A 57,671-nucleotide genomic window follows, 5' to 3' on the forward strand; every position below is an offset into this window, starting at 1 on the left:
CTCGTCGCGACATCTGACGCGGCTGCTCTCTACCGAGCTCGGCGCCGGACCCTTGGCTCTCGCGCGCGCTCACCGTGCGCACAACGCGCGGATGCTGCTTGTCGGCACAGATCTCGCGATCTCTGACATTGCCTTCTCGGCAGGGTTCGCCAGCATCCGCCAGTGCAACGACACGATCCGCGAGGTATTCGGGCTGACACCGAGCGAGGTGCGCGCACGCCGGCGCTCTTCGATCGCCAGCGGAGCGGCCGGTGACGCGCTGCCCCCGGGGACTATCGACCTGATCCTGCCGCACCGCGAGCCGATGGATGCCGTGGGCATCTTCACCTGGATGGCCGCACGTGCCCTTCCTGGCGTCGAGAGCGTTACCGCGAGCTCATTCGCCAGGCACCTGCGCATGCCGGGCGGGCCAGCGTGGTTCGAAGTGCGTCAAGACGCCGCCGCGCGGTTGCGCCTGCGCGCTCGAGTCACCCATCTCGGTGACCTTGCCCCGCTCGTCGCCACTGCGCGTCGCATCTTCGATCTGGATGCCGACCCCGTCGCCGTCGACGCCGCACTGTCGTCACACCCGCAGCTGGCTCCGCTCGTCGCGCTGACGCCCGGCATCCGCGTGCCAGGCGCCGCCGACCCGCACGAGATGCTTATCCGCGCCATGGTCGGCCAGCAGATCACCGTTGCTGCCGCGCGCACCTCGCTCACCGCGTTGGCTGAAGCGCTGGGGGAGCGCGTGGACGATGGGCATCTGTTTCCGACAATGCTGGCGATTGCTGAGCACGGCGCCGAGGTGCTTCGCGGTCCAGCTGCCCGGATCCGCGCGATCACGGGGGCTGCGGCTGCGCTCGCCGACGCACGCTCACCCTCACCGTCGGAGACGACCGCCTCGAGCAACGCAATGCCCTCCTGGCTATGCCGGGTATCGGACCGTGGACGGCCGATTACGTGCGCATGCGCGTGATCGGCGACCCCGATGTCTTCCTCCCCGGCGACGTTGCTGTGCGCGCCGGGGCTGGGGCTGCCGGCATTCCCGCCGAACCTGCGCCGCTCACCGCATGGGCAGAACGCACCGCCCCGTGGCGCAGCTATTTCACTGCACACCTCTGGCGCGCAGCACCCGTACGCGCCGCACGATCCCCGCGCACCTCGAAACGAACGACGATCACGAAGGACCTCGCATGACCGCTCTCATCCAGACCCTCGACACTCCTGATGGCGCATTCACGCTCCTGGTCGACGCCGAACAGCGGGTGCTGGCATCCGGTTGGACGGCCGACCATCTCGCGATTCTTGAACGGCTTGCGGCGTCGTTGCGCCCGACAGATATCCGCGAGGGCGAGACGGATGCCGCGTCTGCTGTCATTGCGTATTACGACGGCGACATTGCGGCGATCGACAGCGTGCCCGTGCACCAGTCCGGCACGCCATTGCAACGCGAAGGGTGGACGGCGCTTCGCCGCATCACCGCGGGCGAGCCGCTGACGTACACGTCTTTCGCCGCGGAACTTGGCAATCCGCGAGCCGTTCGTGCCGCGGCATCCATCTGCGCGCGCAACGCACCCGCGCTGTTCGTCCCGTGCCATCGTGTGCTGCGTAGCGACGGCTCGCTCGGCGGCTTTGCCTGGGGCCTGCCCGTCAAGGAATCTCTGCTCGCACGCGAAGCGGCGGTCTGAGCCCACGAATCGCCGAGGGAATGCCACTTGCCTTCAGCGGGTTCGCAGCAATAGGCTGGAAGGCTGTCGCGCCAACCGGGCGATGAGGCCGAGCCTGAGGAGGACACCATGATTTCGATCGCCGTCGCGCAGATCACCGTTCCTGGCTCGAACCCGGCACGCCTCGGGTAGCGCACTCCGCAACCGGCGCCACGAACCCCGCATCACGCACCCGCGCCACGAACCACCGCGCACCGCATAGAGCGGTCGCGCCCGCCTCAGCCCTTCCGCTTCGAAACTCGTCTGAGAGTCATGTCCTCCTCGTCGTCATCGTCCACACAGTCCGCCTCGCTGTCTACTGCAGCCGCCCTGTGGCGCCTCGCGCCATTCGTAAAGCCCGTCGCCGGACGCTTCGTCGGGGGCGCTGCGAGCGCGCTCGCCGCAGCCGTGATCGCCCTCATGATTCCGATCGTGCTCGAGCAGATCGTGCGCGGTCCGATCGAATCTGGTGAGATCAACTTCATCGCCCTCGGAGCCCTTGCTGTGCTCGCGCTGGGCCTCGGCGAAGCTGTGATGGTGTGGCTGCGGCGCTGGTTCATCCTGAAGCCTTCCACCGAGGTCGAATACCGGATGCGCACGCAGCTCTACTCGAGACTGCAGACTCTGCCGGTTTCATTCCACGACCGCTGGCAGTCTGGCCAACTCCTCAGCCGCATGATGCAGGACATCGGCCTTATCCGGCGCTGGCTGGCGTTCGGGCTGATCCTGCTCGTCGTGAACATCCTGACGATCGTCATCGGCTCGGTACTGCTGTTTCGCTGGCACTGGCTCCTGGGGGTCATCTTCATCGCCACGGCCATCCCGCTGTGGATCACCGGCTACCGCTTTGAGAAGCGCTACGGGCGACTCGCGCGTCAGAGCCAGGATCAGGCCGCGATCTCGCCACCAGCCGCGAAGAGAGCGTGCACGGCATTCGCGTACTCAAGGCATTCGGCCGAGGCAAGCACGCGCTCAGCCGCTTCAGTACCCAGGCAGAGAGCCTGCGCGAAACTGAGCTCAGCAAAGCACGTGCCGTCGGATCGATCTGGTTCTGGCTCGACCTCATGCCGCAGACCGCGTCGGACTCAGCCTCATGTCGGGCATCTGGCTGATCTCGCAAGGCGCCATCGATGAGGCACAGCTGTTCGCGTTCTTCGCCATGGCGACCGTGTTGCGGTGGCCCATCGAATCGATCGGTTTTCTGTTCTCGTTCATGCTGGACGCCCGCACCGCGACCGACCGCGTGTTCGACATCTTCTCGGAGACGAACAGCATCAGCGACCCGGAGAGCCCCGTGCGGATCGCGGAACCTCGAGGGGAACTTGCTTTCGAGAACGCTCATTTCCGGTATCAGGATGCCGGGTCCGCCGAGCACGACCTGCTCGACGGCATCGATCTGGTGCTGCGCCCTGGCGAGACCATGGCGCTGGTCGGACTCACCGGCAGTGGCAAGACGACGCTGACGACGTTGCCTACCCGTCTCTATGACGTGACCGGCGGCCGTGTCACGCTCGACGCGTCGACGTGCGCGATCTGTCGCTGACCGAGCTGCGCACGCACATCGCCATGGCATTCGAGGATGCCACCCTGTTCTCGGCATCCGTACGTGAGAACGTGCTGCTGGGCCGCGCCGAACTAGACGTGCACAGTGAAGAGGGTGAGCGCGTGCTGCGCGAGGCCCTCGACGTTGCTCAGGCCAGCTTCGTCAATGAGCTGCCAGAAGGCGTTGAGACGGTCATCGGCGAAGAGGGGCTCAGCCTTTCCGGTGGTCAGCGTCAGAGGCTTGCTCTTGCTCGTGCTGTCGCGGCCAAGCCCAAGGTGCTCGTGCTTGATGATCCGCTCTCCGCGCTGGATGTCGACACCGAAGCACTCGTCGAAGAGGCGCTACGCCATGTGCTCGCCGACACGACGGCGATGATCGTCGCGCACCGTCCGTCGACAGTTGCGCTCGCTGATCGAGTTGCCCTGCTCGAGCGCGGCAGGATCACCGCAGTCGGCACGCACTCTGAACTGTTGAAGACGAGCTCCCACTACCGGCACGTGATCTCCAGCCTTGAGGCGGATGAGGCCGCTCGCACCGGTGCGATTCCGATCATCCGAGACGAAGACCTGGCAGCGGCAGACATCACCGCACACGCCGATACACAGAACATCGAGAAGGAGGTGCAGGCATGAGCGCGGCACTCACCGGAACCCAGGGCGAAGATCGCTCGAACTACACCCGCGAAGAGAGCAAGGCGATTCGCCAGCGCTCGCTGCGCCTGCTCGGCTCTCTGGTGTCGCCGCTGCGCGCGCAGATCGTGCTGGCCGCGATCGTTCTCGTGATCTCGACGGCGCTGCAGGTCGCAGGGCCGATCCTCATCAGTATCGGCATCGACAAAGCGCTGCCGGAGGCAGTCGAGCGCGCGAACTGGATGCCGACCTTTGCGATCGGGCTCATCTATCTGCTCGCCGGTGCGACTGCAGCAGCGCTGATCGCCTGGTACGTGGTGGTCGCAGCGCGGATCACTCAGGCTGTGCTCCTCGATCTCCGCAAGCGTATCTTCTTGCACACGCAGCGGCTGAGCCTCGAATTCCATGAGTCGTATACGTCTGGCCGCATCATCTCGCGTCAGACCAGCGACCTTGACTCGATTCGCGAGCTGCTGGACGGCGGTCTCAACAACCTCGTCTCCGGTGTGCTTTTCGGCGCGTTCACGTTCATCGCGCTGATCGTGTGGGACTGGCAGTCGGGCGTGATTCTGCTGCTTGCCGGCATCCCGCTGGCGCTGCTGATGCGCTGGTTCTATTCGCGTTCGCAGGTCGTCTTCCGCGAATCACGTGTGGTGAGCGCGAAGGTGATCGTGCAGTTCGTCGAGACGATGACGGGCATCCGCGCGGTCAAGGCGTTCCGCAAAGAGCCGCGCAACGACACGAGCTTCCAGAAGGTCGCTGGCGACTACCGCGACGTCAACCGTCGATCGATGCTGCTGTTCGGTACGTTCGAACCGGGGCTGATGGCTGTCGCGGCGCTCACCCTCGGGCTGGTCGTTCTGTGGGGTGGCATCCGTGTCGCCGATGGCGCGCTCACGGTCGGTGTGCTGCTTTCTGCGGTGCTGTACGTGCGCAACTTCTTTGCGCCGATGCAGGAGATCGCGATGTTTTTGAACTCGTACCAGTCCGCCACCGCGGCGCTGGAAAAGGTGTCTGGCGTGCTCGATGAGGTTCCGACTGTTCCGGACCCTCAGATGCCGATCGACCTCTGGGAGTCGCGTGGACACATCAACTTCGATGAGGTCACCTTCGGATATTCGGGGGAAAAGACGATCCTGCCGAACTTCTCGCTCGACATTCCGGCCGGGCAGACGATCGCGCTAGTCGGCACGACCGGCGCCGGAAAGTCGACGTTGGCGAAGCTCATCTCGCGCTTCTACGACCCGTCCCTCGGACGTGTGACGCTGGACGGCATAGACCTGCAGTCGTTGCACCCGAAGGATCTCCGCCGCGCGATCGTCATGGTCACGCAGGAGGCATACCTGTTCAGTGGCACCGTCGCGGACAACATCGCACTCGGAAAGCCGGATGCCACGCTCGACGAGATCCGCGCGGCGGCAAAGGCCGTCGGAGCCGACGAGTTCATCTCAGCGCTGCCCGACGGGTACGCGAGCGATGTGAACAAGCGTGGTGGGCGCGTTTCGGCGGGGCAGCGACAGCTGATCTCATTCGCGCGCGCGTTCCTGGCGGATCCTGCAGTGCTGATCCTTGATGAGGCAACCGCATCTCTAGATATCCCGTCGGAGCGACTGATTCAGGATGCGCTGCAGACGCTGCTGGCTGACCGGACCGCGATCATCATCGCGCACCGATTGTCAACCGTCGCGATTGCCAACCGGGTACTGGTGATGGAACACGGGCGGATCATCGAGGATGACACCCCCGCTGCCCTCATCAGCGGTACGGGCAAGTTCGCGCAGCTGCACGCGGCCTGGCAGGAGACGCTGGTCTAGGCCCCGCCGGCAACTCTGGCGGTTGCGCGCAACTCTGGCGGCCACATCTTCAGATTGTGGCCGCCAGAATTGTACTGATCCGCAGAAGTTGCGAGGATCAGGCGCGGCGCGCCTGTGCAGCGGGGCTCAGGTGCAGCCCGCGCGCGATAGCAGCGGCGACTGTCGCCTCCACGTATGCCCAATCGTGGATGACCTGCGCATACGTGAAACGCAGCACGGTGTAGCCGCGCAGTCGCAATTGCGCGTCGTGCGCCACGTCACGCGTGCGATCGGCAGACGATGAGTGAAACGCGAACCCGTCGAGCTGCACAACGAGGTGCGTGCCGATGAGCACGTCGACCTTGTGTCCGGCGAGCATGACCTGCTGTCTGATCGGAACTCCCCATGGGCTCAGGCGCACGACGAAGATCGTCTCCAAGCCGGAGTCTGACATCCCGCGGATCGTGTTCGCGCAGTTGCGCGATGCCGCATCAGGCCAGTGCACCGCGCGCACGGATTCAAGGTCGAGATGCTCGATCTTGACCGCGGACTCCCAGACGGACAGCGCGTCCTCCTGCGAAAGGCATTGTGCGATGTGCGCCAGCGCATCTTCGACGGATGCTTCGAGCACACGGTCTCCGCGGTCGACCAGCGGCTTCGCCCAATGAAACGTCACGTCTTTGAGCAACCGGTGCGCGTTCGGGCCGACTTGTAAGTGATGCTGGTTGTCCTCGTTGTCGGGGATCCACCATTTGCGGCGGCGGGCGAGCGACAGGCACGTCAGACGCCCGGCCGCAGTAGCTGCCGTGAACAGTTCCCGAGGCGCGTCCTCCAGGGCGATCCACGTGCTGCGGATGCGACGCACGTGGCCCGCACGGATCGCCGCGCGGACATGGCTCGGCGAGAAGCCGCGTGCCGTCGCATCCGCTCGGTGAGCAATGCTGTCGCGGGTGATGAGCCATTCGACCAGATCCATGCGAACACACTGGCACCTGCGGGCGGCGCAGTGAGGCCCGAATACATGGATGGTGGACAACTGCCGCGCGACCGGACCTGTGGAGGGTCGGGCAACCGTGCAACCTCGGCGCAAGATCAACTCTGGCGGCCAAATCTGAAGCACGTGGCCGCCAGAGTTGATCTCGGCCGCTGGATTGACCGGGCATAGGGTCGCTGAAGTTGAGGGGGCGGGGCGGATCGGTGGCGAGGCTGACTAGCATGAAGGAGTGAATCCCCTTCTGCTTCTCGCGGCCGAGTGGTGGTGGATCGCACCGGCAGCGGCCGGGGCGGGCGCCGTCGCTGCGGTCGGCCTGCGCCGTCGCGGAATCACGAGCGGTCGACGGCTGGCGTTTGACGCCGCACGCGATGACTTGTCAGAGGCACGGCACGAGGCCGGCCAGCGTAAGCGAGCGGTGAAGCTCGCGAGAGTCGAGTACGCTCGACTCCTCGCCGAGCGCACGGCTTCGCGCGCCACGAACGCCGACGTCGCCAGCGCCAAGCGCGCACTGCAGCAGGCCGAACGAGAAGCGAAGGCGTCAACGGCTGACGTGCGCTCTCGCCGCGTGCACATGAATGTGGCGCGCGCCGAGATCCCCGCGGCATCCAAACGCGAACGCTTCCCCGTCGCGCGACTGAACCGCGCGCACGATGCGGTCACGGCACGCTGGATGGACTACGAAACGGACCCCGCGAAGCTCATTGCGTATCCCACGATGAGCGATGCCAAAGATCCGGCGACAGCGGCGTTTCTCAGCGCCTCACGCCACGCATTGGATCTGCGCCCGTCGCCAGGCGCGCGTGTGACGACGGCAGATTTCGCCGCGTATCGGGATGCTGTTGCGCACCTCGAACGCGCATTCGATGTCGCCGAGCACACCGCGAAGGCACGCGCCAACGGTGTTGATCCGAACGCGACACCGCTCTGGCAAGACACCGCCCAACAAGCTTTCACTCGGGCAGCTGATGCGCTTGACAGCGCGGCAGGTGCTGCAGTATCAGCGTTCTCAGCCTGGAGTTCTCGCCGCAAGCCGAAGAACGAAGAGACTCGGGACGACTCGTAGGCTCACTCTGGCAGTGTGCGCGTTCGCACGAACTCCCGATACCAGTGTCCGGAGTCTTTGACAGTGCGCTCTAGTGTGTCGAAGTCCACCCGGACGATTCCGAATCGCTTGGCATAGCCGTAACCCCACTCGAAGTTGTCAAGCAGAGACCAGACGAAGTAGCCACGCAGGTCGACTCCGCGCTGCACAGCGCGATGCGCGGCGGTGAAGTGCCTGCGGAGATAATCGGTCCGCTCGGGATCCGGGACCGAACCGTCCTCGGCGACCTCGTCCTCGAACGCTGCGCCGTTCTCGGTCACCATGAGCGGCTGCTCGGGAAACTGCTCCGACAGCGACACGAGGAGCTCCTCGAGGCCCTCCGGTGCAATGTTCCAGCCCATGGCTGTGTATGGTCCCGGCTGCTCGACGAATTCGACGACCCCGTCACTGCCCGGCCATGCGGTGCCAGCTGAAGTGCCCTTGTGCCCGTCGTTCTGTTGTTTCTCGGTCTTGCCGTCCCAGAGCCGAACCGTAGCCGTCGAGTAGTAGTTGACCCCGAGAACGTCGATCGGCTGGTTGATCGTGGCCAGGTCGCCGTCCTGCACGAACGCCCAGTCTGTGACCTCTGCGGTGTCAGCCAGTAGGTCGGCCGGATACTCGCCGCGCAACATCGGATGCGTGAATGCGCGGTTCGCCAAAGCGTCGATGCGGCGGGTTGCCTCGGCGGCGCCCTCGCCCTGCCCACGCAGCACATGGAAGTTCAGCGTGACGGAATAATCCGGGTCACCGGTGGACGTCGAACGCAGCGCCTGTACCGCGCGGCCGTGCGCGAGGTTGAGATGGTGCACTGCGGATAGGGCCGACGCGGGCTCGGTGCGGCCGGGGGCATGGCCGCCCTGACCGTAGCCCAGGTAGGCCGAGCACCATGGCTCATTCAGCGTCGTCCAGGTGTGCACGCGGTCACCGAGTGCTGTACCCATGATCTCGGCGTAGCGCTCGAACGCGTCGGTTGTCGCGCGGGAAGTCCAGCCGCCAGCATCCTCGAGGTACTGCGGCAAATCCCAGTGGTACAGCGTCGCCACCGGACGGATGTCGCGCTCAAGCAGCCCGTCGACCAGACGCGAGTAGAAGTCGATCCCTGCCTGGTTCACCGCACCGGATGCCGTCGGCTGGATCCGCGGCCAGGCAATCGAGAATCGGTAGGCCTCCAGCCCCAGCAAGGACATCAGATCGAGATCCTCATCGACGCGGTGGTAATGATCGCAGGCCACGTCACCGGTGTCGCCGTTCCAGACTTTGCCCGGTGTCTTGCTGAAGGTGTCCCAGATCGATGGGGTGCGGCCATCTTCGGCTGCGGCGCCCTCGATCTGGTACGACGCGGTGGCGGAGCCGAACGTGAAAGACGGCGGGAAGACGAGGCCGGAGTCACGGTAGTCGGCGGCGCCGGGCGTGGCTGTCATTCGGTGATCTCCTCGAGGTGTGCGGTGTAATCGCGGCTGACGCCGTCAGGTGAGGTGACAGTGATCGAGCGCGTGCCAGAGCCACCGCGGAACACCCTGAGGGTCAGCTCGTCATGGTAATCGTAGTCTGGTCGGTCTTCGCGGCCGCCCCAGGGCAGCACCGTGCCAGGGCGCACGTACAACGGCAGTGACGTGAACCCGTGCGTCTCGCGCCGCCACCGTCCGCCCATGACCACCTCGCCGGTGAGCAACGACGTCCACTCGCCCTCAGGCAGGTAGAACTCGACGTCGCCCTCAGAGTTGAACACCGGTGCGACGAGCAGGTCGGGCCCGAGCATATACTGCCGGTCCAGATATGCGACGCCCGGATCGTTGGGGAATTCCAGCTGCATCGGGCGCAGCAGGGGCGTCCCGGCTTGCGTGGCTTCGATGCCCAGCTGATACAGGTAGGGCATGAGCCGCATCTTGAGATGCGTGAAGATCCGCGTCACCTCAACAGCCTCCTCGTCAAACGCCCACGGCACCCGGTACGAGCTGGAGCCGTGGAAGCGAGAGTGGCTGGAGAGCAGGCCGAACGCCGTCCATCTCTTGAACACGGCCGGATCCGGCGTGCCCTCGAAGCCTCCGATATCGTGACTCCAGTGGGCGAAGCCGCCGAACGCAAGCGAAAGCCCGCCGCGCAGCGTCTCCGCCATCGACACGAAGGTCGACGCGCTGTCGCCGCCCCAGTGCACCGGATATCGGTGGCCGCCGACGGTCGCCGAACGCGCGAAGACCACGGCATCTCCACCGTCGCGCTCCTGCAGAACCTCGAACACGGCCTCGTTGTACAACTGCGCGAACCGGTTGTGCATGCCCTCCGGGTCGCTGCCGTCGTGCCAGCGAACGTCCAGCGGCACGCGCTCACCGAAATCGGTCTTGAACGTGTCGACGCCCTGCGCCACGAGGGCGCGAAGCTTGTCCTGATACCAGCCGCGTGCCGCCGGATTCGTGAAGTCGACGATCGCCATGCCGGCCTGCCACATGTCCCACTGCCAGACTGCGCCATCGGGCCGCCGCAGAAGGAAGCCCTGCGTCTTCGCCTCCTCGAACAGGGGAGAGCGTTGGCCGATGTACGGGTTGACCCACACAGAGACTCGAAGCTCGCGCTCGTGCAGACGACGCAGCATTCCGACCGGATCCGGAAAGACCCGCGAGTCCCATTCGAAGTCGCACCAGTTGAACTCGCGCATCCAGAAGCAGTCGAAGTGGAACACGCTCAGCGGCAGATCGCGCTCGGCGAAGCCGTCGATGAACGAGTTGACGGTCTGCTCGTCGTAATCGGTGGTGAAGCTCGTCGACAGCCAGGTGCCGAAAGACCATGCCGGCGCCAGAGCCGGGCGACCGGTGAGGGCGGTATAACGCTCCAGGATCTCGCGTGGCGCGTCTCCGGCGATGATGAAGTACTGCAGTCGCTCACCGGCGACGGCGAACTGCACGCGCTCCACATTCTCGGAACCCACTTCGAAGGAGACATGGCCGGGGTGATCGACGAGCACGCCGTAGCCGCGATTCGTCAGGTAGAACGGAACGTTCTTGTACGCCTGTTCGCTCGACGTGCCGCCGTCGGCGTTCCACGTCTCGATCGACTGGCCGTTCTTCACGAGAGGGCCGAAGCGCTCGCCGAGGCCGTAGACCAGTTCGCCGACTCCGAGGTCCAGCTGCTGACGCAGGTAGCGTTGCGACCCGCCGCCGCGGTGTCGGCGCAGCTGATCCTCGAGCTGTCCGTCCAATGCCACGGATTCGGCGACATCGAGCAGCGCGACGGACTTGTCCTGCGCGCTCGTGAGCACTGCGCCGGCGCGCTCGAACGAGAGGTTCCAGCCGGGCCCCGACGCGATTCTGGCGACGAGGTCACCGCTGGTGAGCGAACCGCCGTTCGCCTCGACGGCAGTCACACCCCCTGAGACCCGGAGTCGAGCCCAGGCAGATCGAATCCCTCGTGCGGGCGCCCACCCGTGTGATGCTCTATCAGCACGCCGATCACGCCTTCGAGCGGCGCGGACAGCGTCACGGTCAGCACCGGACGGTTCAGGGTGTCGCCGCGACGCTCGATGACTTTCGTCGGCGCGGTGATCACCAGGCGACCATCGCGCGCATCGATATCGTGCGCCTCGCTTGCATACAGACCGCTGACGCCTTCGCGCAACTGCCAGAATCCGTCAGTGAACCTCACGGACGCACCTCCTCGGTGGGGAATGAACGGGCATCGAGGCGGGTGTCGTGCTCCGCATCGATGTGGACGACGATCGTGTGGTCGCGCCAGCGGACACGGTGCTCACCGGCGGCGGATGAACGGCGCGCACGCAGCGTCGCGGTGACGAGCTGCGCATCGCGCCACTCGAGGTCGACGATGATGCCGGGGCGAGCGATGAGCCCCTCGACGGCGCCGGTCGAAAGGGCCGCCGGCACAGCGGGGAGGAGATGGATGCCGTCGTGCGACTGCAACAGCGATTCTGCGAGCGCACCGACGAATCCCAGATTCGCATCGATCTGGAACGGGGGATGCGCGGCGAAGAGGTTCGGGTAGAGTCCGCCGGCCCACTCTCCGGAGACGTCTTCGGCGTTGCGCAGGAACAGGTTCAGCAGATCAGTGACCTTGTCGGCACGGCCGAGCCGCGACCAGAGCGCGAGTTTCCACACCAGTGACCATCCGCTGGAGTCGTCGCCGCGGCTTGCGAGGCTGGCAGCCGCGGCCGAACGGTGCTCCGAATCCCACTGCTCGGTGCCGGGGAACAGCCCGAACAGGTGACTGACGTGGCGATGATGAGGATCCTCTTCGCCGAGCGGCGCTTCCCACTCGACGATCCGTCCGTCGGGGGTGATCTCCGGCATCGACGCGAGTTCGGCCAGGCGCACGGCTGCGCCATGGAGCACCTCATCGTCGGTGAGTCCGAGGGCGGTCCCGGCCGCGACCGTTTTCGAGAACAGCGCACGCAGCAGGGCGATGTCCATCGTCGACGTCGCGGCGAGCGAGGCGGAGGTGCCGTCGGGCAACAGGAACGCGTTCTCCGGCGACGTCGCGGGGGAGGTCGCCCCGTCGCGATGCCACGCGAGGGCGAACTCCGCAGCGCCGCGGAGCGTCGGCCAGATCTCCACAAGGTGTTCGGTGCCGACCGCACCGAACTCCCAGGCCTCCGTGAGCAGGCTCGCAAGCCACGGTCCGCCCATCGGCCAGAACGCCCAGCGCGGATCGCCGGCGCCGCGACCGGGCGCGGTCGAGTACAGCCAGGCATCGGTGTTGTGGTGCACGGTCCAGCCGGCGGTGCCGTACAAACGCGATGTCTGCGCGGCAGCGGCTCTGGCCAAGGCACGTGTGAATCTCGTCAGCGCCTCGGCACGGTCGCTGAGACCTGAGACGTGCGCGCCCCAGTAGTTCATCTCGGTGTTGATGTTGACGGTGTAGGCGCTGCCCCATGGTGGGCGCAGTTCTGCATTCCACAGCCCCTGGAGGTTCGCGGGCAATCCGTCCGGGCGCGATGAGGACACCAGGAGATAGCGCCCGTACTCGAACAACAGCGCGGCGAGATTCGGATCGCTTGCGAGCACGCCACGAGGATCCGCGCGCGCGGCGGCGAATCGGGCAGACGTGTCGGGTTCGATGGCGCCCTCGCCGAACGAGAGCTCAACGGAGCCGAGGAGAGCGCGCATGTTCGCCTCGGTCGCCCCCATCAGGACGTCAGCGCCGGCGTCGCGGCGGCATCGAGCCGGGTGACGGCATCATCCAGCGCATCCGCGGCGGATCCCGTCGGCATCCGGCCCACTCCTGCGAACGTGGTCGCTGTCGTGACCAGCACGACAGTGCGCGTGGCATCGGTGATCACACGTGTCGCGATCGCGCCTTCCACGGCAGAGCCAGGAGCCTGTGACCACAACGCCCCGGGAAGATCCGGCTCGTGCCCAGGTGCGACATCGCTCGGCAGACGCAGCAGCAGAGCCGTTGTCGCGGCATCCGGTGAGGCCACGACCGGCGCGTCCGAACGGGGGCCGCGCAGAGGCGATGAGAGCACCAATCGCACCGGCAAGGCGGGTTCGATCACGTGCACCAGTACGCTCTGCTCGGACTCGATGAAGGTCGTCGTCCTGATCGCGTCGGCACCTGAACGGTGGATGCCGGTCCTCAGATCCAGTTCACGAGCCGGCAGAGCCGTCGCATCACCCGCCTCGACGATGATCTTGACGTCGCCCATGGGCACGAAGGACTGCGCATACCGCGTCTGCATCGCCTGCAGCGGCGCCTCTGCCGCGGTGGGATCGCCTGCGGCCACGGCGGACCGGGCGGCCGACAGGAGGTCGGCACTCGCCGCGGCATCCGGCATCGACCCCGTGGATTCCGAACTCGGCGACCCCGACCAGGCGGTCGCGTCGTTGAGATGGATCGTCGTGGAGGACACCCCGCCGTCGGTCATCGCGCCGAGTCGCCCGTCGCCGAGCGGCAGGCACTCCAGCCAGGTGCGCGCCGCACCAGTGAATCGGATCCTGCTCACGTCAGCCGCGCACGCTTCCCGCCGTGAGACCGGCCCGCCAGAATCGCTGGAGCGAGAGGAACACGATCGCGATTGGGATGATCGAGACCAGTGAGCCGACCACTGTCAGGATCTGCAGACCGGGAATCGTGATGGATGCCTGGCTCCAACCCGTGAGCCCGACGGTGAGCGGCATGAGAGACGAATCGGTCAGCACGAGCAGCGGAAGGATGTAGCTGTTCCAGCTGCCGAGGAAGGCGAACAGCAGCACTGTCACCAGGCCGGTCGACATGAGACGGAGTCCGATCGTCCCGAAGATGCGGAACTCTCCAGCCCCGTCGAGGCGCGCAGCCTCGACCAGCTCGATCGGCACGGCGCCCTGCGCGTAGATGAAGCACAGCAGCACGCCGAACGGGTAGCAGAGAGCCGGGAGCAGCAGGCCGAGATAGGTGTTGTCCAATCCCAGCTGCACCAGCAGCACGTAAGTCGGCTGAGCGATGACCGACCCTGGTACCAGCAGGCTGGCGAGGACGATCGCGATGAGCGTGGCGCGTCCGCGGAAGCGGTAGACGGCCAGAGCGTAGCCCGTCACGGCGCAGACGAAGGTGGTGAACGCGGAACCGATCACGGAGTAGATGATCGAGTTCAGACCCCAACGCCAGAAGATTCCGCCTTCGTAGCTGTTCAGGGCCGCAAGGTTGTCCCACAGATGCCATTCAGCGAACGCGAACCCGGGGGTGGAGAACAGGTCTCCGGTGGACTTCGTCGACGCGATCACGAGCCAGAGCACGGGGACCAGGAAGTACGCGGCGACGACGACCATGACGATCGTGACGACGACCATCCAGCCGCGACTCACCCGGTCGCCGTTCACGAAGGTCGTGCGCTTGCGGGGTTTCTCGTCGGGGGCGATCAAGGTGCGGGTATCGAGGCCACCGGTGGCGGCGAGCAGGTCAGATGCCATCGGTGGCCCCCTTGGCGTTGCGCTTGTTGGCGGCGAGCAGCAGCAGCGAGACGATCAGCGTCGCGAGGCCGAGGATGACCGCCATGGCGGACGACAGGTTCGCGTCCTTGCCGAGTGTGGAGGCCGCGTAGATCGCCATGTTCGGAGTGAAGTCGCTGGGGATGTTGGAGGTGATCGACTGCAGCACCTGCGGCTCATTGAACAGCTGCAGGGTGCCGATCACGCTGGACAGCGTGGTCAGTAGCAGCGCGGGCGTGATCATCGGAAGCTTGATCTGCAGTGCCGTGCGCACTTCACCGGCGCCGTCGATCCGCGCCGCTTCGTACATCTCACGCGGTACGGACTGAAGAGCGGAGAACAGGATGATCATGTTGATTCCGATCAGCGACCAGAGGTTGATGTTTCCGATCGACCACCAGATCGCGCCGGGGCCGAGAAGATTGAGGTCGACGCCGAAGGATGAGAAGAACTGCAGGATCGGGCTCACCGAGGGCTGGTAGAGAAAGCCCCACAGGAGTGCCGCGATCACGCTGGGGACGGCGTACGGAAGGAACACCGCGAACTGGAAGAAGCGCTTGGCCTTCACGAGGGCGGAGTCGAAGAGAAGCGCGAGGACCGCGGCGATGATCATCATCACCGGCACCTGGATCGCGCCGTACAGCAGGACCTTCGGGAAGCCGAGCAGGAAGTCCGTGTCGGCGAACGCACGGATGAAGTTGTCGAAGCCGACGAAGTCGATGCTCGAGCCGCCGAAGCCCAGCCCGCTCGACTGTCGCGAGTACAGGCTGTTGACGACGCCGACGATGATCGGTGTGACGAGGAAGACGAGGAACACGATCACGAACGGCGCGATGAACGCGTACGGGACCCAGGGCCTCCCGGCGCCGGAGAACCGGCGCCGGGAGGTGGAGCGGATGCTGGTCACGACAGGATCACTCCGAGACGCTGAGGCCGCGCGACTTGAGATCCGCGATCGCTGCAGCCTGCGCGATGTCGAGCGCCTCGAGGAAGGTCTCCTGGCCGTTGACGACCTTGGCGAACTCGTCGAGCAGCGCGGTCTGGATCGAACCGTAGTTCGGCCCCTCGACCCAGGTGTTCGGGGTGTTCTTGGCCGAGTCGATGAACACCTCGTTGATGACCTGGCCACCGTAGAACTCGGACTCCTGCAGCAGCGCTTCGGAAGCCAGACCGTTCTCGGTCGACGGGAACAGGCCGCCGACGGTGATCAGTGTGTCCTGCGTCTCGTCCGATCCGTTCAGCCAGGAGGCGAACTTCGCTGCAGCCTCGGCGTTCTTCGTGTTCTTCAGCACGATGACAGCGGCTCCACCCGAGTCGCCGGAGTTCTCCGAACCGGCGTTCTTCGGCATCGCGGCGACTGCCCAGTTTCCCGAGGTGCCGGCCGCGTTCTCGGCGATCAGGCTCGGGAACCAGGCGGCGTAGGTGATCGTGGCGATCTTGCCGGAGTTGACGAGCGCCCAGTACTCCGGCGTCCACATCTGCTCGGTCGTCACGAGGTCTTCATCGAGCAGCGTCTGCCAGCGTTCCGCGACGAGCTTGCTGCCCTCGTCGTTCACACCCACGGTCCACGAATCGTCGTCGACGCCGTACCAGCTGCTCTCGGCCTGCTGGATCTCCTGCGCCCACTGGCCGATCTCGCTCGGGGAGAGGTTGGCGATGTAGACATCGGGATTCGCCGCCTTCAACGCACGGGCGGTGTCGAGGTATTCGTCCCAGGTCTTGGGGAACTCGAGGCCGTACTGGGCGAAGATGTCGGTGCGGTACATGGTGCCTGCGGGGCCGATTCCTTGTGGAACGCCGAAGACGTGGCCATCGAAGGAGACTGCGACCACGACGCCGGGGTGTAGTTCGACTCGTACTCGGAGACGTAGTCGGTGATGTCGACGACGCGCTCGCTGATCACGTATTCCGGAAGGTTATGCGTGGACAGCTGAACGAGGTCGGGCCCCTTGCCGGCATCGACTGCAGCTTCGACCTTCTGCCCATCATCGCCGGTCATGCGATGGAACGTGACCTGGATGTCTTCGTTCTTGTCGTTCCACTGGGCGACGAGATCTTCGAGTCCTGGCACCCAGCCCCAGAAGTCGATTGTGACGGGATCATCCGCGCTCGGCTGCTCACTTCCGGCGGAGCAGGCGGAGAGCGCCGCGACGGCGAGTGCGGGCGCGGCGAGGGCGGCGACCCAGCGCAGCGCAGTCCGCGTGCTGTGGCGTGTGGATTTCATGTGACGTGTTCCTTTCAGACGACAGTGTCGTGACCCGGATCGGGCGGCGATGCCGAGGAAGCGCAGTCGGATGCTTCCGGATGCTATTTTGTGTTGTGCTGAAACATAAAGTCAAGCCCGGTGCCGAAATTGATCCGATGTATCCGGAGCGGCCATGATGTACGCGGAGGAAACATGCCACTGACAGACCTGCCCATCGACCAGCTGCAGGCGTACCGTCCCGCGGTCGCCGAGCCCGAGGATTTCGACGAATTCTGGCGACGCACGCTCGATGAATCACGCGCCGCGGGTGGAACGCTCACGCTCGATCACGCGTCGACGCCGATCAGTGAGCTCATCGTCGAGGATCTGACTTTTCCAGGGTACGGCGGTGAGCCCATCCGTGCGTGGGTCACGAGACCGCGCACCGACCGTCGACTGCCCGCCGTGATCGAGTACATCGGATACAACGGTGGTCGAGGAGTCGCAGGGGAGAAGCTGCAGTGGGCGGCAGCGGGCTACGTGTACGTGCTGATGGACACCCGGGGCCAGGGCAGCGGCTGGGGGACGGGTGGTGACACGGCCGACCCGCATGGCTCGGAGGGATCCGTGCCCGGTTTCATGACGCGTGGGATCGCCAGCCCGGAGACCTACTACTACCGTCGCGTCTTCACGGATGCGGTGCGGCTGGTCGACGCCGTGCGGATGTTCGACTTCGTCGATGCGTCGCGCGTGTCCGTCACGGGAGCCAGCCAGGGGGGCGGCATCGCGCTCGCTGTCGGCGGTCTCGTCCCCGGTCTCGTCGGCGTCATGCCTGACGTGCCCTTCCTGTGCCATTTCGGCCGGTCTGTGCAGGTCGCCCCTGATCAGCCCTTCACCGAGATCACGCGCTTTCTCGCCGTGCACCGCGATCAGGACGAGTGCGTGTTCCGGACGCTGTCGTACTTCGACGGTGTGAACTTCGCGCGTCGCGTTCAGGCGCCTGCACTGTTCTCGGTGGCGCTGATGGATGGGATCGTCCTCCCCTCCAGCGTGTTCGCCGCCTACAACCACCTCGGTGTCGAAGATCGCGAGATCGAGGTCTACACGTACAACGGTCACGAGGGCGGTCAGACGCACCAATGGGTGCGCCAGGCGCAGTGGCTGGCTACTCGCGCTGCTCGCGGATGACGGACACGGAGCCGGCGGGAACAAGGAACGTCCCGTCGCTTCCCGGTCCGAGACGAGGTCGGTGCCCAGCGCCCTGATCGACTCCTCTCGGTCGCCGTGATTGATCAGGAAAAGCCATGAGCCGTCCTCGGAGACGCGCCGCACGGCCTCGACATGGTCACCAGACGGAAGCCGTCTGACGACGCCCGCGTCTCCGGCGATCCGGGCCGCGAGCGAGTCCAGACCCCGATCGACAAGTCCTGTGACGTGCCATGCGACACCCGCTCCGACCGTCCGACGAGTGACGGCGGGCAGGCCCGCCAGCGGCCCGTCGGCGTAGGTGTCGACGACCTCGGCCGATGTCGCGCGCACGCGCGTCGCGAGATCGGCGACATCCGCCCCCGAAGTGAGACGGACGCTCGTTCCTCGCAGCAGGGGGTGCAGCTCTTCGCCGACGATTCCGAGCAGCTCGCGAAAGGCCCCGGGGTAGCCGCCGACGCGTACATGATTGTCGGCATCCGCGATGCCTGAGAGCGCGCCGACGACGACCGTCGCCCCGCAGTCTGCGGCTCGCGTGAGGCGCTCGACGGTGGCGTCGTCAACGAGGTAGAGCGACGGCAGCACGATGAGCCGATAATCGTCGAGGTCAGCCTGCGGAGGCCGGATGTCCGGACCGAACCCCCGTGCGCTGAGCGCCTCGAACCAGCGGCGAGCATCGTCATGCAGCGCGAAGTCGTTCACGGGTTTCTGCCCTGCCTGCCACGCCCAGAGCGACACGTCATCGGTGATGATCGCGACGTCGGAGCGCTCCACCAGGCTGCCCGCCACTTCGCCGATACGGCGGAGGACACCGCCCAGCTCGACGACTTCCCGCCACTGACGCGTGTTCGCGCCGGCGTGCGGAACCATCGCGGAATGGAACTGCTCGGCCCCGGAAGCGGACGCACGCCATTGGAAGAACAGCGCGCCGTCGGATCCGTTCGCGATGTGCTGCACGGTGTTGCGGATCATCTCGCCAGGAGCCTTCGGAGAATTGCGCACCTGCCAGTTCACCGCAGAGGTGGAGTGCTCCATCACCAGCCACGGGCGGGTGGGATCGAGCCCTCGGGTACGGGACGCCACGAACGACAGTTCGCGTTCGCGATGCGGGTCGTCCACCGTCGTGTAGTGATCGATCGCGACGACGTCGAGATCGTCGATCCACGACGCGTAGTCGGCAACGCTGCCCTGCGGCGAGACCATGAGGTTGGTGGTGATCGGCGTCGTCACGCCGGCCGCGCGCAGTGCGTCGCGTTCGAGGCGGAAATGGCTGAGCAGCGCGTCGGAGCTGAACCGATCGAAGTCGAGCAGCAGCGAGGGGTTCTGCGCGGACTCACTGTCGAGCGGTGCGATGACATCGTCGAAACGGCGGTAGCGCTGTCCCCAGAAGGCTGTTCCCCATGCGCGGTTGAGAGCATCGACCCCGTCGTAGCGTTCTTCGAGCCAGGCGCGGAATGCGATCGTGGATTGCTCGCAGTAGCAGCGCCGGTTGCCGCCGCCGAGCTCGTTGCTCACGTGCCACATGCTGACGGCAGGGTGCTGACCGTACCGTTCGCCCAGGCGCGAAACGACCCGGGAGGCGTAGTCCTGCCAGACCGGATGGCTCGGGCACCATTGGAGTCTGCCGCCCTGGTGATAGCGGATACCGCGCCGATCCACCGGGAGGATCTCCGGATGCTCCACATGAAGCCAGATCGGCGGCGCCGCAGTGGGGGTGGCGAGGTCGATCGAGATATCGGCGTCAGCGAGCAGAGCGATCACGCGGTCGAACCAGTCCCAGTCCCACTGGTCGTCATCGACCTCGAGCATCCCCCAGGAGAAGACGCCGAGGGTGACCGTGTTCACGCCGGCGTCGCGCATGAGCGCGATGTCCTCCTGCCAGACGGACTCCGGCCATTGCTCAGGGTTGTAGTCACCTCCGAACAGGAGAGTGCGATGTGTGTCGAGAGGGCGTCGGCGTTGTGCGGGCACGTGTTCCTCAGGTTGAGAGTACGAGGCGGATGGCGCTGACAGCTGCCGCCCAGGCGTAATCGGCGAACTTGAATGGGTGAAGCTCGAGCAGCGGTGGCTCGGCGGCCGGGTCGAGAGCTTCGGAGACGGATGCCGCGAGGAGAGCTTCATCGAACTGAGCGATCGGTAGTCCCTCACCGGTGACGATGATCTTGTCCACGTCGGCGATACAGGTCAGGTTGCCGATCACGACGCCGAGCGCACGGATGGCATCGTTGACGGCACGCAGGGGGATCTCCTCGCCCCGTCGGGCGTGAACGAGCACCTCGTCGAACGGCAGACCTCCCGCATTGTGCTCGACCGCGGGAATCGTCACGAACGCCGACACGCAGCCGGTGTGCCCTCGATCGCATCGGGGGCCGGTGTCGCTCACGCGCATGTGCCCGACTTTTCCGGGGTGACCGTGCGCGCCACGGATCATCTCGTCTCCGACGACGCTCCGGCGCCGATGCCTGCACCCAGACCGATGAGGGCCAGCGATGCGGAGCCACGTCCCGTGCCGAACCAATGGTGCGCTGCGGTCAGCGCCTGGACGTCGTTGCCGATTTCAGCGGGGAGGCCGGTGCGTCGGCTGACTAGATCGGCCAGAGGGATATTCTCCCAGCCGAGGAAGTGCGAGCCGACGATTCGACGTCGACCGTCAGCGCCGATGACATCGCCGGCGAGGCACACCCCGACAGCAGCGATGCGGGTGTGCGTCTGGCGCAGGTCTTCGATCACCGTGCCGATGAGGTCGACGACGTCATCGACCTCGCGAGAGGGCAGCGTGTACTCGACAGTGTCGATCACTTGGGCCGAAAGGTCCACCACCGCGGCGTATAGGGCATCGCCGGTCAGTTTGATGCCTGCGAACTGTGCCGCATCCGCTCGCACGTGCAGCATCTCGGACGGGCGGCCGCGTCCTGGACGCACCTCGGCGGCACCCTCTACGACCACGCCGAGTTCGACGAGATCACGGGAGAGTCGGGACAAAGAAGCCCGTGACATCCCTGTGCGCCGGGTCAACTCGGCGCGCGAGCGCGACCCGTGCACCAGAACCTCGAGTAGCACGCCACGCTGCGCGTCGTGCAAAGCAGGCCAGGACCAGCTCGGGGAAAGCGGCATGCAGTGAGCTTAGCGTCGTTTCCCGATTTTGTTGCACAACGCGACGAAATGCGTATCCTCCGATTGGAGAGCGACGAAGTCTCGGTGGGGGAGGGATCCGAGGCCTCGCCGCCCGTCTCAGGAGGTGATGCGGATTTCAGCGATGACTTCGGCGTACTCGGTTTCGCCTACCGGCGTGAATCCGACTCGGTGGAAGAACGCCTCAGGGCCGCCGTCTCCGGCTTCGTAGATCACGTCGACGTGGTCCATGCCGCGCGCGCGCGCCTCGTCGAGCAGCTTCTCTACCGCGAAGCGGCCGACGCCGCGCCCCTGGTCATCTGCGTCGACGTTGATGCGCCACAGCACGGAACGGAAATGCTCTTCAGGAGCCTCGGCGTCAAAGCTCGCACTGACGAAGCCGACCACCTCATCGCTATCGAGAACAACTCGCTGCCACGAGGTCTGCGGATTGATCACTGTCGCGGCGATCCCGTACGAGACGGGCGCGAGGTACTGTTCCTGCCCTGGCTTCAGGGACAGATTATTGACGGCGACGATCGTCGCAGCGGACAGTTCAACCATACGCAGTTCGGACATATGCCCAGGGTAACCTCTCCCGAGGCTCTCGTGCCGAAACTTATGAGGAGAGCGTCATAGAGACCACTCAGGTATCTTGGTATCGAGACAAATTTGACTCGTGAACGGAGAATCTCCCGGTGACCGAAGACGCGATTATCTACACCCACACGGACGAGGCGCCGGCTCTCGCCACTGCATCGTTCCTCCCGATCGTCCAGGCCTATGCAGGCAAGGCTGGAATCGAGATTGAAACCCGCGACATTTCGCTGGCAGGGCGCATCCTCGCGGCCTTCCCGCAGCGGCTGACCGCCGACCAGGAAGTGTCCGATGCTCTCGCCGAACTTGGCGGGCTCGCCACGCTTCCTGAGGCAAACATCATCAAACTGCCGAACATCTCGGCATCCATTCCCCAGCTGAAGGCGGCGATCACCGAACTGCAGGGGCAGGGTTACGACATTCCGAGCTTCCCGGATGACCCGTCCTCGCTCGAGGAGAAAGACGTCCGCGCTCGCTACGACCGCATCAAGGGCTCCGCAGTTAACCCCGTGCTACGCGAGGGCAACAGCGACCGTCGTGCCCCGCTCGCGGTGAAGAATTACGCGAAGAAGCACCCCCACACGAACAAGCCGTTCCCTGAGGGATCCAAAACGCGCGTCGCCACGATGACGCAGGATGACTTCAAGCACAACGAGAAGTCTTGGGTTGCCGCTCACGACGATGTCCTGACGATTCGTCACATCGCCGAAGACGGCACGGTCACGGTCCTCAAGGACAACCTCAAGGTGCTGCCGCGCGAAATCATCGACGGAACCTTCCTCTCGGCATCCGCTCTCGATGCGTTCTTAGGCGAAACTCTCGAGACGGCAAAGGCCGACGACGTGCTCTACTCGGTGCACCTGAAGGCGACGATGATGAAGGTCTCTGACCCGATCATCTTCGGCCACGTCGTCAAGGCATTCTTCGCCGATGTGTTCGCTCGTTACGGTGACCAGCTGGCAGCATCCGGACTCAGCGCCAATGATGGTCTCGGCTCGATCCTCACGGGTCTTGCCGGTATCGAGGGCAGCGACGAGCTCATCGCAGCCTTCGAGAGCGCCATCGCGAACGGACCCCGTCTCTCGTACGTCAACTCCGACAAGGGCACCACCAACCTGCACGTCCCCTCGGACGTCATCGTGGATGCCTCGATGCCCGCGCTGGTGCGCAACGGCGGCAAGCTCTGGGGCGTCGATGGCGGCGAGGACGACACGCTCGCTGTTATCCCTGACTCCTCCTACGCCGGCGTCTACCAGGCTGTCATCGACGATGTGATCGCGAATGGCCCGCTCAACCCCGCAACGATCGGCACTGTGCCGAACGTGGGACTGATGGCGCAGGCGGCCGAGGAATACGGCAGCCACGACAAGACTTTCGAAATCTCGGCTCCCGGCCGGGTCGAGGTCATCGACAGCGACGGCGTGGTGCTCATCGAGCACGAGGTCGGTGCTGGCGACATCTGGCGTGCAACCCAGACCAAGCACATTCCAGTGATCGACTGGGTGCGCTTGGCAGTCTCTCGCGCGCAGGCGACGGGTGATCCTGCGGTGTTCTGGCTCGACGTGAACCGTGCGCACGACGCACAGCTGATCGCGAAGGTGCACCAGGCTCTCGCCACCCTCGACACCAAGGGGGCGCAGATCTCGATCCTCGCTCCAGAGGAGGCAACGCGTTACACGCTGGCGCGGATGCGTCACGGCCTCGACACGATCTCGGTGACCGGCAACGTGCTGCGCGACTATCTGACCGACCTGTTCCCGATCCTTGAGGTCGGCACGAGCGCCAAGATGCTCTCGATCGTCCCGTTGCTCGCCGGCGGTGGCCTGTTCGAGACCGGTGCGGGCGGTTCGGCACCCAAGCACGTGCAGCAGCTCGTCGAGCAGAACTACCTGCGCTGGGACTCGCTCGGCGAGTTCTTCGCGCTCGCGGCGTCGCTCGAGCACTTCGCCGATCGCAACGGCAACGAGAAGGCACGCGTGCTGGCTGAAACGCTGGATGCTGCGACCGGAACGTTCCTCGAAGAGGATCGTTCGCCCGGCCGCAAGCTCGGCACGATCGACAACCGCGGCAGCCACTTCTACCTGAGCTTGTACTGGGCGCAGGAACTGGCTGCGCAGACGAAGGATGCTGAGCTTGCCTCGGCGTTCGCTTCGATCGCCGCCGACCTCGCCGAGAAGGAGCAGACGATCGTCGCCGAGCTCAACGGTGTGCAAGGTTCTGCGGTCGACATCGGTGGGTACTACCGTCCGGACGACGCGAAGGTGACGAAGATCATGCGCCCCTCGGCAACGCTGAACGGGATCATCGACACGTTCTGATCCTTACAACGCAAGAAGGCCGGATGCTACGTGCATCCGGCCTTCTTGCGTGTGCTCGCTGTTGAGCAGTCGGGTCAGTAGTGAACGTAGACGTTGACGCCCTCAGGTGCCCAGTTGTATAGCCACTGCGCGCGATCCTCGGGCATGCCCACGCAACCGTGGCTCATGGCCGTTCCCCAGTTGCTGTGCCAGTACACGCCGTGAAGAGCCTCGTCGCCGTTGAAGTACATGACCCACTTGACGTCGGGCTGGAAGTAGTTCGGTGCCTTGGTGAGATCGCGGTTGCCCATGTTTTGGCTGGATGTCTTCCAGCCGATCTCGAATGACCCCGTGTGCGTGGCGTTAGCGCCAGCGCCGGCCGAGACGTACCACGAGTCCACGACGACGCCGTTTTCCAACACGGAGACAGACTGGTTGGCGAGGTTGATGTCGATCTCGCGCATGAGCGTCGCCGTCGCGAAAGGAACCTCGGTGACCTCGAGCGGCTGGACCGCATTGCCGGCTTCGAGCTGCTGGGCGAAATCGGATGCCACGGTGCTGGTGTCGCCGAGCGTGCGGCCGTTCACGCCTACGGTCAGCTCTTTGAGCACGTCGCCGCTGGCGTTGATGATGGACTCGGCGTTCACTGGGGCGCGATTGACCAGTGCGGGGAGCGTATCGACGACAGACTGAATAGCGGTCTGGTCTGCCGTGATATTTAGCTTGCCCTCTTCGTCGACGATTGAGAAGAAGGTCGCCGCGACAGCGGGTTCGATCGGTACCGTGCGCTCTGCGCCGACGTAGAAGCCGACGGTCGAGAGCATCGTATTCATCGTTGCGGCGGTAGTCGCCGCATCTTTGTCGCTGACGGTAGCCGGAGCCTCTTTCGGTGCGGCAGAGAAGCTGAGACCGCTCTCGCCGTCTGCGAGCGCGGTCGTGACAGCAGACTTCAGCCCGTCGAGGTCGACGGCGGTGCCAGGCTCGGCCGCGGTGGTTACATACGTGCCAGTGGGTGCGTCGAACACGACGCCAGCGTCGACGGCATCCTGGTAGCTAGTCGGGACCAACGCGCGCAGCGTGCTGTGTGCGGCCGCGGTATCGAGACTGATGTCGCCTGCGATGGGTTCTGGAAGCCAGGCGCCGAGGTTCCACATTGGGTGAGCCGTGAAAGCTTCGTCAGCGAGTGCCCGAGCGTCGAGAGATGCGCCGAGGTCTGCGCCGCTGAGGGTCGGCTCACCGGCAACGTCTGTCAACGTGATCTCTACGTTGGCGAGGCGGGAACCAACGACGTCTGCTGCTGCGCCGGGGGTCAGCCCGCCGACGGGGATACCCGCGATCGTGGTGCCTGGAGCGATGAGAATGGTGGACGCTGCCGCACCGGCGAGAATGAGCGCACCGATGCCGATTCCGACCCACAAGCCGGTGCGATGCTTCTTCTCAGCGGGTTCGCTGGGAGCCCATTCGAGGGGTCGATCGCCGTCGCTCGGTGGAGCCGCTTCAAAGACAGAAGTGGTCTGAGCAGTGCTCGCCCCCGGCGCCTCAATAAGATCAGTCACGAATTCACCCCCGTGTTTCAATGTGACATACGCCCCTTATCATACCGGGTGCCCGATAACGGTGGCGCAACGGTCAATCAGGCTGGAATCACCAACGCCCTCCACACTTCTCGAGTGCGGAGGCGTTCGGTGAAACGAGCTGTCAGCTGCAGAGCTCCTGAAGCGCGGTGCCCGATTCGGTCACCGCAGTGGTGATGGTGCCCATCTCTGATGCGGCGTCGAGATCTTCCTCGAGGAGCACCTTCGAAAGCAGGTCACCGAGACTGACAAAGTCGTCGTACACGGCGGTGGTGGCTTCCTTGACTTCGGGGTTCGTCACCTTGTCGACCGTTTCGCCGAGTGAAGTGACGAACGAGTTGAACTCATGTTTTGTCGCACGCCCCGATGGGCAGAAAGACCCATCATGCCGATGAGACCAGTCAGCGCATGTCTCGCGACGACCGTAAGGTGCGGTAACTTTTCGATAACCTCGCCGCTCGGGTGCGGGGCAGCAGTTGCACAATCAATGTTCGTAAGGTCTACTAACAAACATGCCTGTTTCGGATGAACTGCGACAAGTGGCACAGGTCAACTATGCCGGTGCTAATTCGCATGCTTTTGGGACGTCCCGAAAACTGCGCTCCCGGTCGAAGGTCCTTCCCGAGCAGGCCCGAAGGCACAACCGGGCACTCGTGCTGCAGACGCTCTTTCACGCAGGGGCGATGAGTCGCGCCGACCTCTCACGTGAGACGGGACTCACCAGAGTCACGATTTCAGACCTCATTGCAGAATTCATTGCCGATGGCATTGTCATAGAACTTGGTGTGCGTGAGACAACGGGGCCGGGAAAGCCGCCGATCCTCGTGGATGTTGACCGTCTCGGACACCAGATCATCGGAGTCGACCTGTCCGACGCCGAAGTCTTCCGCGGGGCCGTCCTCACACTCGATGGCAAGGTGATTGAGCGCCGAGAGGTTGCTCGCCTGACTAAGCCCGACGGTGAGGCGTCCTATGTCGCCTTGCTGGAGTTGTGCCGCAAACTTATCGCCGTGTCGACGTCACCCCTGCTCGGTGTCGGAGTCGGAACGCCCGGTGTGGTGCGGCCAGACGGTGTTGTGCTCAGCGCGCCGAACCTCGGCTGGAAGGACTTCGGTCTCGAGGCCCAGCTCGGGCACGACCTCGATCTGCCGGTCCTCGTCCGCAACGATGCGAACGCTGCGGTGCTGGCGGAGTACACCTTAGGCGAGGCCAGAGCCGACTTCATGCTGATCAAGGTTGGCATCGGAGTGGGCGCAGGACTCATCTCCGATAGCCAGCCGTTGCTTGGCAGCCGTTTCGCTGCCGGCGAGATCGGCCACGTCGTGGTCGCCACTGATGGCGGTCCACACTGCATCTGCGGCCGGGATGGTTGCCTTGAAGCCTGGCTGAGCGTCGCACGCCTTCGCGAGGCGCTCGCCGCCGACCCCTCGGCTCGAGAGGAGATCCTTCGCGAGGCTGGCACGCGCATGGCGATCGCTGTCGCCCCGATCGTGGCGGCCCTTGACCTCTCTGAGATTGTCTTGTCGGGGCCTGCAGACCTGCTCGAGGGTACCCTCATCGACGCCGCAACGACCACGCTGCGCGATCGCACCCTAGAGGGCGTCTTCGATGGCGTGGTCATCCGCCTCACCCGCCAAGAGGACATCGTGCTGCGCGGAGCCGCGGTCATGGTCCTCTCCGCACAATTAGGAGTTTCATAGTGGCTGAAGTCGTCATCGTCGAGGATGTGCCCGCCGCGGGTGCTCTGGTCGCCGATGAGATCGCGCGACTCATCGAGGGCCGTCCCGACGCTGTCCTCGGACTTGCAACCGGATCGACGCCTCTGCCCGTATATGAGGCGCTGCATCGGCGACTCGGCGGCGCGGATCTGGCGCAGGTGCGTGGTTTTGCTCTGGACGAGTACGTGGGTATCGACCCCCACCACCCCGAGAGCTATCGGTCGGTCATTGCCCGTGAGGTCGTCGAGCCGCTCAGACTCAACCCGTCGCAGATCCATGTTCCCAACGGCTCGCTGGACGGGATCGAGCATGCCGGTGCCGACTACGAGGCCGCCATCACAGCTGCCGGCGGCGTCGACCTGCAGATTCTTGGGATCGGCACCGACGGACACATCGGCTTCAACGAGCCAGGCTCGTCGTTTGCCTCCCGTACGCGTGTGAAGACGCTCACAGCGCAGACCCGCAAAGACAACGCACGCTTCTTCGACTCAATCGATGACGTTCCCATGCACTGCATTACGCAGGGGCTCGGAACCATCCTGCAGGCTCGCCATCTGGTGATGCTGGCGTTCGGGGAGAGCAAAGCGCGGGCCGTGGCCGAAGCCGTCGAGGGGCCGATCAGTGCGATCCTGCCGGGGTCCGCGATTCAGCTGCACCCGCACGTCACTGTCGTGGTTGATGAGGCTGCCGCGTCTCGACTGAAGCTGGTTGACTACTACCGCTACACGTACGCGAACAAGCCCGCCTGGCAGGGGCTCTAGGCGGGCTCGCCCGGCCACGCCAGCGGGAGCAGGTGCTCGAGACTCAGTGGCGCGAGTGGCAGTGTGTTCACATCGGCCGGGGTGATCCAGCGCAGTTCGGCGATCTCGGCCTGCACTGTGACGTCAGCGGCGTCGATCGTCAGCGCGAAAGCGTCGGCGACGACGCGATGGCCCGGCTCGTTTGCCGCTGCTGAGACGAATCTGCCCAGCGGGCGCAGGCATTCCTCGGCTACTTTGAGGCCGAGCTCTTCGTCGAGCTCACGGGCGAGAGTCTGCGCGGCGTTCTCGCCAGCCTCCGGCTTGCCACCGGGTTGCATGAAGCGGGTCGTGCCCTGTTTTCGAACTACCAGCACGCGGCCCTCAGCGTCGTGGATCACTGCCGCGCTCACATGGATGTCAGGCAACGGAGAACACCTTTCCCGGGTTGAGGATGCCGAGCGGATCGAAAACACGCTTGATCTCTCGCTGCAACTCCCACTGATCATCGCCGAGTTCGGCGGCGAGCCAACGGCTTTTCAGTATGCCGATGCCGTGCTCGCCGGTCAGGGTGCCGCCGAGGCTAATCGCCGAACGAAAGAGATCGTCGGCCGCCGCCCAGACCTGCTCGGGGACCTCGTCGCCTTCGAAGATGAAGTTTGGATGCAGGTTGCCGTCACCCGCGTGCGCGATCGCCGGAATCGTCAGCTCGTACTCGCGCTCAATGCGGGCGATCTCGTCGTACATGGCCGGAAGGGCACTGCGCGGCACCGAGACGTCTTCGATGAGAGTCGTGCCGAGGGCCGCCATCGCGCTGTGCATGGAGCGTCGGATCGTGAGCAGCCGCTCGCCCTCTTCGCGATCGTAGGTCAGCGTGACATCGCCGCCGTTGTCACGCAGTACCGCAGCGATCAGGTCGGCTTCGGCGGCCGCAGCCGGGCCATCGGTCTGGATGGTCAGTTGCGAGGTCGCGGTCGGGGGAGAGGGGAGGTCCAGGTAGCTGTGGATGGCGACCAGGCTCGTGGCATCGATGAGCTCCATGATCGCCGGTTGCGCCCCAGAAGCCGTCACCGCCGCCGAACCGACAGCAGCAGCGCGAACCGTCGGAAACAGGGCGGTGATTGTGCAGACTTCGCCTTCAACGAGGCGCCGGAGCTTCAGCGTCGCGCCGACGACGACGCCCAGTGTGCCTTCGGAGCCGATCACCAGCGAGGTCAGATCGAGCCCGGTTACGCCCTTCACACTGCGGTGGCCAAGGTGCAGCAGTCGTCCGTCGGCACGCACGAGGTCGATGGCGAGTACGGCGTCGCGTACGACGCCGTACTTTGCGCACAGCAGTCCACCGGCGCCGGTGGCGATGTTCCCGCCCACGGTGGAGATGTCGCGGCTGGCGGGGTCCGGAGGCCACCAGAGACCCTGGGCTGCCAACAGTGTGTTCAGCTCTGCGTTCAGGATGCCGGGCTCAACGACCGCGAAGAGATCATCTGCTCGCACCTCGAGCACTCGGTTCATGCGCAGAGTAGACAGGACGATTTCACCCGGTCCGGCGTTTGCGCCTCCGGCGAGGCCCGTGCCGGCACCGCGTACGACGACAGGCGTGTTCGTCGCAGTGGCAATTCGCATCGTCTCTTGGACGTCGCGGACCGACTGGGCATGCACGACGGCGAGCGGCCGTCCGGACGACGAGTGCCCGGAGCGATCGGCGCGCGCGGACTCCAGGGATTCCTCGGTGACATCGACGATGTCACCGAGCGACTCCCGCAGAGCCGCTCGGACGGTCATCGCAGGTTTCTCCGCCCGGCGAAGAGCCCTGCGGTTACCGCGACAACAGCGAAGCCGAGTCCCACCCAGGCCTGATCCATCGACCACCAAGCGATAGTCACGCCCACGTAGATCAGCAGTTCGACGGCTGCCCGGATGAACGGATGCAGCGCCAGCACCGGTCGAGGGGAGAGGAAAAGTGCCCAGACCAGTAGGACGACGAGGGGCGTGCCGATGCCCAGGACGATGTTCCAGGGGAACGGCCACATGACGAAACCCCAGAGCGCCAGCGAGGCGATTGCGTGATGAGGATGATGGCCCGGATGATGTCAAGCGGAGCGAGATTCGGACGGGTGACACCGGGAACTGTATCGGGGGCTTCGGGCATGCTCCCAGTCTATTCGGCGGGGATGGTCGTCTCGTCGGTCGGGGCGACGGCGGGAGCCTCTTGCATTGAGGCGGCGGGCTCGACCGCGGACGTCGGTGCGACGGGCTCTGTGGTGGGCGACTCCTCAACGGCGGGCTCGTCGGCGACCGGGGCAGTCTCGGCCGGGAGTGGCTCGTCGACAGGCGCGGGTGTCGACTCGGCGACGGGGACCGGCTGCGGCTGTGGTGCGGGCTGTTCAGTAGTCGAAGTCTCGGCAACAGGAGCGGATGCTGGCTCTGCCAGTGCAGCAAGCGTCGTCTCGACAACTCGCCCGTCACCGGCGTCCGTCACGTATTGGAACGTCACGATGGTCTGAGCGGGGCTAAGAAGCTGGCGGAGAGTCGGCCGAAGATCTATTGTTCCCGTTCCGTTGGCGTCGAGAACGATGCGATCCGCGCCGCCAGTGCTGCCGTCGATGAGCGCCTGCACCGTTTCAGAGTTGAGGCCGGTGATCGGCACCGAGTAGTGCGTCTTCAAAGTGGAAAGGTCGAACTCAATTCGTGCCGTTCCCCAAGACAACGGCGCCTCTGGATCCGAGGGTCCGATGGGATCTGTCGGATCTGTGGGATCTGTGGGGTCCGTCGGATCGGTTGGATCCGTGGGGTCCGTGGGGTCCGTGGGGTCCGTGGGATCCGTCGGTTCGGTGGGATCTGTGGGATCTGTGGGATCGGTCGGATCGGTCGGATCCGTACCCGGCTCGGCAGGATCGGTCGGCGGAGCGGCACCGTTGCCGTCGCCATCAGGACTATTCGGCACAACGGGAGGCGCGGGCACGGCAGCGGGCGGCTCAGTGCTGCTGCGCGGCTCGGTGTCGGGTGTGGCCTCGTCCTTGACGGGAGGCTTCGGCGCAGGTTCCGAAATCTCGAGGACGAACTTCTCATCCGCGTTGAGGTCAGTGTCGGATGCGACCTCGGAGGAGATCGAGGAGCTGCCAACGTCGCTCGCGCTCGGCAGCGATGTCGCGGAGTTGGCGTTCAGTAGTCCGGGAACGATCGTGGTCGCAGCAACAACCCCTGCGACGACGAGCGCTGCGGAACCTACTCCGACGAGGGCACCGATTCCGGTGACTGTGCCGCCGGTCAGGCCGCCGCTGGCGCCAGCACCGGCCACACCACCACTGCCGTGACCCGCGCCGTGACCAGTGCTTCCGGCGGACAAAAGAGCCGCGCCGGGCGTAGCGCCCGTGCCGCCCACGACGACTCCGCCTTCGAAGACGCCGGATGGCATGGCAGCGAGCGCGACCACTGGGGCGGCACCCTGCAGTGTGGCGGCATAGCCGGCCGCACCGGTGACGCCAAGCACGAGGGGGAGAAGCACAAGCGCGAGTCGATTAGAGACATCTTTCGCCTCGGCGGCGACGATCATGCAGCGGGCGCAGTCGTTGATGTGAAGATCGACGCGCTTCTGATCGCGAGTGCTCAGGTTTCCGAGAGAATGTGCGCCGAGGCGTTCGATAGTCCAGCGGCACTCTGATCCAGATTCTGCGCTGTTCAGGTGCGCCTGGATCCATGCTTCTCGTAGACCCTCGCGGGCACGAAATGCGAGCTGGGAGACGGCTCCGGACTTCATTCCGAGAAGAGGCGCGACTTCGGTCGGCTTCATCTGCTCGATCTCGGTGTACCAGAGCACTTCCTGCCAGCGCGTCGGAAGGCTGCGGAAGGCCTGCGCGGTCAGCCCGCGGTCAAGCGCCTCGTCCGTCGCTTGCTCGGTGCTGTCGGGGTCTGCGACGGTGTCAAGTTCGTCGATCGGAGTCTCGCGACGTGAGCGACCCCATGCAGCGGCCGTGTTGCGGATGCTGGTGAAGAGGTACGCGCGGAAGGAACCGTTCGGTCCACCGCCCTTGAGGATGGCCTGATAGATGCGGGTATACGACTCTTGCACCAGATCATCTGGATCGATGCTCGACGTGATCGATCGAGCGACCGACATTCCGGAGGGGTAGTGGCGGCGCCAGAGTTCACCGAACGCCCCTCGGTCACCCGATCGGGTGCGGAGGATCAGATCGGCGTCGGCTACCGCAGGAGTTCTGGAAAGGTCGTCGTTATGCACTGTCATCCATCTGTTGTGAGACGCGGGTGCGCTCCCACATGAAGAGACGCGTGATCAAGAATCTGCTCACGCGTCTCTTACATTCTCTCCCTAAATTCCCAGCGAGGCCAGCCCTGTTGATAACTCGGTGCGAACTCCCAAAAAATCTTTTTGAGTTTTGCGTAATGAATCGGCCCGGTCGTCGTCTCATCAGTAGAGACAGCCAACAGAATTCCACCGGGGGGCGGAGTTCGGCACCGATGCGGGGGCAATAGCGTCGGTTGGGGTGGGCTCGAGCACCTCGGGGGAGGAGTCCTCGGGTCCACCCATTCTCATGCCGGAGGGACTGAGGCCGCCGCTGGGGATTCGGCGGCCTCCACCTCGATTACGCCAACGGCGCACCGGTCTGCACGCGCACGACCTGCAGCTGTGCGTCTAAGAGCACGGCGTCGGCGAGGTACCCGGGCGCGAGGCTTCCGAGCTGGGCACTCACACCGACGGCCGCAGCTGGTGTCCGCGTCAATGCCAGTACAGCATCTACGAGCGCGACGCCCGCCTGCACCGCGCGCTGCAGAGCGACATCCTGTGTGAGCGTGGAACCTGCAATCGAGCCGGTGTCGTCGGCTCGGGCAACGCCTCCCGTGACCGTCACCTTCACCGCGCCCAGGTCATAGCTCCCGTCGGCGCTGCCGGCTGCGGCCATGGCATCCGTCACGAGGGCGACGCGGCCCGGGGCCGTATCGAAAAGCAGCTTGATCACGTGCGGGTGGAGGTGCACATTGTCGGCAATTGCTTCCAGTACGACCCGATGATCGGCCGCTGCGGCGAGCACCGGACCCGGGGCACGATGGTGGATGCCGGGCATTGCATTGAATGCGTGCGTGAGGATCGTCGCCCCCGCGTCGAACGCGGCGACGGCTTGGGCGGCATCTGCACTCGTGTGACCGACGGCCGCTGCCGCGCCCGCTGCAACGATCAGCCGGATCGCCTCGAGGCCACCGGGACGCTCGGGGGCGATCGTGACTTGGCGCACCGTACCGCGGCCGGCATCGAGCAGACGCTGCACATCGGCAGCCACCGGATCACGCAGCAGCGCGGGGTCGTGCGCGCCGTGCCGCGCGATGTCGAGGAACGGACCCTCGAGGTGTGAGCCGAGGATGTCGGCATCCGTCGTCATGAGATCGGCGATCTCGCCGACTCGACGCATGAGATCGTCGATCGGCGCGGTCACGAGCGAGACGACTGCGCGCGTCGTGCCGTGGGCTCGGTGTAAGGCGCGCGCCGTGCGGATAGCATCGATGCCGTCATCGAAGGATGCCCCGGCGCCACCATGCCCGTGGATGTCGATGAATCCCGGCGTCAGGATCGCACCGTCGCCCGCGATCTCGGTGGCATCGAGCACCTCATCGGCATCAGCCCAGTCCGCGCCGGAACCGGTCGAGACCACACGGCCGTTTTCGAATCGCACCCAGGCGTTCGCTGTTTCGGTGCCATCGGTGATGAGGCGAACGGAGTGGATCAGAGTCGCGGCCATCAGCTGCTCCAGTCAATCTCGGCGGGACGGTGCATGCCCCATCCTGCGGCATCCCAGACCGCGCCCAGACGTCCGACGCGCTCACGGAACGAAGCCCATTCGCGACGTTCGAACTTCGACCAGCCCACTTCGGCGAGTGCCGCTGCGCGAGGGAAGAACAGCTGATCGATGTCGGCCAACGATGTCAGCGTCTCGGACCACAGCGGCGCTTCGATTCCGAGGATTGCATCGGGCGAGAGCCCAGCGATGATCTGAGTCGGCTCCCAGTCGTAGGCGGTCTCGAGATCAATGAGGGCAGCCCAGTCGAGTCCGAGAGGAAACTCGGCGTCGTATTTCTGGTCCAGATACGCGGTGTTCGATGGTGACATGATGACCGATCCGCCGCGCTCGGCGAAGCGTCGTGCATCCTCCGCCTGCGAGCCTCGGGACGGGTGCTGCCCCAGTACTGTCCGATCGTGCCCTCGGCGACCTGGGGCGGAGCCGGCCTCGTGCCACGCGATGGGTGTCTTTCCGAGGCCAAGAGTGAGTGCGGTGACGCGCGTGATGAACGTGTCGAAGTCGGCGTGCGGTGTGCCGAGTGCCTCGTCGCCGCCGATGTGCAGGTACGGGCCCGCGGTGAGCTCGGCAACTTCGGTGAGAACGTCGCGCAAGAACACCCAGGTTTCTTCGTCGCGGACCTTCACAATGGAGTGTCCGACACCCCAGCCCTGGTACGGCTCACCGGCGACCGGAAGCGGTTGGTTGAGCGCGGTCGACTGCTTGAGAAGCTCGTCATTCATGACCGGCGCTTCGACGATTTCGGGGTATGCCAGGCCGATGGCGTGCGTGTGACCAGGGAGGTCGATCTCTGGCACGACGACCATGTGGTTCGTAGCCGCATACTCGACGATCTCGCGGAAATCATCTTTCGTGTAGAAGCCGCCTGGGCGTCCGAGTACTGCGGTCGTCGATCCGCGTTCAGTGAGCAGCAGGCGACTGTCGATCTGCAGACGCCAGCCCTGGTCGTCCGTGAGGTGCAGGTGCAGGCGGTTGAACTTCAATGAGGAGGCCCGGTCGATATAGGCCTTGACGGTGCTGACGTCGAAAAACGTGCGCGCCACGTCGAGCATCACGCCGCGGAATTCGAAGCGCGGAGCATCATCAATGTCGACGTGGGGGAGCGTCCAGCGGTCACCGTCTGAGGTGAGTAGCTGGCGGAGCGTCTGGATGCCGTAGAAGAGGCCGGCCGCTGATCCCTCGATCTGCGTCACATCGCCAATCTGCAACATATAGTGCTCGCCGCTCTCGGCGGTGCGGCGCAGCACGATGTCGCCGGCTTGCGCCGCATTGTTCACGCGCTCGATTCGTAGCCCGGTGCGTTCTTCGAGCATGTCAGCGAGGCCGGATGCCGCGGCATCCGTTTCGATGTCAACAATTTCGTTCGCCACGATGATGCGTGCACCGGCAATGAGCGAGAATCTGCCAGGCGACTCGACGACAGAAGTTGGCAACGGCACAAGTGGAAGAACCATGAACAAAACCTACCCCTGAGCGCACAGGCAACCGGGCGTCACGGCTACTGTGGGGGTGATGAATTCCGCTATGCTCAAACCGTCGCGACTGGCGTCTGGGTGGGTCACCACCGGGGAGCGACTGTTACGGAATTCGACCGCGCGCCTGGGCCGATGACATCCATCTCCTGATGACATTTCATTCCGCAACGAAAGAGGACGACATGACCGATCGCTACTTCAACGCCCCGCTTTCTGAAGTCGATCCCGAGATCGCAGAGGTTCTCGATCGTGAGCTGAACCGTCAGCGCACGTACCTCGAGATGATCGCATCCGAGAACTTCGTGCCCGTCTCGGTCCTGCAGTCGCAGGGTTCGGTGCTCACGAACAAATACGCCGAGGGCTACCCGGGCCGCCGCTACTACGGCGGCTGCGAAGAGGTTGACGTCGCAGAGTCGCTCGCGATCGAGCGGGTCAAGGCACTGTTCGGTGCAGAGTTCGCGAACGTCCAACCGCACTCGGGCGCAACAGCCAACGCGGCTGTGCTGCACGCCATCGCCCGCCCCGGCGACACCCTGCTTGGCCTGTCGCTCGACCACGGCGGACACCTGACGCACGGCATGAAGATCAACTTCTCCGGTCGTCTCTACAACATCGTCGCGTATGGCGTGAACCCCGAGACCTCGCTCGTCGACATGGACGAGGTGCGCCGGCTCGCGCTCGAGCACAAGCCGAAGGTCATCGTCGCCGGCTGGTCGGCCTACCCCCGGCACCTGGATTTCGCGAAGTTCCGCGAGATCGCCGATGAGGTTGGCGCACTGCTGTGGGTCGACATGGCGCACTTCGCTGGTCTCGTCGCCGCAGGCGTGCACCCGAACCCCGTGCCGCACGCGCACGTCGTCTCCTCGACCGTGCACAAGACCATCGGCGGCCCGCGCTCGGGCTTCATCCTCACCAACGACGCCGACCTCGCAAAGAAGATCAACTCGGCTGTGTTCCCCGGTCAGCAGGGTGGTCCGCTCATGCACGTGATCGCCGCGAAGGCGACCGCATTCAAGCTCGCGGGCACCCCGGAGTTCAAGGACCGCCAGGTGCGTACACTCAGCGGCGCCGCGATCCTCGCCGATCGCCTCACGCAGCCGGACGTCAAGGAGGCCGGCATCGCCGTGCGCTCCGGCGGCACGGACGTGCACCTCGTGCTCGTCGACCTCCGCAACGCCGAGGTCGACGGCAAGCAGGCCGAAGATCTGCTGCACGAGATCCACATCACGGTGAACCGCAACGCTGTTCCGAACGACCCTCGGCCGCCGATGGTCACCTCGGGTCTGCGCATCGGCACTGCGGCGCTTGCCACTCGCGGCTTCGGCGACGTCGAGTTCACCGAGGTCGCCGATGTCATCGCTCTGGCGCTTCTGCCCGGTGCTGACGTTGAGGCGCTCCGTGCGCGCGTCGACGCGCTCGCCGGTGCGTTCCCGCTCTACCCCGATCTGCAGCAGTAAGCCTCTAACGTCCGTCGAGGCACCATTGCGGCATCGGACATCACTCACAGCGTGAGACACCACGGCACACATGGTGTCTCACGCCGAAGATGGTGCCTCACGGAGCAGCTGGTGTCGCGCCAAGGAAAGGAACACCACGATGACCGCAACAATTCTGGATGGCAAGGCCGCAGCGGCGGCGATCAAGAGCGAGCTCACCGAGCGGGTCGCGGCGCTCAAGGAGCGAGGCGTTCTCCCGGGCATCGCCACCGTGCTCGTGGGCGCCGACCCCGCGTCGCAGCTGTATGTGGGGATGAAACACCGTCAGTCCGAGGCGATCGGGATGAACTCGATCCAGCGCGAGCTGCCGGCCGATGCCACCCAGGAGCAGGTTGAGGAGCTGATCGACGAACTCAACGCCGATCCGACCTGCCACGGCTACATCGTGCAGCTGCCGTTGCCGAAGCACATCGACACGGACGCGATCCTCGAGCGCATCGATCCTGACAAGGATGCCGACGGTCTGCACCCGACCAACCTCGGGCGGCTCGTGCTGAACGTCAACTCGCCGATCACGACGCCGCTGCCGTGCACTCCGCGCGGGGTCATCGAGTTGCTGCTGCGCAATGGCTACGACCTCAAAGGCAAGCACGTTGTTGTGGTCGGACGAGGAGTCACGATCGGACGCTCGATCGGACTGCTGCTCACGCGCCGCGAGCTCAACGCCACAGTCACGCTCACCCACACCGGCACCGTCGACATGCCGAAGTACCTGCGTGAAGCCGACGTCATCGTCGCGGCAGCGGGCGTCAAACACCTCATCCGTCCGGAAGACGTCAAGCCGGGCGCCGCGGTGCTCGACGTCGGCGTGACGCGTGAGGATGACCCGGAGACCGGGAAGTCGAAGGTGTTCGGTGACGTGCATCCCGGTGTTGCAGAGGTCGCCGGCTTCGTGTCGCCGAACCCCGGAGGTGTCGGTCCGATGACCGTTGCGCTGCTCATGACGAACGTTGTCGAGGCCGCCGAACGGCTTTCTGCCGAGCGCTGAGCGTCTCCTGGCGCCCGCTACAGTCCGTCTAGCATCCGTCGCTGTTCGGGCGTCAGCCCGTCTTTGAGTTCGTCGCGGCCAGTGGCCACTGCCGGCGAGGGCAAATCGGATTCTGCGGCACCCGCCCGCGGGAGCTTTGACCCCACGGATCCAATGAGTTCGCCCGTCTTGGCCTCAAGGCGATCGTCGATCAGGTCGTAGATCACCCATGCGATGAGCAAGTACACCGGGGGCAGGACGTAGCCCCAGAACCATCCATGCACGTTGACGCCGCTGAGTAGCACCGTGATTACCCAGATGATCAGCTCGACGATGAAGACGAGCACGTACTGGACGATCTTCTCGCCGATTTTTGTGCGCGATGCGGCGGACTTAGCAGCGGATCCGCGGAAAACCTTGAGCAACGTTGGCTTGAGGGCCAGCGTCGCCAGCGTCAGGATGACGGATGCCCACAGCGCATTCCAGCCGACCTGCACGCTTGACATCAGCAGCCCGATGAGCAGCAGAACCGCGACATTGAACACGTACAGTGAGACGGCGCGGATGGCCCATTTCTTCATGTGCTCAGCCTGGCATAACAGCGCCAGGCGCACATCGGGGGTTTAGGCCCCGTTGAGGTTCGCGGATTCGATTCCGACGATGCGCGCATGCTCGTCGAAACGGAAGGTCGCCGAGCCGGAAGCGTCGGTGACGACAGCGCCGCTGAAAGCCTCGTCAGTCCATTCCAGGGTCCAGCCGGCAAGCCGCGCTGCATCCCAGACCGAAGAGCGGGCGTCGGTGAGTGCGAGGCCGGAGAGGATGCGGGGTGCGATGATCACAGCATCCTGAACCGTCGTCGCGCGACCGGCGCGTCGAGCAAGAATACCGCACGGGTGCCGCCGCCGACGGGCGCCGAGTAGTACGGCGAACGGCCGGTGATCTCGGTCGCCACGGTGCCGACCTGGTGTGCGGCCTGTTCGATCCAGGCCTCAATGTCAGAACCGGTGTCTTCCGGGAACGCCAACTCGGGCTGGCTGAGCTCGGCGATGCCGTACTGCGTGCCGTAGTCGCGCAGCTGAGCGGCGACTCCCTGCGTATCGCCTTGCGGGTGCGCCCACGCCCACAGCAAAGAGCGGGGTCCGGGCGCGATCGTGGCGATCAGGTGCGGGCGTGTGACCAGCTGGCGCTCGGGATCAGCCTTCGAGGTGAAGGTGAGCGTGCCCTCAACCATGTCGGCGTTCCAACGGTGCTCTCCCAATGCCGCGGTGGCGGTGTTGAGAGCATCCTGGCGGAGTGCGGCGAAGAGGGCTGCGCGATCGGCAAGTGGCTGCAAGGCTGCGAAGGTCATGAGTCCAGTGTGGCCGGGAATCCTATGAGTGCGCCACCTCTGGGTGACAAGCTCTGGGTGACAAGCGGTTAGGGAAGGCGAGCGGCATACTGTTCGCGGATGATCGGGTGCGCGTCTGACTCGAAGCTGGAGGTGATCTCCATGGGCCAGTCCGGCGTCGTACCGCGAAGACCCCAGGCTGCCTGCACTGCGGCTCCGAGCGCGACGTACTCGCCGGGAGCGGGCACCACAACCTGTGTGCCGAAGACCTGAGCTGCGATTCGCGCGACTGCGTCGTTCTGGGCCGCACCGCCGACGAGCAAAACGCGCTCGACGCTCACGCCGTGTGAGCGGATGCGGTCAAGTCCTTCTGCGAGGCCACACAGCACGCCTTCGATGGCTGCGCGTGCGAGGTTCTCACGACTGGTCGCTGCCAGTGTCATTCCGAACAACGTGGCGGTGGCATCCGGAAGGTTCGGCGTGCGCTCACCCTCGAACCAGGGCTGCAGCACGAGCCCGCCTGCGCCGGGTTCGGCGGCGAGGGCGAGTCGAGAGAATTCGTCGTGATCGACACCGAGAAGGGATGCCGTGGCATCCAGCACCCGCGCCGCATTCAGCGTCGCCACCAGCGGTAGGAACCCGCCGGCCGCGTCTGCAAAACCAGCGACGGCGCCGCTGGGATCAGCGACCGCGACGTCAGTGACGGCGAATACCGTGCCACTCGTGCCGATCGAAACGCCGATGTCACCACTGCCCGCACCCATACCGAGGGCTGCGGCCGCATTGTCGCCTGCGCCCGCAGTAACGATCATCCCGTTCGGGCCGGGAACATGCTCGGCCGGTCCGAGGACGCGGGGGAGCACGATGTCGGCGGCGTCACGACGCAGGGCGACCGAGAGCAGTTCGCGGTCGTATTCACCCCGTGCTGAATCGAAGTAGGCGGTACCGCTGGCATCCGAGCGATCGGTGACGAGCTCGTCGAGCACAGGCCCAAGCGCTGACTCACCGTCCGGACCGTAACCACGCAAACGCCAGGTCAACCAGTCATGCGGGAGCGCGATCGCCGCGATGCGCGCCGCGTTCTCCGGCTCGGCATCCGCAACCCACCGCACCTTCGATGCGGTGAAAGAGGCGACCGGCACGACGCCGGTACGGCGGGCGTACTCGCTCGCACCGATTTCGGCCGTGAGTGCTGCCGCCGCATCCGCTGATCGAGTGTCGTTCCAGAGCAGGGCGGGGCGGATAACCCGGCCATCGGCATCGAGTGCGACCAGGCCATGCTGCTGACCGCCGACGCCGAGGGCTGCGACATCGTCGAGCCCGCCCGCATCAGCGATCGCACTCTGCAGAGCGTCCCACCATGCGGCGGGATCGATCTCAGTGCCGTCGGGGTGTCCGGCACGTCCGGAGCGGATAACCGCTCCGGACGTGAGGTCGCGGATGACGACTTTACAACTCTGTGTCGAAGAGTCGACACCGGCGACCAGTGTCATTTCAGCGTGCGCCGAGCAGGTGCTCGGTGGCGAGCTGCTGCAGACGAACGAAGCCGAAGCCCTTGCCGCCGAAGTACGCGTCGGTATTGAAGTCCTCGAAGGCGCTGCGGTCTGCGAGGAAGTCGTCGTAGCTCTCGCCTTCGTTCAGCGTCGGCAGTGCGAGCTCGGCGACCTTGGCGGCGAGCAGGGCTTCCTGCACCTCGGGGTCGGCGCGGAATGCGGCAGCACGTTCCTTGAGCAGCAGGTACATGCGCATGTTCGCAGCGGCCGACTCCCAGACACCGGACTCATCTTCGGTACGCGAAGGCTTGTAGTCAAAGTGGCGCGGGCCGTCGTAGGCAGGAGTTCCGCCAGGACCACCGTTTTCGAGCAGGTCGACGAGCGAGAACGCGTTGTGCAGGTCACCGTGACCGAACACGAGGTCCTGGTCGTACTTGATGCCACGCTGGCCGTTGAGGTCGATGTGGAACAGCTTCTCGTGGAACAGCGCCTGGGCGATGCCGGCCGTGAAGTTGAGCCCAGCCATCTGCTCGTGGCCCACCTCGGGGTTGACGCCGAAGAGCTCGGGGCGTGCAAGCGAGTTGGTGAAGGCGATCGCGTGTCCGAGCGTGGGCAGCAGGATGTCGCCGCGCGGCTCGTTCGGCTTCGGTTCGATGGCGAAGCGGATGTCGTAGCCCTTGTCGGTGACGTAGTCGCCGAGCAGATTGACGGCCTCGCGGTAGCGCTCGAGCGCCTGACGAACGTCCTTGGCAGAGTCGTACTCGGCGCCCTCGCGGCCGCCCCACATGACGAATGTCTTCGCGCCCAGCTCGGCGCCAAGGTCGAGCTGACGAATCACCTTGCGGAGGGCATAGCGGCGCACGTCGCGGTCGTTCGAGGTGAAGCCGCCATCCTTGAACACCGGTGCGCTGAAGAGGTTCGTGGTGACCATCGGCACGATCAGGCCGGTGTCGGCCAGAGCGCCCTTGAGACGGTCGATCTGAGCCTGACGCTCCGAGTCGGACGAGTCGAACGCGAACAGGTCATCGTCGTGGAAAGTCAGACCATACGCGCCGAGTTCAGCGAGCTTCTCGACTGCGTGCACGACGTCGAGGCGCGGTCGAGTGGGGCCGCCGAACGGGTCGGTGCCGTTGTAATCGATGGTCCAGAGGCCAAAGGAGAACTTGTCATCGCGGGTGGGAGTGAGAGACATGGCAGAACTTCCAGCTTCGTCGGGGAAATGTTGTGATTCAAAACATATCATGAGAACGGCGTGGGGGACAGGCCAGTTACCGTGCCGCTCCTCAGAGCGGTTCGCCACCCGGTCGCGCGACGCTTTCGCGCACCGTGAGCGACGCTGGTAGTCGGCGGTGCTGCTCCTCTACCGGTGATCCTGCGAGCAGAGCCAGCAGGATTCGCAGTGCCTCCGCGCCCATCTGCTGCAGTGGCTGCGTCACCGTCGTGAGTGGGGGAGTGCTGCGAGTCGACTCCGGGATATCGTCGAAGCCCACTACGGACAGGTCCTGGGGGATGCGCAAGCCCAGCTCTCGGGCGACCTCCATGACGTGCAGCGCGGAGAGGTCGTTCGCCGCGAACACCGCAGTGGGACGTTCTCCAGTGGGCAGTCGGAGCAGCTCGTGCGCGGGGGCGTCGCTGAGATCCGCCCGGTATCCGCCCACTCGATCCAACTTTGCGTCGGCCGGGATGCCAGCGGCCTCGAGGGCCTGCAGGTAACCGGCGTGACGCAGGCGAGAGGACTCAAGGCCATCGCGGCCACCGAGATACGCGATCCGGCGATGGCCGAGCCCGACGAGAAGCTCGGTCGCCGCTCGCGCACCGCCAACGTTGTCACCATCGACCGTTGGCACGCTCTCTGCACCGGAATGCGGATCGATTGCGACGACCGGGATGCCGGTGCCGCTGGCCATGGATGCCGTGGGAGCGACCACGACTGCACCGTCGATGAGCGTTCCGCCCAGGCGTGATAGTGAGCGGCGCTCCCAGTCCGTGCGCTTGCCGTCGTTGCCGCCGGCGTATGCCAGCAGCTCGTAGCCGGTGCCCTCAGCGGCATTCGAAATGCCCTTGAGGAGCTCGGTCGAGTACGGCTCGAAGTCGGCGACGAGAACACCGATCACGCCTGTGTGGCTGCGGCGCAGGCTGCTCGCGACGATCGAGGTTTCATATCCGAGATCGTTGACGACACCGAGAACATGCTCGGCAGTCGCGGCAGCGATACCGTCGCGGCCGTTGACGACCTTTGACACCGTCGACACCGAGACACCCGCAATTCTCGCGACGTCGGTGATCGTCACGCGTCCGAGTGGCGGCGTGTAAGCGGCGGGGGGCGTGTTGAGGCTCACATTGTGATCGTAGCGGCCGTATCGACAGAACAGGGTGATTTCGAGACCGTTTGGAAAACGTTATCGATATCGTTTGACACCAACCTGGGAGCGGTGTCACAGTAGGCACACAAACACATTGGTGTGGCTGACAACAAATATGTCGTGTCGCGCTGCAGGAGAACTCAAAGAAGAGGAGAACACAGCATGAAGATGCGAAAGGCATTGGCGGCAGGTGCTGCGATCGTCGCACTGGGATCGCTCGTCCTGGCTGGCTGCAGCGGCACCAGTGGTGGCGGCGGCACAGACGAGACCGGCGCGACCACACTCACGATGTGGCACAACTCGACGACCGGCGACGGTAAGCAGTACTGGGACGACGCAGCGGCCGCCTTCCATGAGAAGAACCCTGATGTGACAATCAAGGTCACCTCGATCCAGAACGAAGACATGGACGGCAAGCTTCAGACCGCCGTCAACTCCGGCGACATGCCGGACATCTTCATGGCACGCGGTGGCGGCAAGCTTGCCGACATCGTCCAGGCCGGCAAGGTCAAGGACCTCACCGACCTTATCGACGGCGACGTGAAGAAGGCTTTCGGCGAGGCTCCGTTCAGCGCATTCACGGTCGATGGCAAGGTCTACGGAATGCCGAGTGCGGTGTTGCCCGGCGGCATCTTCTACAGCAAAGACCTCTTCGCGCAGCTGGTATCGACTCAGAACCAACATCGGTAGCTGAGCTCGAGGACGCCGTAAACAAGCTCAAGGCAGCAGGGATCGCTCCGATCGCGCTCGGCGCGAAGGATGCGTGGCCTGCTGCGCACTGGTACTACTTCTTCGCAGTACGCGCGTGTGGACAGGACGTCATCGAGAACCTGGCCACCAGCCCCGACTTCAGTGACAAGTGCTGGCTGGATGCCGCCGCGAACCTGAACGACTTCGCAGCGACTGAGCCCTTCAACGACGGCTTCCTGACGACGTCGGCCCAGCAAGGTGCCAACTCCTCGGCCGGACTCGTCGCCAACCACCAGGCGGCAATGGAGCTCATGGGCGCCTGGAACGTCGGTGTCATCGCTGGCCTTACCCCTGACGAGCAGCCACTGCCGGACCTCGGCTGGTTCCCGTTCCCTGAGGTCGACGGTGGCGATGGTACGCCAGGAGCGATGATGGGCGGCGTCGACGGGTACTCGTGCTCGACCGACTCTCCGGCGACGTGCGAGGAGTTCCTCAACTTCGTCGCGTCGAAGGAATGGCAGGAGAAGTACGCCGTCGCATTCCAGACGATCCCGGCCAACCAGGATGCCACCGGCGCCGTCACTGACCCGTCACTGGTTCCGCTGATGGACGCATACAGTAAGGCACCGTATGTGTCGCTGTGGCTAGACACCGCGCTCGGACAGAACGTCGGAAACGCACTGAACACCGGTGTGGTCGAGATGCTCGCAGGTCAGGGCGACCCGCAGAAGCTCGTCGACAGCATCGCGAACGCCGCGGCTAGGGGCTGAACGGCGTCATGACCGAATCTCAGGCGCTGATGCCATCCGGTGCGCCTGCGAGGAGCAACCGTGTCGGGACCGATCTTGCATCGGTCCCGACACGGGCGCCGCGGCGGCCCGACTGGCGCAAGCGCGGCGAGATCGCTCTCCTAGCAGGACCCGCACTACTGGTCTTCGTCGGCTTCGTCATCTTCCCGGTGATGATGGCCGCGTTCTACGGCTTCTTCAAGTGGAACGGCTACGGCTGGCCCACCGAGTTCGTCGGACTCGACAACTACGCACTCATGCTGCAGGACGAAAATTTCATCGCAGCAGTGCGGCACAACTTCATCATCGTCGTGCTCTCGCTGCTGATGCAGGGGCCGATTGCGATTCTGTTCGCATTGCTGCTGAATCAGAAGATCCGCGGTCGATCGGTGATCCGTGTGCTGATCTTCGCGCCGTATGTCATCGCCGAGGTCGTCGTCGGAACAGGCTGGAGCCTGATGCTCCAGGATGCCGGGGCGCTGAACTCCCTGCTCGAGAAGCTGGGCCTCGGTGCACTGCAGAACTCGTGGATCGCGGACCCCGCCATCGCGATCTGGTCGTTGATGATCATCATCACGTGGAAATACATCGGTTTCGCCGTGATCCTCATGCTCGCGGGGATGCAGTCGATTCCCGAAGAGCTCTACGAGGCGGCCTCGATCGACGGGGCCGGCTTCTGGAAGTCGCAGTGGAGCATTACGCTTCCGCTCCTCGGACCGACCATCCGCATCTGGGCGTTCCTGTCGATCATCGGCTCACTGCAGCTGTTCGACCTGGTCAACATCATCTGGGGCCAGTACATCTCAGCTACCGCCGGCACCTCGACGATGGCCACGTACATGTACCAGAACGGGCATCTGGCCGGCAGCTATGGCTACGGCAACGCGGTCGCCGTAATGCTCTTCCTCATCTCACTCGTCGTCGCTCTCGTGTACCAGCGGTTCGTTCTTCGCCGCGACACTGAAGGTGCGTTGACGGGCGATAGCCGAAAGGGGCGCCGGCGATGACCGACACTCTGAAGACCTCGGTGGCCATCCAGGCGATCGGACCCCGTGGGCGCAGGCGCGCACCATCCGGTGTGCGCTGGGGGAGCCCAGGCGTCTATCTGCTCGCGGTCATTCTGATCACGATCTGCATCACCCCCGTGCTGTACATCATCGTCGGAGGTTTCCGCACGAACTCGCAGATCACCACCGATCCGTCGGGGTGGCCTGCGCCGTGGGAGATCGGCAACTACACCGATGTCCTCGGCAGCAGTGAGTTCTGGACGGCGATGGTCAACTCGACGATCTCCGCCGTCGGCACCACCTTCGGCGCCGTCCTCCTCGGAGTGATGGCCAGCTATGTGATCGCCCGCTACGACTTCGGCGGCAAGGCCATCATGTACTCGTTCTTCGCCGCGGGACTGATGTTCCCGATCACCGTCGCTATCACACCGCTCTACCTGCTGATCCGAAACCTCGGCCTGGTGAACAGCCTCGCCGGCATCATCCTGCCGCAGATCGCATTTGCTCTGCCGACCACGATCATCATCTGGTGCCGTTCCTGCGGGCGATCCCGAAAGAACTTGAGGAGGCAGCATCGATCGACGGTGCCTCGCGACTCGGATTCTTCTGGAGAATGGTGATCCCGCTGAGCCTGCCCGGCGTCATCACCGTCGGCATCCTCGCCTTCATCGGATCGTGGAACGGCTACATGCTGCCGCTGTTCATCCTCAACGACGCCAGCCTGTTCACCCTTCCACTCGGGGTGCAGAACTTCTCATCGCAGTACTCGGTCGATACCGCGAGAGTGCTGGCATATACCTCGCTGTCCATGTTGCCGGCGTTGATCTTCTTCAGCATGTTCGAGCGCCGCATCGTCGGCGGTCTCACCGGAGCGGTCAAGGGCTGAAGCCATGAAAGAGAGAACCGTGTCGAATTCGACAGCGGGAGTTCCCGCAATGCCCGCAGTGTCCGAACGCGTCCGCGCGCTGCATGCGCAGATGACACTCGACGAGAAGCTCGCGCAGATCGTCGGGTACTGGCTCGACCAGAACGGTGTGACCGCCCCGATGCAATCGGAGATGGCATCGGGGCAGCAGGATGCCAGCAAGCTCACCGATGTGACCAAGAACGGTCTCGGGCACTACACGCGTGTCTATGGCACGCGACCGGTGGATCCGAACGAACGCGCCGCGTGGCTCTGGGATGAGCAGCGGCGGCTCAAGCGCGAGACGAGGCTGGGAATTCCCGCGCTCGTGCATGAGGAGTGCCTCACTGGGCTCGCGGCTTGGAAGGCCGCGGCATTCCCGACGCCGCTGGCCTGGGGGGCGTCGTTTGACCCAGAGCTCGTGTACGACATGGCAGCATCCATCGGCGAATCGATGCGAGAGTTGGGCGTTCACCAGGGGCTCGCACCGGTGCTCGACGTCATCCGCGACCCGCGTTGGGGTCGAGTGGATGAGTGCATCGCGGAGGATCCCTATGTTGTCGGGGTCCTTGGAACCTCTTATGTGCGGGGGCTCCAGTCCGCAGGGGTGCACGCAACTCTCAAGCACTTCATCGGCTACTCGGCATCTCGTGCCGGACGCAACCACGCACCGGTCTCGGCCGGGCCCCGCGAGGTCGCCGATGTCTTCCTCCCTCCCTTCGAAATGGCGCTCTTCGACGGGGGCGCGCGCTCCGTCATGAACTCGTATGCGGAGATCGACGGCGTTCCGCTTGGCTCCAGCGCGGAGTACCTGACTGAGCTGCTGCGCGAACGCTGGGGATTTGATGGCGTGGTCGTCGCTGACTACTTCGCGGTCGCATTCCTTGAGGTGATGCACGCGATCGCCGCAGACCGCGGCGCTGCAGCCGCGGCTGCGCTGACGGCGGGAATCGACATCGAACTGCCGACCGGCGATGCATACCTGGCGCCGCTGGCAGAGCAGATCAGGGCTGGAGAATTCGACGAGGCCTTTGTCGATCGTGCGGTTCTACGCGCACTTGCCCAGAAGGAAGAACTCGGACTCCTCGAAGCGGATGTGTTCGAGGACGAGCCGCCGACCAACGTCGACCTGGACTCGCCGCGACACCGTGAACTCGCCCGGCGTCTCGCCGAAGAGTCGATCGTGCTGCTGTCCAATGACGGCATCCTGCCGCTCGGCGAGAAAGATGCTGCGCACAAAAAAGCGGCGCCGTCGCGGATCGCCGTGATCGGGCCGAATGCGCATCGTGCCGAGGCGCTGCTGGGCTGCTATTCCTTCGCCAACCATGTGCTCGCGCACCACCCGGAGTTCCCGATCGGCTTCGAGATCGCGACCTTCCTGGAAGCGTTCACCGCTGAGGTCGAGGCAGAGATCGTCTACGCCCAGGGCACGGACGTGGAGGGAACTGACCGTTCCGGATTCGAGGAGGCAGTGGCCGCCGCGACGGGAGCTGAGGTCGCTGTCGTCGTTGTTGGCGATCAGGCCGGACTGTTCGGGCGCGGCACTGTCGGTGAGGGCAACGACTCCGAGACGCTCGAGTTGCCTGGTGTCCAGCGCGAACTCGTCGAAGCGCTGGTTGCCAGCGGAACACCAGTCATCATGATCGCATTGACCGGGCGACCCTACGCGATCGGCTGGGCACTCGACGGCGAACGTCGACCGGCCGCCGTGCTTCAATCCTTCTTCCCGGGAGAGGAGGGGGCTGCTGCTCTGTCTGGCGTGCTCTCCGGTCGGGTCAATCCCTCCGGCAGGATGCCAGTCTCGCTGCCGCGCGCCGCCGGCGCGCAGCCCTTCACATATCTGCATCCGCCCCTCGGTGGGGTCTCCGAGGTCACCGCCACCGACCCGACGCCGGTGCGTCCGTTCGGCTTCGGGCTGTCGTACTCAGAGATCACCTACAGCGATCTCGTTGTCGATGCCGAAGCCACCGCTGGTGGCAACTTCACCGCGGCGGTCACGGTCACCAACAGCGGACAGCGTGCGGTCGATGACATCGTGCAGCTTTACGGCCACGACGTTGTTGCGACGGTGACGCGTCCGGTCGTGCAACTGCTCGCCTTCCAGCGGGTGACACTTGATCCCGACGCATCGGTGACGGTGACGTTCTCGGTGCCGACGCAGCGCTTCGCATTCAGCGACCGCTCGATGACGCGCATCGTCGAGTCCGGTGACGTAGAGGTGTGGGTCGGTGCGAACGCAACGGCCACCGAGACAGCGGGGACCGCTACCCGAAGGGCGACGGTCGCGATCACGGGCGATGCACACGTGCTCGAGACGTCTGATCGGCGCCTTGTCACCGCGGAGGTTTCGCACTGATGACTGTGGTGCGTAACCCCATCATCCCGGGTTGCTTCCCCGATCCGACGATCTGCCGGGTCGGAGAGGAGTACTTCCTCGTCACGTCGACATTTGAGTACCAGCCGGGGCTCCCGATCCAGCGCAGTCGTGACCTGGTCAGCTGGGAGCTGATCGGACACGCGATAGATCGCCCTGGAATGCTGGACATGGACGGGATGGCGTCCTCCAGCGGTCTGTTCGCGCCCACGCTTCGCTTCCACGACGGAATGTTCTGGCTGGTGTGCACGCTCGTAGATCAGCAAGATGCGTCTCGCGGTGGCAACTTCCTCTTGACCGCGACCGATGCAGCAGGACCCTGGTCTGACCCGATCTGGCTCGAAGTCGACGGGATCGATCCGTCGATCTTCTTCGATGACGATGGTCGAATCTGGATGCACGGAACACGCCTCGCGAGTGACCCGGAGTGGTTTCACCAGACCGAGGTCTGGCTCAGAGAACTTGACCGTGAAACCATGGCCTTCGTCGGCGAAGAGCACATCCTCTGGCACGGCGCCGTAATCGGGGCAGTGTGGGCAGAGGGCCCGCACCTCTACAAAATCGACGGCACCTACTACTTGCTGGCATCCGAAGGCGGCACCGAGTTTCATCATGCGCTCTCCGTCGCCAGGGCCGACACGGTGACCGGACCGTACATCGGAAACAAGGCCAATCCGGTGCTCACACATCGCCAGCTCGGGCACGGTGCTGATCTCGTCGGTGTGGGGCACGCTGACCTGGTGCAGGCGGTCGACGGCAGTTGGTGGTCAGTGCTGTTAGCCATGCGTCCGTACGGTGGCTATCACTACAACCTGGGCCGTGAGGTCTTTCTCGTGCCGGTCTCGTGGGAAGAGGGCTGGCCGGTGTTCGCGCCGGGACTGGGTCGGGTGCCGCGCGAGGTCGATGTGCCCTTCGCATCGCGACAGACTCTGGGCGTGATGCAGGGCGCGGCATCGGGGACGATCCGCTCGGATGATCCACGATGGACGTCGCTGCGTGTACAGCCCGAGCAAATCGCCGAGCGGGAGGGCGACGGGTGGGTCATGCCGCTCAGTCCTGCAACACTCTCGGATGCCACCGTCACGGCATTCCTCGGGGTGCGGCAGCAACACCGCGATGTCGATGTCGTTGCCACACTCTCGTGTGACCTGGTGGAGGGCGAAGAGATCGGACTTGTTGTTCGACAATCAGAGCTCGACCACGTACGTATGTCGATGAGCTCATCACCGACCGGAATTCGTATCGTTGCAACACATCGGCAGGCGGGTGTTGACGCGCGCCTCGGCGAGATCTGGCTGGATGGCGTTGTGTCCGATGCGCTGGAGCTCAGCGTGCGCGCACGCGAACAGGATTATGAGCTTTCGGCTGCGCGCCCCGGCGACGAGTCGTACGTCGTGGCTGTCGCGGACGGGCGCACGCTCGACTCCGTGGCGACCGGCGGTTTCCTCGGCGTGTGGTTTGGCGTATTCGGCACGAGCAACGGTGCCCCGACGCAGAGCAGGCTGCGCGTGCAGAGTTTCGACTACACGCCACGCTGACCTGCACGCGCTCGCCGCTGTCATGCCGATATCGTGACAAGAGCAACAAATCGATGCAGCGGAGGAATACAGATGGCAGAGCGGGCGTCTGGAGTGGAGGGTGTGCGTCGAGCGAACCTCGGCGAAGTTCTTCGTCTCGTGCACCAGAACGGGCCGCGCTCGCGTGCCGTCCTCACCGCCGAGACCGGGCTGAACAGATCTACGGTCTCTGACCTCGTCTCGGGCCTTGTCGCGAGCGGACTCGTCGGCGAACAGCAGCCAGACCCGACTCGTAGGGTCGCGCCCGAGTCCTGTAGTGACGGCAAATCCGGATGTCATCGCCATCGGCGTCAACCCTGAGGTCGACGCGATCGAGATCGGTGCGATCAGTCTGGGCGGTGGTGTGCGCGAGCGCATCAGAATCGAGCTTGACAGCGTGCCGAGTGCCGCGGATGCCGTCGCCGCGGTCGTGCGCGTCGTGAACGAGTGGCAACAGTCCGCACTGAAAGACTGCAGGCTGGTCGGCGTCGGCGTCGCCGTGCCGGGTCTGGTGCGTGCATCCGACGGTGTCGTAAGACTCGCCCCGCACCTGGGATGGCACGACGAAGACATCGCCGCGCCACTCTCTGAGGCGCTCCGCGTCACGGTCGCCGTCGACAATGATGCTTCACTGGGTGCCCGTGCGGAGTGGCTGTTCGGCGCGGCGCGCGAACACCGCGACGTGATCTACCTCAACGGCGGCGCCAGCGGTATCGGTGGCGGACTCATCCTCGACGATCGTCTGATCGGCGGCGCGGGCGGCTACGCGGGCGAGTGGGGGCAGACGCGTCCTGGCATCCCTGCGAGTGGCGATCGTGTGACCATGGACGGCGTCCTGGAAGATGAGGTCAATCGCGCTCTTGTGCTGCAGGCGGCAGGTCTCGGTGCAGTGGATGATGCAACGTTCGCGCAGGCGCTCGCAGCCTCAGAGGATAAGGTGCTGATCGCGAGGTGCAACGGCAGAGACGTATTCTCGCCGCGACCCTGGGCAATGCTGTCAACGCACTCAACCCCGCGATCGTCGTGCTGGGCGGGTTTTTGGCGGTGCTGCGCGACCACGACGCCGCCGGGTTCGACGCTGAAGTGCGAGAGCGCGCGCTCGCGGCATCCGCAGAGCAGATCGAGATTCAGTCAGCCGGCCTGGGCCGCGATCGTCTGCTGATCGGCGCCGCCGAGGCGGCGTTCGCACCTCTCCTCGCTGACCCGCTGCGCTGACCCGCCCGCCGTTCATAACTCCTCCAACTCTGCCGAGAATCGACAGAATCGGACTGAATCTGCGCCAGTTGGCTGGATTCTGGAGGAGTTATGAACGGCAAACGCAGGTGCTAATAGCTGGTGCGCTCGGTGGCGTCCTGCTCGGGGATCCACTCGGCCGCGAGCTTCTCGGTCGCGCGGGCCAGGATCGATACATCTGCTGCGACGAGCACGAAGGATGCTCCGGCGTCGAGGTAGCGGCGTGCGGTGGCAGGGGCAAACGCATTCACGCCGACGGGCTTTCCGAACGAGCGAACCGTGGCGATCGTTCGCTCGACGCCAGCGATGACGTCAGGATGCTCCTGCTGGCCGAGCAGGCCCATGGAGGCCGCGAGGTCACTCGGACCGATGAAGATCGCATCGACGCCGTCTACCTCTGCGATGGCGCGAGCATTCTGCACTGCGGCATCCGTCTCGATCTGCACCGTCAGCGAGGTGATCTCGTGAGCGCGCTGCAGGTAGTTCTCGATCCGATTGAACTGCCCGGCGCGGGCCAGCGCGCTGCCGACGCCACGGATGCCCAGGGGAGGGTAGCGAGTGGCGGCAACCGCGGCGGCGGCGTCCTCCGCGGTGTTCACCATCGGGACGAGCAGGTTCTGTGCGCCGAGATCGAGGATCTGTTTGATCAGCACCGCATCATTGCTCGGCACCCGCACCACAGGGGTGATCGGATACGGTGCGACCGCCTGCAACAGGGCGAGCGTCGACTCCAAGCCGATCGGACTGTGCTCCCCGTCGATCAGCGTCCAGTCCAGGCCGGAGCCCGCAACGATCTCTGCTGCGATCGGACTGCCAGAGCAGATCCAGGCGCCGACTAATGGCCGGTCAGACGATGCGAGCCGATCCCGGAACGACGGCGCAGGCTCTATACGAAACGACATGTGATGATTCCCATCTCTCCGTAGTCGCACCGTACCTCGTCGCCCTTTGAAACCCACATCGGCCGAGTGAACGATCCTGCCAAGATGATCTCACCCGCTTCGAGTCGCGCGCCGTGCTGATGAAACTTGTTGGCGAGCCATGCGACGCCCTTGACAGGATGGCCGAGGACTCCTGCCGCTACACCGGTCTCTTCGATCTCACCGTTGCGAGAGAGCACTCCCGGGACCCAGCGAAGGTCGATCTCGTCTGGGCGCTTGTGCACGTCACCGAGCACCATCGCGCCATAGGCCGCGTTGTCACTGATCGTGTCGACGATGGTGCGCCCCTCGAGTTCGATGTGCGAGTTGAGCACCTCCAGCGCGGGCACGGCATAGTCGATCGCGGCAAGGGCATCCTCAAGCGTGCAGTCCGGGCCCTCAAGCGGCGCCTTCAGCACGAACGCGAGTTCGACCTCGACACGCACATTTGAGAACTCATCGAACTGAATCTCAGCGCCCGAGGGATACACGGTGTCATCGAACATCACGCCGTAGTCGGGCTCGGAGATACCGGTGGCCTGCTGCATCGCCTTCGACGTCAGCCCGATCTTGCGTCCCGCGAGTTTCCGCCCGGCAGCGACGTTCTTGTCCCGCCATATGCCTTGAATGGCATAAGAGTCCTCGATCGTGGCATCCGGATACCGTGCGGTGATTCGCGGGATCACGCCATGTGTCCGATCCGCCTCCGCCAACTCGTCCGCGATCGCCGCGATCGTCTCAGAATCGAGCATCAGAGCTGGTTGCCCAGCTTGTACTCGCCCTGCTTGTACTCCGGCATCGAAGCCTCTCCCTCATCGCGGCGCGTGTACGAGAAGCCATCCGCCCCGATCGTCGCCGAAAGTTCGCTCGCATCGGTGCGCACGATCAGCGGCTGCGGGTTGCCGTCGAGGTCGAGCACGAGTGACGCATCCGTGTACCAGGACGGCACGACCGGGTTGCCCCAGAAGTCGCGGCGCTGGTTGTCGTGGACGTCCCAGGTCACGACGGGGTTGTCCGGGTCGCCGGTGTAATAGTCCTGCGTGTAGATTTCGACACGGTGGCCGTCCGGGTCTCGCAGGTAGAGGTAGAACGCGTTGCTCACACCGTGGCGACCGGGGCCGCGCTCGATGCAGTCCGAGCGGCGGAGGGCTCCGAGCTTGTCGCAGATCGCGAGAATATTGTGCTTCTCGTGGGTGGAGAAGGCGACGTGGTGCATCCGCGGTCCGTCGCCACCGGTCATCGCTGTGTCGTGCACGGTGGGCTTACGACGCATCCACGCGGCGTATACGATGCCGTCCTCATCCTGGATGTCTTCCGTGACACGGAATCCAAGATCCTGCATGTACTTCACCGCGCGCGGAACATCCGGCGTGACCTGGTTGAAGTGGTCAAGGCGCACGAGCGCACCGGGCGTGTAAAGGTCGTAGCGCCAGGCGAGGCGTTCGACATGTTCGACGTCGTGGAAGAACTCGTAGGGGAAGCCCAGTGGGTCCTCGACGCGCACAGAATCGCCGATGCCCTTCGTCCAGCCCTCGGCTCGACGCTCAACGCGGCAGCCGAGCTCAGTGAAGAACGCAACAGCCTTGTCGAGGTCCTCAGGCGCGCGCACTCGGTAGCTGAACGCGGCCACCGCAGCGACTGGTCCCTTACGCAGCACCAGATTGTGGTGGATGAACTCCTCCATCGAGCGGAGGTAAATCGCCTCTTCGTCCTCCTCGGTCACGATGAGACCCAGGATGTCGACATAGAAGCGACGCGAGGCTTCGAGGTCGGTGACCACGAGCTCCATGTAGGCGCAGCGCAGGATGTCGGGTGCCGGAGCCTCGGGCGTGGGAGTGGGGTTCTCGCAGGAGATCGGCGCCTCCTGGCTCACGTAGAAGCCGGAGGAGGTTATGGTCATGTCTTTGCGGTTCGTCATGTCAGCGTCCTTGCCTTGAGTCGGAGGGGATCAGCGGGGGTCGGGATCGTCGAGGTCGGTCTCGTGGATCTCGTTCTTGCCGAAAGTGGGGTTGTGCACTTCGCCGAGCGTGATGTGCACGGCCTGCTGGTCGGTGTAGAAGTCGATCGAGCGGTAGCCGCCCTCGTGACCGAGACCGGAAGCCTTCACACCGCCGAACGGGGTGCGCAGGTCGCGCACGTTGTTGCTGTTCAGCCACACCATGCCTGCCTCGACGTTGCCGGCGAAGTTATGCGCGCGCTTGAGGTCGTTCGTCCAGATGTAGGCCGCGAGCCCGTAGCGAGTGTTGTTCGCCAGTGCGAGCGCCTCTTCGTCATTTTCGAAGGGAGTGATCGCGACCACAGGGCCGAAGATCTCCTCTTGGAAGATCCTGGCATCGGGGGAGACATCGGCAAACACGGTGGGGGCGACGTAATTGCCGGTTTCGAAGCCTTCGGGGCGGCCGCCACCGGCAACGAGGCGCGCCTCGCCTTTGCCGATCTCGACATACGACATCACCTTGTCGTAGTGCTCGGGGTGCACGAGCGCGCCGACCTCGGTGGTCGGATCGTTCGGTAGGCCGACCTTGACGCGCTTGGCCTGCGCCGCATACTTCTCCACGAACTCCTCGTAGACGCTGCGCTCAACCAGGATGCGCGAGCCCGCAGTGCAGCGTTCGCCATTGAGCGAGAAGACGCCGAAGATCGTCGCGTTGATCGCGGCTTCCAGATCAGCATCGGCGAAGACAACGGCCGGCGACTTGCCACCGAGCTCCATCGATAGCCCTTTGAGGAACGGCGCAGCATTGGCGAAGATCAGCTGGCCGGTCGAGCTCTCACCGGTGAAGGAGATGAGCGGAACATCGGGATGCTTGACCAGCGCATCGCCGGCATCCTCGCCGAGGCCATTGACGAGGTTGAAGACACCCTTGGGGAGCCCAGCCTCTTCGAAGATGCCCGCCCAGAGGGATGCCGACAGTGGCGTGAATTCGGCGGGCTTCAGCACGACTGTGTTGCCGGTTGCGAGCGCGGGGCCGAGTTTCCACGACTCGAGCATGAACGGGGTGTTCCACGGTGTGATGAGACCAGCGACGCCGATCGGCTTGCGATTGACGTAGTTGATCTGACGACCGGGGACCTTGAACGTGTCATCCGCCTGCGCGACGATCAAATCGGCGAAGAAACGGAAGTTCTCGGCTGCCCGTCGTGCCTGGCCGAGCGCCTGCGTAATAGGAAGGCCGGAGTCAAAGCTTTCCAACTCGGCGAGACGCTGATCGCGCGACTCGACGATGTCGGCGATGCGGTGCAGCACGCGGGAGCGCTCGCGTGGCAGCATCCGCGGCCACGGGCCTTCCTTGAACGCGCGCGTGGCGGCCGCAACCGCGAGGTCGATGTCGGCCTTCTTTCCAGCGGCAGCGGTCGTGTAGTTCTCGTTCGTCACCGGGTCGAGCACGTCGAAGGTATCGCCGTCGACGGAGTCGACGAATTCGCCGTCAATGTAGTGCTGAATGTGATCCGGCAGGTTAGCGGGGATGCGTGAATCAGTCATTGGTTCTCCGGTCTCAGTGGATGTGCATGCCGACGACTTCGTGGGGTGTTTTTGAGTCAGGTATGCGTCGAGGGTCGCCGTGTGGTGCTCGCGCGCGGCACGCTCGATCTCGTCGAGTGGCGCGCCGTTCTCGATCAGCGCGACGATCTGTTCGTGCTCGCGGACCGACTCGTGCGCGCGGCCTGGTACGAAGCTGAACGTCGAGTCACGCAGGCGATTCAGACGCGACATCTCCAGCGTGACCATCTCTTGCAGACGCGGATTAGGGCAGGGCGCGATGAGTGCGGCGTGAAACTGCTGGTTGAGCTGCGTGAACGCCGAGGGATTGAAGTTGCCGAGTGTCTCGATCATTTTCTCGTTGATCGCGCGAGCAAGTTTCAGATCATCGATCGTGAGGTGTCGTGCCGACAGCGCAGTCGCACTGCCCTCGAGGATGCTGAGAGCTTCCATGCTGTGGCGGTATTGGGTGTCATCGACCATCGCCACCCGCGCGCCGACGTTGTGCTCGAAGTGCACGAGCCCTTCCGCCTCGAGCTGCCGGATCGCCTCGCGCACCGGCACCACGCTCATTTCGAGCTCGCCCGCGATGCTACCGAGAACCAACCGGTAGCCCGGGGTGTAGGCCTGGCCGGCGATGCGCTCTTTGATCCAGTGATACGCGCGCTGCGACTTGCTAAGCATTTTTGTCATACGCGGGCCTCGTACCTTGCGCGCCACTCGGCGTTCATCGGGAACAGACCATCGACCGGGTTGCCTGCCTCGACCTGCGCGGCGATCCACGCGTCTTCATCCTCCTGCGTGAGCGTTGCTTCGACGACTTCTTCGACGAGTGACGGCGGAATCACGATGACTCCGTCACCATCGCCGACGATCACGTCTCCAGGCTGAACGGCAGCGCCGCCGCAGGCGATCGTGACGTCGAAGTCCCACGGAACGTGCTTACGGCCGAGCACCGACGGGTGCGCGCCCTGCGAGAACACCGGCAAGCCGATCCGGGCGACCTCGTCGAAATCGCGCACACCGCCATCGGTGACGATTCCGGCCGCGCCGAGCGTCTTCGCCCGCAACGCGAGGATGTCGCCGAGGGTGCCGGTTGTCGCATCCCCACGGGCTTCGATCACGATGATCTCGCCCTCGCCAATGGCATCGAACAGTCGCTTCTGCGCGTTGTAGCCTCCGCCGTGGCTCTTGAAAAGATCCTCGCGGGCGGGGATGAAGCGGAGCGTTCGCGCGATGCCGACGATCTTGGTTCCGGCGATGTTGGCGGCGACTCCATCGATGAAGCAGGAGTGATGGCCGCGCTTGCGCAGCTGTGCGGAAAGCCCCGCAGTGGGTGCGGCTTCGAGCTTTGCCCGCAGTTCGGGGGAGAGGCCGGTCGGCGTTACCTCGGGCAACCCGGCGGCCTCAGCCGACCCCCACGCCTCAGCGCGCTGGGTGTCATCTACGGCAGGCAGCGAGCCGAGAGCTTCCTCAAACGGCACTGAACCCTGCGTCACGGTCGTGACCAGACGACCCGATGTCGGAGCACCCGGTGCGTTCGGGGCATCGACCTCGACCTCGACGACGTCGCCAGGGACGATGACGGATGACCCGGCAGGAGTACCGGTCAGGATCACATCGCCGGTCTCGAGTGTGAAGTGCTGGGAGAGGTCGGCGACGAACTGCGCGAGCGGGAAGATGAGCCCTGCAGATGAGTCGTCCTGGCGGATTTCGCCGTTGACCCAGGTGC

Annotated in this window: 42 protein-coding genes, 8 pseudogenes and 1 riboswitch (2 of these 51 cut by a window edge); of the genes and pseudogenes, 18 read left to right on the plus strand and 32 right to left on the minus strand. The window is 64.8% G+C overall.

Annotated elements, in window-relative coordinates; translation table 11 throughout:
- The 4 genes and pseudogenes from DC31_RS03425 to DC31_RS03440 form a co-directional block, all read left to right on the plus strand.
- A pseudogene (locus tag DC31_RS03425) lies at positions 1 to 1,176 on the plus strand (AlkA N-terminal domain-containing protein) (it extends 344 nt beyond the left edge of the window).
- Positions 1,173 to 1,667: a methylated-DNA--[protein]-cysteine S-methyltransferase gene (locus DC31_RS03430; protein ID WP_036277071.1), complete on the plus strand. Its 495-nt coding sequence runs from the start codon at positions 1,173 to 1,175 to the stop codon at positions 1,665 to 1,667. Before DC31_RS03425 ends, DC31_RS03430 begins: the two are co-directional and overlap by 4 nt.
- A 291-nt stretch (positions 1,668 to 1,958) precedes the next feature.
- Positions 1,959 to 3,860 (plus strand): annotated as a pseudogene (locus tag DC31_RS03435) (ABC transporter ATP-binding protein).
- A complete protein-coding gene (locus DC31_RS03440; protein WP_036277074.1) occupies positions 3,857 to 5,671 on the plus strand; it encodes an ABC transporter ATP-binding protein in 1,815 nt (604 codons plus the stop codon). The pseudogene DC31_RS03435 and the gene DC31_RS03440 overlap by 4 nt, the downstream one beginning before the upstream one ends.
- Positions 5,672 to 5,768: 97 nt before the next feature.
- Here the strand turns inward: DC31_RS03440 and DC31_RS03445 are convergent, their stop codons facing one another.
- Positions 5,769 to 6,626 carry an endonuclease domain-containing protein gene (locus DC31_RS03445; RefSeq protein WP_036277077.1) on the minus strand — a complete coding sequence of 286 codons (858 nt, stop codon included), beginning with the start codon at positions 6,624 to 6,626 and terminating at the stop codon, positions 5,769 to 5,771.
- 247 nt (positions 6,627 to 6,873) lie between these two features.
- On the opposite strand from DC31_RS03445, the gene DC31_RS03450 reads away from it, so the two are divergent.
- Positions 6,874 to 7,707, plus strand: a complete 834-nt coding sequence (locus DC31_RS03450) for a hypothetical protein (protein WP_036277079.1) — start codon at positions 6,874 to 6,876, stop codon at positions 7,705 to 7,707.
- A gap of 2 nt (positions 7,708 to 7,709) precedes the next feature.
- Here the strand turns inward: DC31_RS03450 and DC31_RS03455 are convergent, their stop codons facing one another.
- The 8 genes and pseudogenes from DC31_RS03455 to DC31_RS19840 all read right to left on the minus strand — a co-directional run bounded on the left by DC31_RS03455 (position 7,710) and on the right by DC31_RS19840 (position 16,857).
- Entirely contained in the window at positions 7,710 to 9,146 is a 1,437-nt protein-coding gene (locus DC31_RS03455; RefSeq protein WP_036277082.1) for a glycoside hydrolase family 1 protein, read from the minus strand.
- Positions 9,143 to 11,361: pseudogene (gene yicI, locus DC31_RS03460) on the minus strand (alpha-xylosidase). Before yicI ends, DC31_RS03455 begins: the two are co-directional and overlap by 4 nt.
- Positions 11,358 to 12,836, minus strand: coding sequence for a glycosyl hydrolase family 95 catalytic domain-containing protein (locus DC31_RS03465; protein ID WP_152545330.1), 1,479 nt, complete (start codon positions 12,834 to 12,836; stop codon positions 11,358 to 11,360). Before DC31_RS03465 ends, yicI begins: the two are co-directional and overlap by 4 nt.
- 20 nt (positions 12,837 to 12,856) lie before the next feature.
- A complete protein-coding gene (locus DC31_RS03470; RefSeq protein ID WP_036277084.1) occupies positions 12,857 to 13,672 on the minus strand; it encodes a glycoside hydrolase N-terminal domain-containing protein in 816 nt (271 codons plus the stop codon).
- Between the two features lies 1 nt (position 13,673).
- Positions 13,674 to 14,615 (minus strand): carbohydrate ABC transporter permease, encoded by a 942-nt coding sequence (locus DC31_RS03475; RefSeq protein ID WP_235201313.1) that lies wholly within the window; start codon positions 14,613 to 14,615, stop codon positions 13,674 to 13,676.
- Positions 14,605 to 15,540 carry a carbohydrate ABC transporter permease gene (locus DC31_RS03480; RefSeq protein ID WP_051606377.1) on the minus strand — a complete coding sequence of 312 codons (936 nt, stop codon included), beginning with the start codon at positions 15,538 to 15,540 and terminating at the stop codon, positions 14,605 to 14,607. Before DC31_RS03480 ends, DC31_RS03475 begins: the two co-directional genes overlap by 11 nt.
- 7 nt (positions 15,541 to 15,547) lie before the next feature.
- The gene (locus DC31_RS03485) at positions 15,548 to 16,399 is read right to left on the minus strand and encodes an extracellular solute-binding protein (RefSeq protein WP_051606378.1); all 852 of its coding nucleotides are present in this window, start codon (positions 16,397 to 16,399) and stop codon (positions 15,548 to 15,550) included.
- Positions 16,315 to 16,857, minus strand: a complete 543-nt coding sequence (locus DC31_RS19840; protein WP_051606379.1) for an extracellular solute-binding protein — start codon at positions 16,855 to 16,857, stop codon at positions 16,315 to 16,317. Before DC31_RS19840 ends, DC31_RS03485 begins: the two co-directional genes overlap by 85 nt.
- Before the next feature lie 174 nt (positions 16,858 to 17,031).
- Between DC31_RS19840 and DC31_RS18380 the strand changes: the two genes are divergently transcribed.
- Complete coding sequence (locus DC31_RS18380; RefSeq protein ID WP_036277093.1) at positions 17,032 to 18,006, plus strand: acetylxylan esterase; 975 nt, start codon at positions 17,032 to 17,034, stop codon at positions 18,004 to 18,006.
- Between the two features lie 240 nt (positions 18,007 to 18,246).
- Here the strand turns inward: DC31_RS18380 and DC31_RS19105 are convergent.
- The 3 genes and pseudogenes from DC31_RS19105 to DC31_RS03510 all read right to left on the minus strand — a co-directional run.
- Positions 18,247 to 19,884: pseudogene (locus tag DC31_RS19105) on the minus strand (beta-galactosidase); the annotation flags it as partial.
- A gap of 118 nt (positions 19,885 to 20,002) precedes the next feature.
- Positions 20,003 to 21,138: pseudogene (locus DC31_RS20450) on the minus strand (ROK family transcriptional regulator).
- A 117-nt stretch (positions 21,139 to 21,255) separates the two neighbouring features.
- Positions 21,256 to 21,714: a GNAT family N-acetyltransferase gene (locus DC31_RS03510; RefSeq protein ID WP_036277095.1), complete on the minus strand. Its 459-nt coding sequence runs from the start codon at positions 21,712 to 21,714 to the stop codon at positions 21,256 to 21,258.
- 119 nt (positions 21,715 to 21,833) lie between these two features.
- Here DC31_RS03510 and DC31_RS03515 point away from each other — a divergent pair, with 119 nt between their 5' ends.
- Complete coding sequence (locus tag DC31_RS03515) at positions 21,834 to 24,050, plus strand: NADP-dependent isocitrate dehydrogenase (protein ID WP_036277096.1); 2,217 nt, start codon at positions 21,834 to 21,836, stop codon at positions 24,048 to 24,050.
- A gap of 74 nt (positions 24,051 to 24,124) precedes the next feature.
- Here the strand turns inward: DC31_RS03515 and DC31_RS03520 are convergent, their stop codons facing one another.
- Together DC31_RS03520 and DC31_RS18385 are read right to left on the minus strand one after the other, a co-directional pair.
- Complete coding sequence (locus DC31_RS03520) at positions 24,125 to 25,585, minus strand: L,D-transpeptidase family protein (RefSeq protein ID WP_235201314.1); 1,461 nt, start codon at positions 25,583 to 25,585, stop codon at positions 24,125 to 24,127.
- 142 nt (positions 25,586 to 25,727) lie between these two features.
- On the minus strand, positions 25,728 to 25,904 hold the full coding sequence (locus DC31_RS18385; RefSeq protein WP_160173199.1) for a hypothetical protein: 177 nt from the start codon (positions 25,902 to 25,904) through the stop codon (positions 25,728 to 25,730).
- A 211-nt stretch (positions 25,905 to 26,115) separates the two neighbouring features.
- Here DC31_RS18385 and DC31_RS03525 point away from each other — a divergent pair, with 211 nt between their 5' ends.
- Both DC31_RS03525 and nagB read left to right on the plus strand, forming a co-directional pair.
- Positions 26,116 to 27,303: an ROK family transcriptional regulator gene (locus DC31_RS03525; RefSeq protein ID WP_036277101.1), complete on the plus strand. Its 1,188-nt coding sequence runs from the start codon at positions 26,116 to 26,118 to the stop codon at positions 27,301 to 27,303.
- Positions 27,303 to 28,082 (plus strand): glucosamine-6-phosphate deaminase, encoded by a 780-nt coding sequence (gene nagB, locus DC31_RS03530; protein ID WP_036277103.1) that lies wholly within the window; start codon positions 27,303 to 27,305, stop codon positions 28,080 to 28,082. Before DC31_RS03525 ends, nagB begins: the two co-directional genes overlap by 1 nt.
- Here nagB and DC31_RS03535 read toward each other — a convergent pair.
- The 6 genes from DC31_RS03535 to DC31_RS03560 form a co-directional block, all read right to left on the minus strand.
- Complete coding sequence (locus DC31_RS03535; protein WP_036277106.1) at positions 28,079 to 28,486, minus strand: NUDIX hydrolase; 408 nt, start codon at positions 28,484 to 28,486, stop codon at positions 28,079 to 28,081. The genes nagB and DC31_RS03535 overlap by 4 nt on opposite strands.
- Positions 28,479 to 29,840, minus strand: a complete 1,362-nt coding sequence (locus DC31_RS03540; protein ID WP_036277108.1) for an FAD-binding oxidoreductase — start codon at positions 29,838 to 29,840, stop codon at positions 28,479 to 28,481. The genes DC31_RS03535 and DC31_RS03540 overlap by 8 nt, the downstream gene beginning before the upstream one ends.
- Positions 29,837 to 30,088, minus strand: a complete 252-nt coding sequence (locus DC31_RS03545; protein ID WP_235201315.1) for a YrdB family protein — start codon at positions 30,086 to 30,088, stop codon at positions 29,837 to 29,839. The genes DC31_RS03540 and DC31_RS03545 overlap by 4 nt, the downstream gene beginning before the upstream one ends.
- A gap of 128 nt (positions 30,089 to 30,216) precedes the next feature.
- Entirely contained in the window at positions 30,217 to 32,301 is a 2,085-nt protein-coding gene (locus tag DC31_RS16830; protein ID WP_081813703.1) for a sigma-70 family RNA polymerase sigma factor, read from the minus strand.
- A 358-nt stretch (positions 32,302 to 32,659) separates the two neighbouring features.
- Positions 32,660 to 33,808: an N-acetylglucosamine-6-phosphate deacetylase gene (gene nagA / locus DC31_RS03555; RefSeq protein WP_036277112.1), complete on the minus strand. Its 1,149-nt coding sequence runs from the start codon at positions 33,806 to 33,808 to the stop codon at positions 32,660 to 32,662.
- Positions 33,808 to 35,319, minus strand: a complete 1,512-nt coding sequence (locus DC31_RS03560) for a family 20 glycosylhydrolase (protein ID WP_235201316.1) — start codon at positions 35,317 to 35,319, stop codon at positions 33,808 to 33,810. Before DC31_RS03560 ends, nagA begins: the two co-directional genes overlap by 1 nt.
- A gap of 74 nt (positions 35,320 to 35,393) precedes the next feature.
- A riboswitch (ZMP/ZTP riboswitch) is annotated at positions 35,394 to 35,477 on the plus strand.
- 45 nt (positions 35,478 to 35,522) lie between these two features.
- Between DC31_RS03560 and glyA the strand changes: the two genes are divergently transcribed.
- Positions 35,523 to 36,797, plus strand: coding sequence for a serine hydroxymethyltransferase (glyA, locus tag DC31_RS03565; protein WP_036277114.1), 1,275 nt, complete (start codon positions 35,523 to 35,525; stop codon positions 36,795 to 36,797).
- A gap of 139 nt (positions 36,798 to 36,936) precedes the next feature.
- Positions 36,937 to 37,824 carry a bifunctional methylenetetrahydrofolate dehydrogenase/methenyltetrahydrofolate cyclohydrolase gene (locus DC31_RS03570; RefSeq protein ID WP_036277117.1) on the plus strand — a complete coding sequence of 296 codons (888 nt, stop codon included), beginning with the start codon at positions 36,937 to 36,939 and terminating at the stop codon, positions 37,822 to 37,824.
- A gap of 17 nt (positions 37,825 to 37,841) precedes the next feature.
- On the opposite strand, the gene DC31_RS03575 is transcribed toward DC31_RS03570, so the two are convergent.
- The 6 genes from DC31_RS03575 to DC31_RS03595 all read right to left on the minus strand — a co-directional run bounded on the left by DC31_RS03575 (position 37,842) and on the right by DC31_RS03595 (position 42,962).
- Complete coding sequence (locus DC31_RS03575; protein WP_036277118.1) at positions 37,842 to 38,384, minus strand: hypothetical protein; 543 nt, start codon at positions 38,382 to 38,384, stop codon at positions 37,842 to 37,844.
- Between the two features lie 42 nt (positions 38,385 to 38,426).
- Positions 38,427 to 38,642, minus strand: coding sequence for a hypothetical protein (locus tag DC31_RS19110; protein WP_235201317.1), 216 nt, complete (start codon positions 38,640 to 38,642; stop codon positions 38,427 to 38,429).
- On the minus strand, positions 38,639 to 39,151 hold the full coding sequence (locus DC31_RS03580; protein ID WP_235201318.1) for a DUF6882 domain-containing protein: 513 nt from the start codon (positions 39,149 to 39,151) through the stop codon (positions 38,639 to 38,641). The genes DC31_RS19110 and DC31_RS03580 overlap by 4 nt, the downstream gene beginning before the upstream one ends.
- A gap of 68 nt (positions 39,152 to 39,219) precedes the next feature.
- On the minus strand, positions 39,220 to 40,623 hold the full coding sequence (gene xylB / locus DC31_RS03585; RefSeq protein ID WP_036277121.1) for a xylulokinase: 1,404 nt from the start codon (positions 40,621 to 40,623) through the stop codon (positions 39,220 to 39,222).
- A gap of 1 nt (position 40,624) precedes the next feature.
- A complete protein-coding gene (xylA, locus tag DC31_RS03590) occupies positions 40,625 to 41,815 on the minus strand; it encodes a xylose isomerase (RefSeq protein WP_036277124.1) in 1,191 nt (396 codons plus the stop codon).
- A gap of 91 nt (positions 41,816 to 41,906) precedes the next feature.
- Positions 41,907 to 42,962, minus strand: a complete 1,056-nt coding sequence (locus DC31_RS03595) for a LacI family DNA-binding transcriptional regulator (protein ID WP_235201319.1) — start codon at positions 42,960 to 42,962, stop codon at positions 41,907 to 41,909.
- Between the two features lie 186 nt (positions 42,963 to 43,148).
- Here DC31_RS03595 and DC31_RS03600 point away from each other — a divergent pair.
- The 7 genes and pseudogenes from DC31_RS03600 (at position 43,149) to DC31_RS03625 (ending at position 51,467) form a co-directional block, all read left to right on the plus strand.
- Positions 43,149 to 44,446 (plus strand): annotated as a pseudogene (locus tag DC31_RS03600) (extracellular solute-binding protein).
- Between the two features lie 8 nt (positions 44,447 to 44,454).
- Complete coding sequence (locus DC31_RS03605) at positions 44,455 to 45,471, plus strand: carbohydrate ABC transporter permease (RefSeq protein ID WP_036277126.1); 1,017 nt, start codon at positions 44,455 to 44,457, stop codon at positions 45,469 to 45,471.
- Positions 45,468 to 46,357 (plus strand): annotated as a pseudogene (locus DC31_RS03610) (carbohydrate ABC transporter permease). Before DC31_RS03605 ends, DC31_RS03610 begins: the two are co-directional and overlap by 4 nt.
- A gap of 4 nt (positions 46,358 to 46,361) precedes the next feature.
- Positions 46,362 to 48,731 (plus strand): glycoside hydrolase family 3 N-terminal domain-containing protein, encoded by a 2,370-nt coding sequence (locus DC31_RS03615; protein ID WP_051606384.1) that lies wholly within the window; start codon positions 46,362 to 46,364, stop codon positions 48,729 to 48,731.
- Positions 48,731 to 50,287 carry a glycoside hydrolase family 43 protein gene (locus tag DC31_RS03620; protein WP_036277131.1) on the plus strand — a complete coding sequence of 519 codons (1,557 nt, stop codon included), beginning with the start codon at positions 48,731 to 48,733 and terminating at the stop codon, positions 50,285 to 50,287. The genes DC31_RS03615 and DC31_RS03620 overlap by 1 nt, the downstream gene beginning before the upstream one ends.
- Positions 50,288 to 50,359: 72 nt before the next feature.
- A complete protein-coding gene (locus DC31_RS20135) occupies positions 50,360 to 50,626 on the plus strand; it encodes a helix-turn-helix domain-containing protein (RefSeq protein WP_327036802.1) in 267 nt (88 codons plus the stop codon).
- On the plus strand, positions 50,583 to 51,467 hold the full coding sequence (locus DC31_RS03625) for an ROK family protein (RefSeq protein WP_327036803.1): 885 nt from the start codon (positions 50,583 to 50,585) through the stop codon (positions 51,465 to 51,467). Before DC31_RS20135 ends, DC31_RS03625 begins: the two co-directional genes overlap by 44 nt.
- Positions 51,468 to 51,630: 163 nt before the next feature.
- Here DC31_RS03625 and DC31_RS03630 read toward each other — a convergent pair whose 3' ends face one another.
- The 6 genes and pseudogenes from DC31_RS03630 to DC31_RS03650 form a co-directional block, all read right to left on the minus strand.
- On the minus strand, positions 51,631 to 52,440 hold the full coding sequence (locus DC31_RS03630) for an HpcH/HpaI aldolase family protein (RefSeq protein WP_036277134.1): 810 nt from the start codon (positions 52,438 to 52,440) through the stop codon (positions 51,631 to 51,633).
- Complete coding sequence (locus DC31_RS03635) at positions 52,425 to 53,210, minus strand: 2-keto-4-pentenoate hydratase (protein WP_036277137.1); 786 nt, start codon at positions 53,208 to 53,210, stop codon at positions 52,425 to 52,427. Before DC31_RS03635 ends, DC31_RS03630 begins: the two co-directional genes overlap by 16 nt.
- The gene (hpaD, locus tag DC31_RS03640) at positions 53,210 to 54,376 is read right to left on the minus strand and encodes a 3,4-dihydroxyphenylacetate 2,3-dioxygenase (RefSeq protein WP_036277139.1); all 1,167 of its coding nucleotides are present in this window, start codon (positions 54,374 to 54,376) and stop codon (positions 53,210 to 53,212) included. Before hpaD ends, DC31_RS03635 begins: the two co-directional genes overlap by 1 nt.
- Before the next feature lie 30 nt (positions 54,377 to 54,406).
- On the minus strand, positions 54,407 to 55,942 hold the full coding sequence (gene hpaE / locus DC31_RS03645) for a 5-carboxymethyl-2-hydroxymuconate semialdehyde dehydrogenase (RefSeq protein ID WP_051606424.1): 1,536 nt from the start codon (positions 55,940 to 55,942) through the stop codon (positions 54,407 to 54,409).
- A gap of 96 nt (positions 55,943 to 56,038) precedes the next feature.
- Positions 56,039 to 56,632, minus strand: a pseudogene (locus DC31_RS19115) (GntR family transcriptional regulator); the annotation flags it as partial.
- Positions 56,629 to 57,671, minus strand: the 3' portion of a protein-coding gene (locus tag DC31_RS03650; protein WP_036277141.1) for a fumarylacetoacetate hydrolase family protein. The gene runs 406 nt beyond the window's last position; the window shows 1,043 of its 1,449 coding nt (coding positions 407-1,449); its start codon lies off the right edge, out of view; its stop codon occupies positions 56,629 to 56,631. The pseudogene DC31_RS19115 and the gene DC31_RS03650, both read right to left, overlap by 4 nt.

Source organism: Microbacterium sp. CH12i (assembly GCF_000685355.1).
Lineage (GTDB): Bacteria > Actinomycetota > Actinomycetes > Actinomycetales > Microbacteriaceae > Microbacterium.

Coding starts and splice junctions, on each gene's coding strand:
- xylB (WP_036277121.1), bottom strand. CDS start 40,623: ATGACACTGGTCGCCGGTGTCGACTCTTCGACACAGAGTTGTAAAGTC.
- DC31_RS03510 (WP_036277095.1), bottom strand. CDS start 21,714: ATGTCCGAACTGCGTATGGTTGAACTGTCCGCTGCGACGATCGTCGCC.
- DC31_RS03580 (WP_235201318.1), bottom strand. CDS start 39,151: ATGACCTTCGCAGCCTTGCAGCCACTTGCCGATCGCGCAGCCCTCTTC.
- DC31_RS03540 (WP_036277108.1), bottom strand. CDS start 29,840: ATGACCGTCCGAGCGGCTCTGCGGGAGTCGCTCGGTGACATCGTCGAT.
- DC31_RS03620 (WP_036277131.1), top strand. CDS start 48,731: ATGACTGTGGTGCGTAACCCCATCATCCCGGGTTGCTTCCCCGATCCG.
- hpaE (WP_051606424.1), bottom strand. CDS start 55,942: ATGACTGATTCACGCATCCCCGCTAACCTGCCGGATCACATTCAGCAC.
- DC31_RS03455 (WP_036277082.1), bottom strand. CDS start 9,146: ATGACAGCCACGCCCGGCGCCGCCGACTACCGTGACTCCGGCCTCGTC.
- DC31_RS03545 (WP_235201315.1), bottom strand. CDS start 30,088: ATGTGGCCGTTCCCCTGGAACATCGTCCTGGGCATCGGCACGCCCCTC.
- DC31_RS03605 (WP_036277126.1), top strand. CDS start 44,455: ATGACCGAATCTCAGGCGCTGATGCCATCCGGTGCGCCTGCGAGGAGC.
- DC31_RS03485 (WP_051606378.1), bottom strand. CDS start 16,399: ATGTACCGCACCGACATCTTCGCCCAGTACGGCCTCGAGTTCCCCAAG.
- DC31_RS03630 (WP_036277134.1), bottom strand. CDS start 52,440: ATGTCGTTTCGTATAGAGCCTGCGCCGTCGTTCCGGGATCGGCTCGCA.
- DC31_RS20135 (WP_327036802.1), top strand. CDS start 50,360: ATGGCAGAGCGGGCGTCTGGAGTGGAGGGTGTGCGTCGAGCGAACCTC.
- DC31_RS03430 (WP_036277071.1), top strand. CDS start 1,173: ATGACCGCTCTCATCCAGACCCTCGACACTCCTGATGGCGCATTCACG.
- DC31_RS03525 (WP_036277101.1), top strand. CDS start 26,116: ATGCCTGTTTCGGATGAACTGCGACAAGTGGCACAGGTCAACTATGCC.
- DC31_RS03635 (WP_036277137.1), bottom strand. CDS start 53,210: ATGCTCGATTCTGAGACGATCGCGGCGATCGCGGACGAGTTGGCGGAG.
- DC31_RS03615 (WP_051606384.1), top strand. CDS start 46,362: ATGAAAGAGAGAACCGTGTCGAATTCGACAGCGGGAGTTCCCGCAATG.
- DC31_RS03465 (WP_152545330.1), bottom strand. CDS start 12,836: ATGCGCGCTCTCCTCGGCTCCGTTGAGCTCTCGTTCGGCGAGGGCGCC.
- hpaD (WP_036277139.1), bottom strand. CDS start 54,376: ATGACGAACCGCAAAGACATGACCATAACCTCCTCCGGCTTCTACGTG.
- DC31_RS18380 (WP_036277093.1), top strand. CDS start 17,032: ATGCCACTGACAGACCTGCCCATCGACCAGCTGCAGGCGTACCGTCCC.
- DC31_RS03570 (WP_036277117.1), top strand. CDS start 36,937: ATGACCGCAACAATTCTGGATGGCAAGGCCGCAGCGGCGGCGATCAAG.
- DC31_RS03475 (WP_235201313.1), bottom strand. CDS start 14,615: ATGGCATCTGACCTGCTCGCCGCCACCGGTGGCCTCGATACCCGCACC.
- DC31_RS03445 (WP_036277077.1), bottom strand. CDS start 6,626: ATGGATCTGGTCGAATGGCTCATCACCCGCGACAGCATTGCTCACCGA.
- DC31_RS19840 (WP_051606379.1), bottom strand. CDS start 16,857: ATGAAATCCACACGCCACAGCACGCGGACTGCGCTGCGCTGGGTCGCC.
- glyA (WP_036277114.1), top strand. CDS start 35,523: ATGACCGATCGCTACTTCAACGCCCCGCTTTCTGAAGTCGATCCCGAG.
- DC31_RS03575 (WP_036277118.1), bottom strand. CDS start 38,384: ATGAAGAAATGGGCCATCCGCGCCGTCTCACTGTACGTGTTCAATGTC.
- DC31_RS03560 (WP_235201316.1), bottom strand. CDS start 35,319: ATGGTTCTTCCACTTGTGCCGTTGCCAACTTCTGTCGTCGAGTCGCCT.
- nagA (WP_036277112.1), bottom strand. CDS start 33,808: ATGGCCGCGACTCTGATCCACTCCGTTCGCCTCATCACCGATGGCACC.
- DC31_RS16830 (WP_081813703.1), bottom strand. CDS start 32,301: ATGACAGTGCATAACGACGACCTTTCCAGAACTCCTGCGGTAGCCGAC.
- DC31_RS03440 (WP_036277074.1), top strand. CDS start 3,857: ATGAGCGCGGCACTCACCGGAACCCAGGGCGAAGATCGCTCGAACTAC.
- xylA (WP_036277124.1), bottom strand. CDS start 41,815: ATGTCTCTCACTCCCACCCGCGATGACAAGTTCTCCTTTGGCCTCTGG.